Source organism: Azospirillum lipoferum 4B, assembly GCF_000283655.1.
Lineage (GTDB): Bacteria > Pseudomonadota > Alphaproteobacteria > Azospirillales > Azospirillaceae > Azospirillum > Azospirillum lipoferum_C.
Genome location: NC_016622.1, coordinates 600,849 through 656,174 on the forward strand (window position 1 = coordinate 600,849; position 55,326 = coordinate 656,174).

The following is a 55,326-nucleotide window of genomic DNA, read 5'->3' on the forward strand; positions in this document are numbered from 1 at the left end:
CCGGCGCCGCGCGGCTTGCCCTGCCCACGGGTCGCCACGGTGCCGTTGCCGGCCCCCTGGACGAAAGGCTGGAACAGCCGCCCGGTCTGCGCGCTGGGGAAACCGCGGCCGGTATCGGTCACGATAAAGCGATACCAGCGGGCACCGTTCCGCTCCACCCGCTCCGCCGACAGGGTGACGGTACCCTCCTGCGTGAACTTGCAGGCATTGTCGAGCAGGTTCAGCAGCGTCTGGCGTACCTTGGTGAAGTCGGAATGCATCTGCCCGAGTCCGGCGGGGGCGGACAGCTCCAGCGCGTTGCCGTAGAGATCAGCGGCGGGCATCGAACGCTCGCGCGCCTCGGTCAGCAGCCGGTTGATGTCGAAGTCCTGCAGGCAGACGTCCATCGCCCCCGCTTCGATCTTCGCATAATCCAGCAGGGCGTCGACCAGGGTGGTCAGCTGCTCCCCGGTCCATTGGATATGCTCGACGTCGGAAGCCAGCTCGTCCACGCCCAGCCGGTGCAGATCGGTCATCAGCGACTGGCTGGCGTTGACGATCTCGGTCAGGGGGCCGTGCAGTTCCTGGCCCATATTGACCAGGAAATCGCTCTTGGCCCGGCTGGCAGTCTCGGCCAAAGCCTTTTCGCGCAGCAGGCGGGTATGCTCCATCTCCGCCTCGCGGCGCTCGCGTTCGGTGTCCTCGGCGGTGGTGCGCAGGACCTCCACCGCGCGGGCCATGGCGGCGATGTCGTCCTGGCCGGTCAGCGTCGGCAGGGTCACGTCGGTGCGGCCGGCGGCCAGGGCCGTCACCGCGGTCGCCATGGTCTTCATCGGCGCCGCGACGCTGCGCTGGACCAGCCAGAGCGCCAGCAGCCCGGCCAGCAGGACCGCGCCGCCGATCCACAGGGCGACCTTGGTGTAGCCCGACAGCCCGTCGGTCAGCGTGCTGCGCAGCGCCTGGGTCCCGGCCTCCGCCCGGCGGCGGATCTCTCCCAGATTGGCGGCGATGCCGGCGGCATTGGCGGCCATCGCCTCGGCGCGCAGGCTGTCTTCTTCGGCGACCGCCGCTTCGATGGCGGTCAGCACGCCGCCGGCCTTGGACAGCAGCGCCGCCACCTCGTCGATCGCCTGCTTCGTGCCGGGAACCCACAGGTAGCGGTTCATTTCGGCCAGCCGGTCGCGGGCGGCGGCCAGCTGGGCGCGCATCGCCTCGGCATCCTGCGGATCGCGGCGGTCGATGAAGCGGGTCAGATGGTCCTGCATCAGCAGCACGGCGATGGCCGCGTCGCTGGCCAGGGCGGTCGAATCGACGCCGCCGGCGCTCTTGAGATGGTCCAGCTTCTGGCGGGTCTGGGCAACCATCGGTTCCAGTACGCCGGTGATCTGGCCATTGCGGTCGCTGCGCAGGGCGATGACCTTCTGCACCGCGGCCCAATAGTCATCGAGTGCCGACTTGGCCTTGTCGACGCCCTGACGGTCGGCGATCTCCACCGCGCCCTTGGACAGAGTGTCGAGCCGTTCGCGCAGCGTGTCGTGCCGCCATGAGGCGTCGAGCAGGCTTTGGTCGTCGCCGTAGGTCAGATGGTCGCGCACGGCGACCTCCAGGTCGCGCAGGCTGACATCCGCGTCCGCCGCCGCCTGGGACAGGTCGGCGCGGCCGGAGAAGGCGCCGATGTCACGCGATACCGCATGGAACCAGCCGAACCCGACCAGCGCCAGCAGGACCACCAGCCCGAGCGCGATGGCGAAGCCCGTGCCGACCCGGGCCGACACGGTCATGTCGCGGAATCGGGTCCGGCGGCCGCTCCGGGACAGAATGCCGTTCCGCTTCACACCGACTCCCGCTTGCGCTGTGCCTGACGAATTGCATGGGCGGCCACAACCGTTGCGGTGGCCGGCTCCCGCGCGGCGCGGATTGTAGCTTGGCGATCCCCTCAGGCAAACAGACAAGTGTGCGACGGAGTACCGCCAAAGGTCAGGAAACATCCCCGGAGGTGAAGGCATAGGCATGCATGCCCAGGCTGCCATGCTCGAATCCGGCATGCAGCCGCTCGGTCTTCGGCTGCGGCCCGGCTGCGCCGAAGGCCACCGGCAGCGGCAGGAAATGCTCGTCGCTGGGATGGGCGCGGCGGGCGTCCGGGCTGGCGGTCAGCCAGTCGCCGAGAGCCAGGGCGTCACCGGTTTCCAGCGTCCGGTCCAGCCAGCCGGCGAAGCCGGTCGCCCAGGCGGCGGTGCCGGTCCCGCCGAAACGGAACTCCCGCAGATTGTGGACGGCGCCGCCGCTGGCGAGGATCAGCACGCCGTCCCGCCGCAGCGACGCCAACTGCCGCCCCAGCGCGATGTGGTCGCCGGCGCTGCGGTGGGGCATCACCGACAGCTGTGCCACCGGGATGTCGGCATCGGGATACATCAGCATCAGCGGAACCCAGGCGCCATGGTCCAGCCCCTGCGCCGGATCGACCGCGGCGCCGGTCAGTTCCGCGATCCGCCCGGCCAGTTCCGGCGCGCCGGGGGCGGGATAGCGCATGCGGTAGAGCGCGTCGGGAAAGCCGTAGAAGTCGTGGATGGTTTCGGGAGCGGCGGCACCGCTGACCGCGGGCCCGCCGGTCGTCCAGTGGGCGGACACCGCCAGGATCGCGCTCGGCCGGCCGAGCCTGCGGCCAAGCCCGGCCAGGAAATCGCGGCCGGCGCTGGTCTCCAGGATCAGTGTGGGGGCGCCATGGGAAACGAAGACCGAGGGGAAGGGGGCATTGGACGACATGGACGAACGGAACTCCGGCCGGGCGGTGGGGGAGGGCGGCGACGGTGCCATTCGAACAAAGAAAAACCCCGGCGCCTAGGCCGGGGTTTTTCGAAAGTCCGTTGTTCATGCCGCAACAATGATCGGGAAACCCCGTGCTGCGGCGGAACCCGGTGACTCCAACCGGTGGGGACCGATCAGTGCAGGTGCTTCGGCAGCTCGCCGATCGACTGCTCGATCAGCTTGTCGGCCTGCATCGGCGGCAGGCCGCCGGACAGGACGCGCTTGCTGGCGCCGATGGCGACGTCGACGGTCAGGTTGCGGACGTCGGCCAGCGCCGCGGCTTCCGCCTGGGCGATGCGGTCCATGGCCTGAGCCTCGCGGCGCTTCAGCGACGCTTCCAGGTCGCTGCCGGCCTGGGCGCGCAGGCGGGCGGCTTCCTCGCGGGCGTGGGCCAGGAAAGCCTCCGCGTCCTTCTGGGCGTCGGCCAGACGGCGCTGGTAGCCGTTCAGCAGGGCCTGGGCGTCCTTGTGAAGACGCTCGGCCTCGTCCAGTTCCGAACGGATGCGCTCGGCGCGGCCGTCCAGCATGGTGCCGATGGCGGCCGACGCCTTCTTCCAGACCAGGGCCACGAAGATGACGAAGGCGACGAAGACCCAAAATTCAGGTGAGTTCATCCCCGGCGCTCCTCAAGCACGGCCGCGACGGCGGCGTCCGCCTGGGCCTGATCGACCTCGACACCGGCCAGACGGCCGGCGATGTCGCGGACGATGCCGGTCGACTCGGCGCGGATGTTGGCCAGGGCCTGCTCCTTCGCAGCGGCGATGGAGGCCTCGGCGCTGCGCAGACGCTCCGTGATGTCGGCGTTCAGCTGGGCCTGGCGGGCCTGGTTGTTCGCCTCGATATCGGCGCTGGCCTGGGCGATAACGCCCTGGGCCTCGGCACGGGCGCCGGCGAGGGACTTCTCGACCTGGGCCAGGATGGCCTCGGCCTCTTCCTTCAGCTGGGCGGCCTTGGCGAGATCACGCGAGATGCGCTCCTGCCGCGCTTCCAGAACCTCGGCCACGCGCGGAAGCGCCTTCTTGGACATGAGGTAGTAGAGAACGCCGAAGGTCAGAGCCAGCCAGAAGATCTGGGTCGGGAAATTGGCGGGATTGAGCTGCGGCAGGCCGCCGGAAGCGTGCTCGCCGCCGTGCGCCGCGTCCGGAGCGTGCTCCGCCGCGGCCGCCAGGACGGTGCCGGCCATCGTGGTGAGGGTGACGAGCGAGGCGCCCGCCACTCCCGACCAGCGGGCCAGCCGGCCTTTGGCCAACAGGTTCGGCATGATCGGTCCCCCTAGGCAAAGGAGCGGCGCCGAAACTTCCCGAAGAAGCCCGGCGCCGCGTCAGAGCTGTTTTTCTTGAAAAGCCGCTCTGGCCTTAGGCGAACAGGATCAGGAAGGCGATCAGCAGCGCGAACAGCGCGACGGCTTCCGTCAGCGCGAAGCCCAGAATGCCGATCGGGAAGACCTTCGGCTGGACGGCCGGGTTACGGGCGATCGAGCCGATCAGGGTCGAGAAGATGTTGCCGATACCCAGGCCGACACCGGCGAGGGCGATGACAGCCAGACCGGCACCGATGAACTTGGCGGCTTGAGGATCCATTGTACTCTCTTCCTCTAGGTAAGGGTGAACTTGTTGGAACTTGAGGTGGACAGGAGGTCCGGCCTTTCGCCGGGAGCCGCTTAGTGCAGCTCCAGAGCGTCGCGGATGTACAGGCAGGTCAGGATCGAGAAGACGTAGGCTTGCAGGAAAGCCACCAGGAACTCGAAGCCGGTCAGAGCGACGTTGATCGCCAGTGGGACGAGGCCGGTGACGAAGCCCAGCGCGCCGAGACCGCTGATCATCATGACCGTGAAGCCGGCAAAGACCTTCAGCATCGTGTGACCGGCCATCATGTTGGCGAACAGTCGGATCGAGAGGCTGACGGGGCGCATCACGTAGGAGATCACCTCGATCGGGATGAGGATCGGGGCGAGCGCGATCGGAGCGCCATGCGGCATGAAGAAGGAGAAGAAGTGCAGGCCATGCTTCAGCAGGGCCAGAACCGTCACGAACACGAACACCGTGGCCGCCAGGGCGAAGGTCACGATGATGTGGCTGGTGAAGGTGAAGGTGTAGGGGATCATGCCGATCATGTTGGCGAACAGCACGAACATGAAGATCGAGAACACGAACGGGAAATAGGGCTTGGCGTCGTGGCCGGCGTTGTCGCGCACCAGGTTCGCGACGAACTCGTAGAACATCTCGGCCAGCGACTGCAGGCGGCCGGGAACCATCGACTTGTTCGCCATGCCCATGACCAGCAGGGCGTAGATCGCCGCCACGGCCACGACCATGAAGAAGGCCGAGTTCGTGAAGGACACGTCGTAGCCGCCGAGCACGATCTGGAACAACGGGTTGATTTGGAACTGGTGCAGCGGATCCAAGGTCGTCCTCGCTCAGTGTGCGTCGCCGTCTTGGCGCTCGTTGTCGTCCCCAGTGGGCCGGCGGTAGCCGGCGGCGATGCCGAAGCCGGTAACGGCCCGGTAGACGTTTATCACTCCCGCCGCGGCCCCCAGGAAGAACATGACGATCAGTCCCCAGGGCGCGGTGTCGAGCCAGCGATCGAGCAGAAGCCCGCCGCCGACGCCGACGATCATGGCTGCAACAAGCTCCGTCCCGATGCGCCAGGCGGTGGCGAGGGGGCCCTGGGGCGGACGGTGGTATTTGCTACCGGGTCCGCCCGACCAGCCGCGTTGTCCCTCACGCGCCTTCCGCAACCGGGCTTCGAGGTCATCCAAAGGATCGGGGGGCGTTCTGTTGTCCATTCCGCCTCTCAATCGCCCTTGGCACTCGTTGGCTCGCAGCCATGCGAAAGCGGCGAGACCATACGGTTGGGGCGTTACCCTGTCAAGTCGCAAAACCTGCGGTGTAAACCATTGAAAAGACTAAAAAAGACAGGAAATGACGCGGATTTTGCCGCGGTGCGGCGCGTTGTCCCGCTCCAACATGCGAAAAATCCCGGTGGTATGACCGCTTTTCCGGGGTTTTTGGGGGCTTTTCGCCCCCTTCGCCCCTTTCGCGCAGCTCAGCCGGCGATCCGGCCCGACAGGTCCTGCGCGATCTTGTCGGCTCCGGTGCCGCCGGGATACACGCCGACGAACTTTCCGTCCGGCCCCATCAGATAGATGAAGCTGGAATGATCCATCAGGTAATCCTCGGGCTTTCCATCCTTCTGCGGCGCCTTGGCGTAATAGACGCGGTAGGCGCGGGCGGCGTCGCGCACCTGCTCCGCCGTGCCGGTCAGCCCGACCAGCCGTGGGTGGAACAGCGCCACGTAATCGTTCATGTGCGCCACAGTGTCGCGGTCCGGATCGACCGTGATGAAGACGGGCTGCACCTGCTCGGACTTCGGACCCAGCTGGTCCAGCGCCTGGGTCATCACGCCCAGTTCGGTCGGGCAGACGTCCGGGCAGTAGGTGTAGCCGAAATAGACCAGCATGTACTTGCCGCGGAAATCGGCGTCGGTGACGGCGCGGCCGCGGTTGTCCGTCAGCGTGAAGGGGCCGCCGATGGGCACGGCGGTCTTCGCCCCGCTTTCCACGGTGGTTGCGGCGTTGCGCACCTGCCACCAGGCGATGCCGGCGGACACGGCGATGGCGAGGACGGACGCGGCGGCGATGCGGATGAGTCGTGCCTTCATGGTCCGACAGGAATGAGGCCGCCGGCCGCCCAGGTCAAGAGGCAGGGTGACGCCAGTCCATAGGCCATATGCCCCTCACGCCGCCCGTCTGGCCGCAGAGGGCTCCGCTGTTCCGCCGGCCTTTCGGCGGGTTGCCGCCAGATGCTCGCCGATGCGCTTGTCGGCGCGCTGGATGTGTTCGAACAGCCATTCGCGGGTCAGGGCCAGCAGTTCGTCGGCCACCGATTCGCCGGCATCCAGGCGGCGGCGCAGGTCGCCGGCGCGGGTGCGCAGCGCCTCGTGCTGGGCCTTGTGGGCTTTGGCGTCGGGATAGCCGCACTGGTCCATCAGCCGTTCCTCCTGCTCGAAATGCAGGATGGTGTAGGCCATCAGCCGGCCGACCGCCTCGCCCAGGGGGCGCCGGTTGGCGCCGGGGGAGTCTTTTGCCCGCCGCGCCAGGGTGGCGGCCTCGTTCATCAGTGCGATCAGGATCATGTGGTCGGTGTCGATTCCCTCCTCGCCGACCGCCAGGCTGTCGGTCCAGGGCATGAAGGTCTCCGACCCTTCCGGCGGAGCGTCGTGCAGCGCGGCGAGCGGCGCCGCGTTGATCGCCTCGACATTGACCAGGAAGGCGTCGACCATCCCGCGCAGCCCCTCCGCCTGCCGCGACAGCCCGCCGGCGGCGTCCAGCAGCGCGCCGGCCGACCGTTCGGTTTCCAGCGCCGCATCGGACACGGCGTCGATGCTGGAGGAAACCTGCCGGGTGCCCTCCGCCGCCTCTCCGGCGCTGCGGGCGATCTCGCCGGTTGCCGCCCCTTGCTGCTGCACGGCGGCAGCGATGGTGGTGCCGATCTCGTCGCTGCGGGCGACGATGGTGCCGATCTCGCGGATGGCGGTGACGGCGGCCCGTGTCGCGTCCTGCACCTCGGCGATGTGACGGGCAATCTCCTCGGTGGCCTTGGCGGTCTGGTTGGCCAGGGTCTTCACCTCGCCCGCCACCACGGCGAACCCCTTGCCCATCTCGCCGGCCCGCGCCGCCTCGATGGTGGCGTTCAGCGCCAGCAGGTTGGTCTGGCCGGCGATCCCGGCGATCAGGTCGGCCACCTCGCCGATCTTCTGGGCGGCGTGGCCCAGCCCGTCGATCCGCTCGCCCGCCTTCTGCGAGGCCTCGACCGCCTGGGTCGAGATGGCCGACGAGGTCACCACCTGCTGCCCGATTGCCGCGATGGAGCCGGTCAGCTGCTCCGCCGCCGAGGCGACGGTCTGCACGCTGCTCGACGCCTGTTGCGAAGCACCGGCGACGGAGGTCGCCTCGCGCCGGTTGCGGTCCGCGGTGGCGGACAGGGCGCGGGCGGTGGTCTCCAGCGTACCGACGGCTGCGCCGACGGTGCGGATGGTTTCCGCGATGGTGGCGTCGAAGCGGTCGGTCAGCCGTTTCAACGCCTGGGTACGCTGCTCGTTGACGCGATGCTCGATCTTCTGCCGTTCCCAATGGCCGGCGAGGTCGATCTGCTGGACGCGGAAGATCTCCACCGTGCGGGCCATGGCGCCGATCTCGTCGCCGCGGCCAAGGCCGGGGACGGCGACGGCGCTGTTGCCGCCGGCCAGCTCCTGCATCACCCGGCCCAGGCCGCCCAGCGGCCGGACGATGGCCCGGCTGACCAGCAGCGCCAACAACCCGGAGGCCAGCGCGATCAGCAGCCCGGTGCCGGCCAGCCGCCACGCGGCGCGGCGGAAGGCGTCGTCGATGTCGTCGATGTAGATTCCGGACCCGACCAGCCAGCCCCAGGGGGCGAATCCCTTGACGTAGGACAGTTTCGCCACCGGATCCGCCGATCCGGGCTTCGGCCAGAGGTAATCGACGAATCCGGCGCCGTCCGCCTTCACCACGCGCACGAATTCCTGGAACAGCAGCTTGCCGTTGGGATCGGCGTTGCGCGACACGTCGGTGCCGTCCAGTTCCGGCTTGATCGGGTGCATGACCATGCGCGGGCTGAGGTCGGTGACGAAGAAATACTCGTCGCCGTCATGGCGCAACGCCTTCAGCGCGGCCTTCGCGCCGGCCTGCGCCTCGGCGCGGGAAAGGGCGCCGGTACGTTCGCGCGCCTCGAAATGGGTGATCAGGCTGTGGGCGATCTCCACCACGTTGCGGGTCTTGTCGCGGCGGTCGGCCATCATCTCGGCACGCAGCCCCATCAGGCTGACCGCGGCGATCAGGACGAGCCCCACACCGGCCGCCGCCAGGATCAAAGCGATCTTGCCCCGGATGCTGATGCGTTCGAACACGGCAACGGTCACGGCTGCGGCCCCCTTCGGCGATGTCCTTAAAATATTGGGGACATTTGCCGGAGTGATGGCAATCGTCAAGCCGAATTGTTCGTATATCCTACGCTTTGTTCAACGAAATGTCATAAATGCAACCATAGCGGAGTGTGGGGGGCGAGGCCGGGGGCGGCAAGTGCCGGGAGACGCCGTGTCGACGCCTCCCGCACAACGTTGCGGCGAATGACCGCGGTCAGAGCACCGTCAGCATGCTGGCGACCAGCGGATGGCGGACGATGTCCTTCTCGGTCAGGCGGGCGACGGCGATGCCCTCCACCGCTTCCAGCCGGCGGGCGATGTCGGCCAGCCCGGACAGGTTGTCCAGCAGGTCGGTCTGGTCGGGGTCGCCGGTCAGCACCATGGTGGAATGCCAGCCCAGCCGGGTCAGCAGCATCTTGATCTGGGCGTAGGTGCAGTTCTGCGCCTCGTCGATCACCACGAAGGCGTTGTTCAGGGTGCGACCGCGCATGAAGCCCACCGGCGCGATCTCGATGGTGCCGTCGGCCATCATCATCCGCAGCCGCTTGGAGCCCAGCCGATCGGTCAGCGCGTCGTAGAGCGGGCGCAGGAAGGGCGCCATCTTCTCGTGCATGTCGCCGGGCAGGTAGCCGATGCTCTCGCCGGCCTCGATCGCCGGGCGGGACAGGACGATGCGGTCGACGCTGCCCGATTCCAGCGCCTCCACCGCCGAGGAAATGGCGATGTAGGTCTTGCCGGTGCCCGCCGGCCCGAGAGCCACCACCAGATTGTGCGTCTTGATTGCGTCCATCAGAAGCTTCTGGTTGGGATTCTGTGGCTTGACCTTGCGGAGATAGCTCTGGTCGCGGCGGTCGTCGTTCCCACCGAGCGGATCCCAGCCGGTGCCGGCGGGGCCGCTGATGCCGGGGAAAAGCGGGTGGACGGTGGAGTCGCCCGCCGCGGCGATGCCTTTGCTGGAACGCTTGGCCATGTCGCATCTCCTCGATAGGTGGGGGTGGCGCCGGAGTCGGTCACGATGATTTCGGTCACGATGGATTCTGGCACCGGGTATTCGGGCACAAAAAAACCTCCCGCAGGGGGGAGGCTCGACCGGGCGCATGAATGCGCGATGATGAGTGCTTCGCCGGGCGCTGCGGCCGGGCGTCGTGCCGGATCCGGACATGCCGGTGCGGGCCGACGGGGGAGGTGCACTGTAAGCGAAACAAGGTGCAAGAGAACCTCGTCGTCGTTGGAAGCCACGCAACCAGACTGTACCGGTCTCAACGGCGCGCGTCAGGCAGAATTGCGGCCGACGCGAAATATTCATACTAGATGTGGTGTGGGTGCCGCAGGAAAGCCGGGAGGGGCGGGGTTGGTAACCCTTTCCGCCGAGCCGCTTCGGCCGCCGGATGGCCTTCCGGCCGATGCGGGCGAAAGGCTTTGCCGCTGCCGGACGCTTTCATTACACTGTGCGGCCACGGGGGAAATCGAACGATATGCCGCAACCCAGGCCTGTCCGCTCAGGTGGATGGCCGCGACCGCAGGTCGTCGCTCCGGTCGTCGGCCCGATCGTCGCGCTCGGCAGCGGCCGGCCGGGTGGGGATTTGTCCGTCGCCGGGCGACCGCAGGGCGTTCGGGCGTGGCATTCGATTGTCACCCGCGGGGGCGGGGAAACTCTTGAAACCGACCGCTGCGGACGGCTAGAAGGCGCGGATTGGCTGGCTCGATGCCGGTGCCGCGCGCGATGGCGGTCGGCTCCGGACCGGACGCAGGGCGGAACCAGACGCATGGCGGACCGGACGCACGGCACGGGACGGCAGGAACGAACGGGAAGGCTACGGTGAGCAGCGCCAGTCAGGTCGCCGAACGGGATGTGCCGTTCCAGTTGCGTGGCAACTCCTTCACCATGATGGTGCTGAAGGTCTTTGCTCCGACATCGCCGAATTTCTTCACCCAGCTGAACGTCAAGGTGCGCCAGGCGCCCAACTTCTTCCACAACGCCCCGGTCGTGCTGGATTTCGACGAGCTGCCGGAGGCCATCGTCTTCGACCTGGGTGCCTTCGTGGCGCAGGTGCAGGCGCTGAACCTGCTGCCGGTCGGTTTCCAGGGCGGGCCGCAGGCGGTGCGCGAGGCGGCGATGAATGTCGGCCTGACGCCGATGCCGTCGGGCCGCGCCGCCAAGCTGGAAGAGGTGGTGAAGGCCCCCGATCCCCGCCAGCCGGATCAGCAGGCGCCGGTCGCCGCGCCGCAGGTGCTGATCGAGGTCGTCCACCGCCCGACCGTGGTGGTGACCGAACCGGTGCGCTCCGGCATGCGGGTCTATGCCGAGAAGACCGACCTGATCGTCACCAGCTCCGTTTCCCCGGGGGCGGAGCTGCTGGCCGACGGCAACATCCATGTCTATGGCGCGTTGCGCGGCCGGGCGCTGGCCGGTTTCTCCGGCGACACCAACGCCCGCATCTTCTGCCACAGCCTGGAGGCGGAGGTGCTATCGGTCGCAGGCAATTACCGTGTCAGCGAAGATATCGGCAGTGACTTTTACAAGAAAGCCGTGCAGGTTTTCCTGCGCGACGGCGTCCTCAGCATGGAGCTTCTGAAGACCGGCTGAGACGCGGTAGGACAGGTTCTTTCCCGAAGGGTGAAATCTTCGGATCGTCTATGGTATCGGTGACGGCAACTTTGGGATTATGGGAGAGGCTCCGTTGAGCAAGATCATCGTCATGACCTCCGGCAAGGGCGGTGTCGGCAAGACGACCTCGTCCGCGGCCTTTGCGACCGGGCTGGCGCTTCGCGGCTTCAAGACGGTCGTCATCGATTTCGACGTCGGTCTGCGCAACCTGGATCTGGTGATGGGTTGCGAACGCCGGGTGGTCTTCGACTTCATCAACGTCATCAATGGCGAGGCGAAGCTCAACCAGGCGTTGATCAAGGACAAGCGGATCGAGAACCTCTATATCCTCCCGACCTCGCAGACGCGCGACAAGGACGCGCTGACCCGCGAGGGGGTGGAGAAGGTCCTGAACGAGCTGTCGAAGGATTTCGACTACATCCTGTGCGACAGCCCGGCGGGTATCGAGCGCGGCGCCCTGATGTCGCTCTATTTCGCCGACCACGCAATCATCGTCACCAACCCCGAAGTCTCGTCGGTGCGCGACAGCGACCGCATCCTGGGCGTGCTGAACTCGCGTTCCCGCCGGGCGGAGCAGGGGCTGGAGCCGGTGACGCAGCAGCTTCTGCTGACCCGCTACGACCCCGAGCGCGTCGAGAAGGGCGAGATGCTGAAGGTCGACGACGTGCTGGAGATCCTGGCGATCCCGCTCCTCGGCGTCATTCCGGAAAGCCAGGCGGTGCTGCGCGCTTCCAACGTCGGCATGCCGGTGATCCTCGACGAGGTCTCCAACGCCGGGCTGGCCTATTCGGACGCGGTCGGCCGCTTCCTGGGCGAGGACATCGAGCATCGCTTCGTCACCCCCCAGAAGAAGGGCCTGTTCAGCCGGCTCCTGCGGAGGAGCGCATGAGTATCTTCAACTTCTTCCGCGCGGCACCGCGCGCGTCGGCCGTCCAGGCCAAGGAGCGTCTGCAGATCGTCATGGCGCACGAGCGCGCCGGGCGCAGCGGCCCCGATTATCTGCCGATGCTCCAGCAGGAGCTTCTCGCGGTCATCGCCAAATACGTGAACATCGACGAGAACAAGGTCGAGGTGAAGCTCGACCGCGGCGGCGACTGCTCGACGCTGGAGGTCAACATCGAGCTGCCGGCCCGCGAGCAGGCCAAGGCCGCGGCGGCAGCCAAGGCGGCGGATAAGCCGGCCGGCAACGACGATGCGGCGGCCAAGCGCCCGATCAGCGGCAATGCCGGTGCGAAGAAGCGCCTCTGACCCGAGGCGCGGCATCTGCCGCGGCCTGCCGGGTTGCCAGACTCCCTCCGGTGCAGCCGCGCCGGGGGGATTTTGCGTTTTCGGCTCCATCCACGCGGTCGGCAGCTGGCTTCGGCATCGGACATAGGCCGTCCCTGATCATCCGTCCGGGTTTACGGCCGGGCGGGGACGGGGTATCAACAGGGATACGCCGCACGAAAGGCCAATGGCTCCAAAGGCCTGCCTGTGACCGGTCCAGGGATCGGGGCTGGCGGCGGACCGACCACGGGACAAGAGGGTGCCGATGTTCCTCGATTGCTCGTCGCTGATCGCCGAGAACCCGCCGCGGCCATCGAACGGAATTGCGGTCACGGACATCGACGGCGACGGGGCCTTCGAGCTGGTCGTGGCCGGCTACCGCACCGCCAACCTCGTCCTGAAATGGGTGGATGGCCGGCTGGTCGACATCGCCGGCCCGCTGCTCGCCGATCCTGCCGGCCCCGCCCTGGGACTTGCCGCCGCCGACATCGACGGAGACGGGCGGGAGGAGCTCTACGTCGTCAACTGCGACCGCGCCACCGGCGCCAAGGACATGGCCGACCGGCTGTTCGCCTGCTTCGGCAAGCATTGGATCGACCTGTTCGCCCAGGCGGAGAATGCCGGCGCCGCCAACCACACCGCGGCCGGCGCGGTCGCGGCGATGGACCGCTGGGGGCACGGCCGCTACGGCTTCCTGGTGGCGACGGACGGCGGACCCTTGCGCCTGTACGAGTTGACCCGCCGCGGCCGGCTGGAGGATGGGGCGGAGGAGGCCGGGCTGGACTCGATCGGCGCGGCACGCGGCGTCACCGCGCTGCCCATCGTGTCGGACCACATGGATGTGGTGACGGTCAACGATGGCGGACCCAACGAGCTGTTCCGCAACCTCGGCGACGGCAATTTCGAGGAGATCGCGGAAGAGCGCGGCATCGCCGATTCGCGTCCCTCCGGCCGCGCCGTGGTGGCGCTGGACGCCGACGGCGACGGGCTGTTCGATCTGGTGGTCGGCACCTGGGATGGCGCGCAGCGCTATTTCCAGCAGCGCATGGGCGGCGGCTTCGTCGAATCGGCCGGTGCCGATTTTTCGATGCCCGGCCGCATCTTCACCGTCGTCGCCGCCGATTTCGACAATGACGGCTATGAGGAGCTGTTCTTCCACGCCCATGGCGAGCCGAACCGCCTGTTCGGCTGGCGCAACGACCAGTGGCAGGAACTGGAGCTTGGCGACGCGGCCGAGCCCAAGGGCTTTGGCACCGGCGCCGTCGCGGCCGACATCGATGGCGACGGACGGCTGGAACTGATCCTGGCGCATGGCGGTTCCCATGGTGGCCACGGCGCAGAAGGCAGCGCACAGCCGCTCTCGGTCTTCCGTCCGGAGGCGACCAACAATGGCTGGCTGCGCGTGCAGCCGCTGACCCCCTTCGGCGCGCCGGCCCGCGGTGCGGTGGTCAGCCTGACCGCCGGCGGGCGCCGCCAGCGCCGGGCGGTGTGCGCCGGCTCCGGCTATCTCTGCCAGGGCGAACCGGTCGCCCATTTCGGGCTGGGACCGCTCCATGCGGTGGAGCATGTGGAGGTGCGCTGGCCCGACGGAACCGTGGTGACGGTGGACAATCCGCCGGCCGACCGGCTGCTGACCATTCCCTATCCGCCGGAGTGAGGCGGCTGACCGGCCCTATCGTCCGTACTCAAATATTTCAGTACTGCAATAAGTAGGGGCTTTCCTGCAAGCTTCTGTCACATTACAGTGCAAATCGTTGCGGCGCCCGCGGTGCGGGGCATCGCGCGGCATGTCGATCCGGACATAATCCGTCCCTGCCGCCGATTTCTTTCGCCGCGATGAGGAGCATGCCGGGGCCACCATGCTGGGCTGGCGTGATCCGGGCGGGTCAGGGAAGCGGGAGACCGGAAGGCACATGGCACGACGCGACGTTCCCCTGACGGGGGTGGAACGCTTCTTCGACCCGGATGAAGTCATCGTTTCCAAGACGGACCTGAAGGGGCGGATCACCTACGCGAACCGGGTGTTCCAGCAGGTCGCCGGCTACAGCGAATCGGAGCTGATGGGCGCGCCCCATTCCATCGTGCGCCATCCCGATATGCCGCGCTGCGTGTTCAAGCTGTTGTGGGTCACGCTGGAGGCCGGGCAGGAGATCTTTGCCTATGTGGTCAACCGCGCCCGCAACGGTGACCATTATTGGGTCTTCGCCCATGTCACACCCAGTTTCGACGCGGATGGGCGGGTGATCGGCTACCATTCCTCCCGCCGCGTGCCGGAGCGGTCGGCGCTGGACAAGGTCATCCCGCTCTACCACCAGCTCCTCGATATCGAGAACAGCCATGCCGACCGCAAGCAGGGGATGGAGGCCGGATTCGCCGCCGTCCTCGCCCTGCTGGCCGAGAAGGGAATCGGGTATGACGAATTCGTCTTCTCCCTCTAACGTGTCGTCCCTGACCCGGGCCGGCTGGCTGCTTGCGCTGGCCGTCGTCGCTCTGGCGGTGCTGCTGGTCGTCGAGTTGCTGGATGCCGGCGGAGTCGCCTTGCGCGCCGGTCTCGCCTTGGCCGGTCTCGCCGCGCTGGGCGGGGCCGGTCTGTACCTGCGCCGCGCCGGCGCGGTGGTGCGGCAACTGACCGCAGTCAACCTTGCGGTCGCCGCCGGCGATTTCGAGGCGCGGGTGATCGGCATCCGCGAAGGCGGGGCGCTGGGCGAGCTGATGCACGCCACCAACGACGCCATCGACCGCACCGACGCCTTCGTCCGCGAGGCGACGGCCTCCATGCATGCGGTGTCGGAGCACAAATATTTCCGCCGGATCGTGCTGCGTGGCATGCAGGGCGGCTTCCTGCACGCCAGCCGCACCATCAACGCGGCGACAGAGAGCATTTCGCAGAAGGTCAAGGGCTTCGCCGGCGTCACCCAGCGCTTCGAGGGGCAGATTCAGAGCGTGTGCAGCGAGGTGGCCGACACCGCCCATCGGTTGGAGGTCTCCGCCCGCACCATGGAGACGGACGCGACCCAGGCGACCGGCAAGGCCTCGTCGGTCGCGGCCTCCGCGGCGCAGACCGGCAGCAATGTCGGCAGCGTCGCCGCCGCGACCGAGGAGCTGTCGGCCTCCATCGCCGAGATCGCCCGCCAGATCGGCGAGGTCGCCCATGTCGCCGAAACCGCGGCCGGCGAGGCCGAGCGGTCGAACGCGCTGGTCGCCACGCTGTCGGGTGCGGCGCGCACGGTCGGCGACGTCATCACCCTGATCAACGACATCGCCAGCCAGACCAACCTCCTGGCGCTCAACGCCACCATCGAGGCGGCACGGGCGGGGGAGGCCGGCAAGGGCTTCGCCGTCGTCGCCCAGGAAGTGAAGAGGCTGGCCGATCAGACAGCCAAGGCCACCGGCGACATTGCCGCCCAGATTGCCGGCATCCAGTCCTCCACCGACGAGGCGGTGGACGCCATTGTCGGCATCGGCCGCACCATCACCTCGATCAACCGGATCGCCGCCGGCATCAGCGCCGGGATCGAGCAGCAGGGCTCCGCCGTGCGCGAGATCGTCGTCAACATGGAACAGGCCGCCGCCGGCACCCGCGCCGTGTCCGACGATATCCGCGAGGTCACCGATGCCGCCGGCCGCACCAGCGGCACCGCGCATGAGGTGTTCGCCGCGTCCGAACGCATGGCGGCCGAAGCCGACCGGCTGACCCGCGAGGTCCAGCGTTTCCTCGACGAGATGAATCGCGTCGCCTGACGGCGTTTTCGCGCTGTGGTGATGCGCTTCGCATCAACTGCCCGGCGAATGTGCACAGCATGTGTATGGTATCCCGCAGTGCGGAATTGATCTGGCGTCTTTCCGCTCGCTGCGGACTTTTTATTGCGAATTTGGCGAGAAATCATGTTACCAGTCGGCAACATGACGGACGTATGACTGCCGGTGCCGCGACCCGTTGAGCAACCGCAAGCCAGCCTGCCTTTTGTTTCAGCACCTTAACCGAACGACACTTCCGAAATATCCGGACCTTGCGTGTCGCGCGCGGCCAAGTGCCGCGGAAATCGGGAAGGGCAGGCGGCCCGTGGAGATCCGGTAACGGTTGGCACGGCTTTTGATGAAGGGGGAAACAGGGACGGTCATGACGGGGGACAAGACGATGAGCATGGCGGGCACCGATCTGTTCGAGCTGTCGCGGGGCGTGCTGGATGTTGCGTCGAAGAAGGTGTCCTTGATCGAGGACATCACCCGGCGCACCAAGATGCTGGCGATGAACGCCCTGATCGAGGCGGCACGGGCGGGCGACGCCGGGCGCGGCTTTGCCGTCGTCGCCAACGAGGTGTCGGAGATCTCGACCCAGGTCAACAGCATCACCAAGGAACTGCGGTCGGAGATCGTCGCCCGCGTCGATCACCTGACCACCACCGGCAGCGCCATGGTGCAGGAGATGCACGGCAAGCGGCTGGCCGACCTGTCGCTGAACATGATCGAAATCATCGACCGCAACCTGTACGAACGCTCCTGCGACGTGCGCTGGTGGGCGACCGACAGCGCGGTGGTCGATTGCGCCGCCGACCCGAGCGAGGAGGCCCGCCGCCATGCCTCGCGCCGGCTGGGTGTGATCCTGGAATCCTACACCGTCTATCTCGACCTCTGGATCGCCGACCGCAACGGCACCGTCATCGCCAACGGCCGGCCCGACCGCTATCCCGGCGCCCGCGGCGCCAACGTGTCGGACGAGCCCTGGTTCCGCCAAGCGCTGGCCACCCGCAACGGCAGCGAGTTCACCGTCGGCGACGTCGCCCGCAACCGCGGCCTGGACGACCGTGTCGTCGCCACCTATGCCACCGCCATCCGCCGCGACGGCGAGGCTGACGGCGAGGCCATCGGCGTGCTCGGCATCTTCTTCGACTGGGAGCCGCAGGCTGCCGCCGTGGTCGAGGGGGTGCGGCTGGAGGCCGGGGAGCGCGAGAAGTCGCGTTGCCTGCTGCTCGACGCCCGCCATCGGGTGATCGCCTCGTCCGACGGTCGCGGCCTGCTGACCGAGACGGTGCCGCTGCGCCGCAATGCCGGCTCCATGGGCCATTACATCGACGACAGGAACCGCATCGTCGGCTATGCCCTGACCCCCGGCTACGAGACCTACAAGGGGCTGGGCTGGTACGGCGTGATCATTCAGGAGCGGTGAAGCGGGGGTAGCCTTCACTGTCGCATTCACGGACGGGGCCGGGATACACTCCCGGCCCTGTTCCGTTTCGGGGTTCGCGATCATGTCCGCCCAACAGCTGACCGTCCGTCGGGAGAATTTCCCGATCCGCGGATCCTTCCGCATCTCGCGCGGGGCCAAGACCGAAGCCGCGGTGGTGGTGGCGGAGGTGACCGACGGCCCGCACCGCGGCCGCGGCGAATGCGTGCCCTACGCCCGCTATGGCGAGAGCGTGGAGGGAGTCGTCGCCGCGCTGGAGGCGATGGCCGAGGCGGTCGCTGCCGGGCTCGATCGCGACTCGCTGTCCCGGCTGATGCCGCCGGGGGCGGCCCGCAATGCGCTGGACTGTGCCCTGTGGGACCTGGAGGCCAAGCGCAGCGGTGTGCCGGCCTGGAAACTCGCCGGGCTGGCCGAGCCGCCGGGGCCGCTGGTCACCTGCTACACGCTGAGCGTCGACGAGCCCGAGGCGATGGCCGCCGCAGCGCGGGAGCGGGCGCTGCGCCACCCTCTGCTGAAGATGAAACTGACGGGGGAGGGCGACCTCGACCGTGTCCGCGCCGTCCGCGCCGCCGCTCCCGCTGCGCGGCTGGTGGTGGACGCCAATGAAGGCTGGACGCTGGACCAGTTGCACCGCTTCGCCCCGGTGCTGGCCGGACTCGGCGTCGAGATGATCGAGCAACCGCTGCCAGCCGGCCAGGACGAGGCCCTGCGCGGAGTCGCCTGCCCGGTGCCGCTGGGTGCCGACGAATCCTGCCACGGGCTGGAGTCGCTGGACCGTCTGCGTGGGCTTTATCAGGTGGTGAACGTCAAGCTGGACAAGACCGGCGGCCTGACGGAGGCGCTGGCGATGACCCGCGCCGCCCATGCCACGGGGTTCGAGGTGATGGTCGGCTGCATGGTCGCGACGTCGCTGGCGATGGCGCCGGCGATCCTGGTCGGGCAGGGCGCGCGCTACGTCGATCTGGACGGCCCGCTGCTGCTGGCCCGCGACCGCGAGCCGGGGCTGCACTATGACGGCGCGGTGGTCCAGCCGCCGGTGGCGGAGTTGTGGGGGTAGGGTTAGGTGTCGGCTTCGATTGCCCCCACCTAACCTCCCCCGCTCTCAGCGGACCTATGGTCCGCCTGCCGCGTCAGCACAAAGCTCTGCTTTGTGCGAGAGCTGTGCGGGGCAGGGACTGCCGCCGCCTTCCCGATCAAGCACTTGTCCCCTCCCCCGCCCAGCGGGGGAGGGTTAGGGTGGGGGCCAGTTCCCAGCTGTAGAAATGCTCCCCCTCACGCCCCCTGCACATAAGGCGGCGGCGGTGTCCCCACCGAGGCCGGCACATAGGGGGCGTCGGCGATGCCGTTGACCTTCGCGGCCATGATGAAGTCGTTCTCGTGCAGGCCCTTGATCTTGTGGGTCCAGAAGGCGACCCGGCAGTGGCCCCAGCCGAAGCGGATTTCGGCATGGTGGCCTTCGGCCTCGCACAGGTTGCCCACCTGATTGGCGAAGGCCTGGGCCTGGGCAAAGTCGGGGAAGGTGAAGTCGCGCTCGATGCGGTCGGGGTCTTCCTTCAGGACCCAGCCCGGCACCTGCACCAGATAGGAGGCGGCCATCGCGCGGTCCATCGGCGGTATTCCGCCGCGGCAGGGCTCGCAGGTCTTGCCGGCCAGTTCCTGTGTCGCCGGTGCTTGCGGTGTCATCCCGGTCTCTCCCTTGTTTGTGGGTTGGGCTTGTTTGTAGGGTGGGCGGTCTGGGCTGGACCCTGACCGTCTACAAGCTTGGGATCGGGCCTGCGCTTCGGCAAGCCCGGCGCCCCGACTGAGCCCATTTGACAGGATTTCCGGAAGCGACCCGATGACCGACCTGCGCACCGACATGCCCTTCGCCGATTACCAGTACCCGACCAAGCCGGTCGACGGGCCGCGGCTCGCCATCGTCGGCGAGGCGCCGGGGGCGGAGGAGGCCCGGCAGGGCACGCCCTTCGTCGGGCGCAGCGGCAGGCTGCTGGACGAATCGCTGGCCGCCGTGGGGATCGAGCGGGCGGAATGCCTGGTCGCCAACGTCTTCCGCTATCAGCCGCCCGGCAACAAGGTGGGGCATTTCTTCGCCTCGCGCGCCCGCGCCCGCAGGGAGGGGCGGGAGATCGACGAGAGCTGGGGCGCCTTCGGCACGTCGGACCGGCTGCTCGCCGAATTCGCCGGCGAGATCGAGCATCTGCGCGCCACTCTGGCCGAGTATCGCCCGTCGGTGATCGTGGCGCTGGGGCGGACGCCGACCTGGGCGCTGACCGGAGAGAACGGCATCCTGCAGCTGCGCGGCAAGCTGCTGCCCTGCCGGCTGCTGGAGGGGGTGGAGGTGGTGCCGACCTTCCACCCCAGCTACCTGCTGCGCGGCCAGCTGGTGGAACAGCCGACCTTCCTGGCCGACCTGCGGCTGGCCGTGTCCCGCCTCACGCGTTAGCCAACAGGCGCCAGATCGCCGTTTCGCGCGCCTCGCGGTCCTCCAGCTCCAGCGATGTCGGGACGGTGTAGCTCGCCACCTTCTCGACTCCGCCGGCGGGGAAGTAAGCGCGGCCGGGATCGCCCAGCAGGACCAGCGTTCCGGTCGTCGCGATCTCGCGCAGCCATGCCGTCACCCGCTCGGCCATCGGCTTCTCGTAACAGACGTCGCCGGCCAGCACGACGTCGATGCCCGGCAGGGGCCGGCCGACAAGATCGGCGCTGACCGCCTTGACCTCCACCCCATTGGCCTCGGCGTTCAGCGCGATGGCGGCCAGCGAGAAGCGGTCGATGTCGCAGCACTGGACGCGCGCCGCCCCGGCCTTCATTGCGGCGATGCCGACCAGCCCGGTGCCTGCGGCAAAATCGAGCACCGACCTGCCGGCCACCAGTTCCGGCCGGTCCAGCAACAGCCGTGCCACAGCTTGCCCACCCGGCCAAGCGAAAGCCCAGTATGGCGGTGGCAAATTCGTGGCGGCCAAGGTCTCCTCCGTCGCTTGCCAGAGGGGCGTGACCTCGGTCGCAAGATGAAGCTGGATTTCCGGCAACAGCGGTGTGGTCGTCAGCGCCGTGTTGTCGCGGACGAAATCTTGCGGAGATGCGTTGTTCATACGAGGCTTCCCAAGGGACTCCGCTGTTGGAGGGATGAAAGACGGTGGCTTATGAATGTTACATAATTCAAACGGTGTAGACACAGCTGCGAACCCGTGTTACCCGTTCTTGCCAGGGGAAAACAGAGGGATTGGGGGAGTCATGCGGCAGAGGGGAACCGCCATCGGCCTTTCGCTTGCGGCTTTGATCGCGCTGAGCCCCCTTACCGTGTCGACGGCTGCCGCACAAGACGGCGATTGCGTCCGCACCGTCCGCTCCATTTCCGATTTCACGATCCGCGGCGACGCCTGGACCTGGTGGGACCATGCCGCCGGCCAGTATGACCGCGACCATCGCCCCGCCGTCGGCTCCGTCCTCGTCTTCAAGCGCACCGGCCATATGCGCCGTGGCCATGTCTCGCTGGTCAGCGCGGTGATCGACCGCCGCACCATCGAGGTCGACCACAGCTGGATCGATGGCGACGGGCTGCGCCGCGGCATGCGGGTGGTCGATGTTTCCCGCAACAACGACTGGTCCGCCGTCCGCGTCTGGCACGAGCCGACCGACCAGATGGGCCTGCGCGTCTACGCCGCCTACGGCTTCATCATGCCGGAAGGCGAAGAGGCCCCGCGTGGCGGCCGGATGCTGGATGCTGGCGACCGCGGTATGGACCAGGGTTTCAGCAGCAGCCCGCGCGGCCGTGCCAAGGCCAATGGCCCGCGCATGATGGAAGCGTCGCTGCACCCGCAGAAGGGCCATAGCGTCTCGGTTCCCGGCCGCAAGCCGCAGAGCCTGCCGGCCACCGCCGTCGCCTCCCACGCCAAACCGCAGCGCATGGATGTGGCCGTGCTTCCGCTCCGCAAGCCGGGTGCCGCGCATGCCGCCCCGGCCCACGTCACCGTCGCCGAGGTTTCGGCTCCCGGCAGCCGCCGCACCGTCGCCCCCGGCCGGAAGCCCGGTTCGACCAGCTCCGTCGCCCAGTTGGCCGACTCCAACGAGCGCTGAGCGGGGCAGGTTCCAGGGTTTCAGGAAGGGCGGGGCTTTGCTCCGCTCTTTTTGTTTGTAGGGGTGTGATCCATGCTTCGATTGCCCCCTCCCCAACCCTCCCCCGCTTCGCGGGAGAGGGGGCAAGTGCCTGCGCGGTAAAGCGGCGGCAGTCCCCTCCACCGCCGGAGGCGGGGGAGGGATAGGGAGGGGGCAATCGAAGCCTGCACCTTCCCCTAAATCTTCCCTGCCAGGATCGCCGCCAGAACCAGCCAGCCGAACCAGCGGTTGGACTTGAACTTTTCAAGGCAGTCGCCCTGATCGTCCGGCCGCCATGTCGCCACCTGCCAGGCCAGCTGCAGCGCCGCCAGCGACAGCACCGGCAGGAACAGGCCGCCCAGACCGGCCAGACGGCCGGCGATGCCGATGCCGACATAGGTCAGGGTGTAGAAGCCGTAGATCCAGATCTTGCTCTGGTCGCCCAGGCGGAGCGCGGTGGACTTCACGCCGATGCGGGCGTCGTCCTCCTTGTCCTGGTGGGCGTAGATGGTGTCGTAGCCCAGCGTCCACGCGATGCCCGTCACATAGAGCGCCACCGCCGGCCAGCCGACGTCATTCTGCACCGCGGCCCAGCCCATCAGGGCGCCCCAGTTGAAGGTCAGCCCCAGGAAGGCCTGCGGCCACCAGGTGATGCGCTTCATCAGCGGATAGGTGAAGACCAGCGCCAGCGACAGCACGCCCAGCCCGATGGCCGTCATCCCCAACTGCAGCAACACCAGCAGCGATACCAGCAGCTGAAGCACCAGAAACGCCAGCGCCTGACGCACCGACACCTGCCCCGACGGAATCGGGCGCGAGCGGGTGCGCTCCACCATCGCGTCGAACTTGCGGTCGAGGATGTCGTTGACGGTGCAGCCGGCGCCGCGCATCAGCACCGCGCCGATTCCGAACAGCGCCATCAACCAGAGCAGCGCCGGCCAGTCGCGGAAGGGTTGCGGCGTCGCCAGCGCCACGCTCCACCAGCAGGGGAACAGCAGCAGCCATGTCCCGATGGGACGGTCCAGCCGCGCCAGCGTGACGTAGGGGCGCAAGCCGGCCGGCACGCGGCGGGCGAGCCACCCGTCCTGACGGATGTCGGTGAAGCCGGAGTCGGGAAGAGTGGGACCGGTGGACGCGGTGGGCATGACGGCGGCGTTCCCGCTGTGCTATGGAGATGACTGAACAGGCAATCAGCGCGAAGGTATCGGGCAGCCGCCCAGGCGGCAAGCACGCTGCCGTGGCCGGGTGCGAAGTGGGTGCGGCGAAAGGCCCGGGCCGACGCTATGGGAAATGGCAGGTCGGGACTTGCACGCGCCAAAATTGCACCGATACTGTTTATTCGTTATAACCTCAGCGGTCTGCTATCTTAAATGGACGTGAACGCAACACCGGACCGTTTCGCCGTCGTCATCGACGACGAGTCGATCATTCTGGCCGGGATGGAGATCATGCTGGACACCTGGGGCTACCGGGTGCTGGCCGCCGAGGATGTGGAAACCGTCCTGGCGAAACTGCCGGGACATCCGGTTCCGGACGTGATCCTGTCCGATTACCGGCTGCGCGACGGCTGGTCGGGCATCACCGCCGTTCGCGCGGTGCGCGAGGCCTGCGGCGCTGACATTCCCGCCATCATCCTGACCGGCGACACCGGTGCCGAGCTGATGGCCGCCGCCAAGGCCGAACAGGTGCGCATCCTGCACAAGCCCGTCCAGCCCAACGACCTGCGCCGCCAGATCGAGGCCCTGATCGCCCCGGCGTGATCCTGCGGGCCGCGCGGCGCCATCGGCCTTCCACGCACCGCTCCTGCGCGTCGCCGTTGTCTCTGATGTGCTGACTTGCACGCCCGCAGCCGGCTATAGTCGGCGCGCCCCGCGGAGATGACAGCCATGGCCGACCCGATCAAGACCCGTCTGTATGTGGACAGCCCGCTGGCCGAAGACCAGTCGGTCGGGCTGGATCATGAGCGCGCCCATTTCCTGCGCCATGTCCTGCGGCTCGACCGCGGCGATCCGGTCGCCGTGTTCAACGGCCGCGACGGCGAATGGCTGGCGGTGATCGACGGCTTCGGCAAGGGCTGGTGCTCGCTGACCGTGGCGGACCGGCGGCGGGAACAGGACACGACGCCGGACCTGTGGCTGCTGTTCGCCCCGCTGAAGAAGGGCCGCATCGACTTCGTCGCCGAAAAGGCGACCGAGATGGGTGTGTCCCGGCTGTGGCCGGTCTTCACCCGCCGCACCGATCCCAACCGCGTCAACATCGACCGCCTGCGTGCCAACGCGGTGGAGGCGGCCGAGCAGTGCGAGCGGCTCAGCGTGCCGGAGATGGGCGAGGCCGTGCCGCTGGACCGCGCGCTGGCCGGCTGGCCGGCCGACCGCCGGCTCTATCTGTGCGCCGAGGCCGGCTCCGCCCGTCCCATCGCCGATGTGCTGCGCGATGCGCCGCCCGGTCCAGCCGCACTGCTGGTCGGGCCGGAGGGCGGCTTCGACCAGTCGGAGCTTGACGAACTCGCCAAACTCCCCTTTGTTGTTCCGGTGGGATTGGGTCCGCGCATCCTGCGGGCCGATACGGCTGTGGTGGCGGCGCTGGCTTGCTGGCAGTCCTTGACCGGGGATTGGACTGCCGGGGGAAGCGACCGGCGTCCGCCTTTCCGTGCGCCGATCCCCTAACCGGCCGTCACCCGGCCGATCCTCCGTCCACTTCCCGCGAGAGACTTCATGTCCGCACCCCCGACCACGCGCGGCGAACCCATCACCGACCGCCGCCAACTGGTGGCCTATCTCGAATCCGGCAGCAAGCCGGCGCCGGACTGGCGCATCGGGACCGAGCACGAGAAGTTCGCCTACCGCACCTCCGACCTGCGGCCGCTGACCTATGACGGGCCGGACGGCATCCGCGAACTGCTGACCCGCATGACCCGCTTCGGCTGGCAGCCGGTGGAGGAGAAGGGCAACATCATCGCGTTGGTCCAGGACATGGCCAACATCACGCTGGAACCGGGCGGTCAGGTCGAACTGTCGGGCGCGCCGCTGGAGACCCTGCACCAGACCTGTGCCGAGGTGCACCGCCACCTGCGCCAGGTGAAGGAGGTCGGGGCCGAGCTGGGCATCGCCATGATGGGGCTGGGCTTCCAGCCGAAATGGACGCGCGACGACATCCCCTGGATGCCCAAGGGCCGCTACAAGATCATGCGCGACTACATGCCGAAGGTCGGCTCGCTCGGCCTCGACATGATGACGCGGACCTGCACGGTGCAGGTCAACCTGGACTTCGCGTCCGAAGCCGACATGGTGAAGAAGTTCCGCGTCTCGCTGGCCTTGCAGCCGATTGCGACCGCGCTGTTCGCCATGTCCCCCTTCACGGAGGGCAAGCCGAACGGCTTCCAGAGCTTCCGCAGCCACATCTGGACCGACACCGATCCGGACCGCACCGGCGACATTCCCTTCGTGTTCGAGGACGGCTTCGGCTTCGAACGCTATGTCGACTATCTGCTCGACACGCCGATGTACTTCGTCTACCGCGACGGCACCTACATCGACGCGGCCGGCCAGTCCTTCCGCGCCTATATGGACGGCAAGCTGCCGGCTTTGCCGGGCGAGGTGCCGCTGATCACCGATTGGGCCGACCACACCACCACCGCTTTTCCGGAAGTGCGGCTGAAGAAGTATCTGGAGATGCGCGGCGCCGACGGCGGTCCGTGGCGCAGCCTGTGCGCCCTGCCGGCGCTGTGGGTCGGGCTGCTCTACGATCAGGTGGCGCTGGATGCCGCCTGGGATCTGGTGAAGGACTGGACGACGGAGGAACGCGCGCATCTGCGCGCCGAGGTGCCGCGGTCGGGCCTGCGCACGACGTTCCGCAATGGGACGGTGCGCGACGTGGCGCTGGAGGTGGTGGCTATTGCGCGCGACGGTCTGGCGAGGCGCGGCCGCAACGACAATTGGGGCGACGACGAGACCCACTTCCTCGACACCCTGCAGATGATCGCGGAGAGCGGCCGCAGCCCGGCCGACGAGCTTCTGGAGAAGTTCAACGGCCCCTGGGGTGGCAGCGTCGATCCGGTGTTCAAGGAGTATGCGTACTGAGGGGAGTGGGGGCTTTGCCGAGGTGAGGCCCCCTCCCTAACCCTCCCCCGCCCTCGGCCGGCCGAAGGCCGGTCCGATCGCGGGAGAGGGGACTGCCGCCGCCCCGCAAACTCTACCCTCTCCCGCGAAGCGGGGGAGGGCAGGGGCCCATGCGTAGCATGGGAAGGGTGGGGGCACGCGGGCGAGAGTCCTACGCCGCCACCGGCACATGCGTGATGCAGCTCTTCGAACACACCTTGGAGCAGCTTTCGCAGCCGATGCAGTTGGCCGCGGTCTCGACCGTCATCACCTTCTTCTCGGCCTCGTCGTCGAAGGCGTCGACGATGTCGCCGTCCTCGGTCAGGCCGATCATGTTCAGCACGCCGCGGCCGCAGACCTTGAAGCAGCGGCCGCAGCCGATGCACTGCTTCTGATCGATGGTCTCGACGAATTTCGGGGTCCAGCTCTGACCACCCCGGGTGGTGCCGGTCAGGAAATCAGCCATGGGAATGCTCCTCTCGGGAAAGGCCGCGCCTAAGCTTTTCTTGGGAAATTGAGGGGGGTTAGGCCTTCTCCAGCGCCTTCAGCGCCGCCCGCTTCTCGGTCAGGGTCTTGAAGGCGTCATAGGTTTCCTGCGCCACCGTCAGGATGCTCTGCCAGTTCTGCGGAAGCTCTTCCGACAAATCGTGCAGATCCATCTTCTTCTGGGTGGCGCGGGCGTTCAGCTTCTTGATCTCGTCCTTCAGGGCGTCGATGTCGCTCATGGTTGCAATACCTTGGCTCAGAGATTCGCGACCTCGGGGTACTCCCGGATCAGTGCCACCGCGTCCTCGACCAGCTTGGCGCCGTCGGCGGCCAGCTTCTCGATGCTGGGGAAGCCGAAGCGGTGGACGTCGCGCAGGGTCTTCGACACCACCACCAGCCGGCCGGTGGTGAGGATCATGCGGCCGAAGCCCTCATGGCTCATCTTCATCATCGGCGAGGCCATCATGCCGGTCTGCTTTTCGACGGTGACGCCGACCGCCTTGTAGAACAGCTCCAGCCGCCACAGCGTGTCCGGGTCGGGGTCGCCGATGATCGGGATGGCGGCGCGGGCCTCCTTGTCCAGGATGAAGGGGGCGAGCAGAGCCTCGTCCGGCTTGCCTTCCCAGGCGCCATAGCTGTCCTCGGCACGGAACAGCAGGACCAGCGTCTTCACGAACTGGTCGGCGACGGACACTTCAGCCACATCAGCCATGCTCAGACCTCCTCCTCGTCGAAATGGAATTGCGGCGTCTCGCCCATCGCCTTGCGCAGCCAGGGCGGTGGATTGCCGTTCAGCGTCTGGACCAGCTTGTCGAGCAGGGCCGGAATGGTTTCGGTGGCCTCGACCTTCACCGGATGGATCTTCTTCGCCACCACGCGGGCGGCGGCCGAGGCGCCGATGGCCGACAGGTAGACGATGGCGACATCGGCCAGCGCCTCCAGCTTGGGAACCAGCTTGTCCTCGTTGCCGTCCTCGAACATCGAGCCGCCGAACTGGAAGGTCTCCAGAAAGGCATGGCCCTGGCGGTCGACCCGATAGACGGCGATGTTCTTGGCCCAGCCGAAATGCGCATCGACGTGCTGCATGTCCTGGGTGCAGAAAGCGACCTTCATCGATCCTCCTTTGGTCGGGCGTGGGTCCTGCACCACGCTCAGACGGCGTTGCATCCGCATGATCCGCCTCCGCAGCCGTGCGATTCGTCTGCCCCATGATGTCCGGCGTCGTGGGGCCCGTGGTCCATCTCGCGGGCGAGGAACAGGTTGCCGATCTCGCACAGCAGCTCGCGCGTGCCGCGGTAGCCGACCTGGACGCGCAGGCCCGCCCCCAGCCGGTCGAACATCGGCAGGCCCATGCGGTGCAGCGGCACGCCGATCCGCGCCGCGCCCTGCCGCCCGTGCGAGTTGGAGACGATCAGGTCGGCGTCGCGGGCCAGCGTCTCCATGTCGGAATGGTCGCCGACCATGATGGTGGCGGCCTTCAGCCGTTCCAGCACCGGGCTTTGCGTCGGCGACACCGCGGCGACCACCTCGGCCCCCATGTCGGCCAGGAAGCCGGTGACGGCATAGAGCAGGTCGGGTTCCAGCGCGACGGCGATGCGCTTGCGGCTGAAGAAGAAATGCCCGTCCAGCATGGCGTCGACCAGGGCTTCGCGCTGGCGCCGCAGCCGGGCCGGCGCCGGCTTGCCCGACAGTTCCATCAGCAGCCGGACCAGCTTGTCCGACGCCTCCAACCCGGTCAGGCGGCTAAAGAAATGGCTGGGAACGTCGGTCTTCAGCTCCAGCGCGTTGCCGGCCACCCGCATATGCTCGCCGACCACGATGGTGGTGGCCGAGGCGCCCATGGCGCGGATCTGGTCCACCGTCACGCCGCCCAGCGAGGTGGCGGTGAAGTCGGTCGGCTGGCGCCCGGCCATCGACAGCGACAGGTCGGGCAGCATGATCGGCGACAGGCCGAAGCCCTCGATGATGTCGCGCAGTTCCTCGACATCGCCGGGCGACAGATGGCTGCCGGCCAGCACATTGACCTGGGTCGGGATGCGCACCGGCGAGGGTTCGACCAGCCGCTCCACCATGGCGGTCACGGCGGCGGCGAAGCCGTCCTCGAAGCCGCCGGCGAAGTCGGGGGTGTTGGCGAAGACCAGGGCGGTGCCGGCCATGTCGGGGTTGCGCTGGCGGAACAGCGTGTACTGGCCGCCCATGTCCTCGCCCTTGGTCTCGGTGACGCCGGTGGTGGCGACGCCGATCATGGCGGGCTTGTTGCGCTCGACGATGGTGCGGATCGCCTGTTCCAGATTGTCGTAGCCGCCGAGGATGGTGGAGACCTGATCCATCGCCGTGGTCTGCAGCGGGATCGCCTCGCGGAAATGGCGGACCAGCAGCACCAGCCCGAAGGCGGTGCAGCCCTGCGACCCATGGAACAGCGGCAGGCAGCGGTCGACGCCGAGATAGGCCAGGGCAGCGCCCAGCGGCTGGCTCATCTTCAGCGGGTTGGTGGAGGCGGCCTTGGCGGCGGAGGGAAAGCGCTGGATGTGGGACATCGCCATCACTCCGCCGCCAGAAGGGTGGAGGACGGACCGGACTCCCACGGTGCCGGCTGGCGGACCTGACGCCAGATCGGGTTGGACAGCGTCTTGTCGATCTCCTCGCAGAGATTGACGATGCCGTCATAGCCGGCATAGGCGTGGTGGCGCTCCTGGTTGATGTCGAGCCAGGGAACCTTTGCCTTCAAGGAGATGAACTGCGACCGGCCGCCGGACATCATGATGTCGGCCTGATCGTCGGCCAGCATCTTGTAGATGTCGCGCGGCTTCAGGTCGTCCCACTGGTGGAACTCGTCGCCCTTCATCTTCTTGATGCGCTCCTTGTCCTCCTTGGTCGACTTCTTGGTGGAGGTGCCGAGGATGGTCAGGCCGGCGCCTTCCAGCGCGCTGACCATCGACCAGCTCTTGACCCCGCCGGTGAAGAGGAGGACGCGCTTGCCCTCGAAGCGCGGCTTGTAGGGTTCCAACCGGCGCCAGACGCGGCTTTCCTCGCGGGCGATCACGCCTTCGGCCCGGTCGATCAGGCTCTTGTCGGCGCCGCGCTCCACCAGCATGCGGGCCATGGTGCGCAGGGTGTCCGACATGTCGGAAACGCCGTAGAAGGAGCCCTCGAAATAGGGGATGCCGTAGCGTTCCTGCATCTTGCGGCCGACATTCACCAGCGCCTGGCTGCACACCATCATGGTGACGCGGGCGCGGTGGGCCTGGGCGACCTCGTTGTAACGGCCGTCGCCGGAGATGCAGGACAACAGGCGGATGCCGATCTCGTCGAGCAGCGGCTTGACCAGCCACAGCTCGCCGGCGAGGTTGTATTCGCCGATGATGCAGACATCGGTGGGGGTGGTGTATTCCGGCTCCACCGTGCCGATGACATGCTCCAGCAGCGCCTCGCCGGCCAGCTTGTTGCCGAGGTTCTTCGACCCGACGAAGCCCGGCGCATCCACCGGGATCACCGGCTTGCCCAGCTTCTGCGTTGCGAACTTGCAGACCGCGGCGATGTCGTCGCCGGTCATGGCGGGCACGCAGGTCTGATAGACGAAGACGGCCGGCGGGTCGTATTGCTGGACGATCTCCTTGATGGCGCGGTAGAGCTTCTTCTCGCCGCCGCCGATGACGTCCAGTTCCGACAGGTCGGTGGTGAAGCCGGTGCGGTAGAGTTGCGGGCCGGAGGATTGCGAGCCGCGGTTGTCCCACGAGTTGCCCAGGCAGGCGATGGGGCCATGGACCAGATGGGCGGCATCGGCGATCGGCTGCAGCACGATCATCGCCCCGTCATAGGCGCAGCCGCCGGCCGCGGCCCCCGGTTTCAGCGACTTGGTGCAGCCCTTCTTCTTCTCCTTGGCCGACTTGGCCTGGTTGGTCGCGCAGCCCGGTTCGTTGAAGACGTCCTGGATCTTGTCCTGGAGCATGCCCGCTTCTCCCATCCTGGCGCCGGAAATGGCTCTGCACTGCTGTGATGCAGGGGGCGTGCCAGATGGTAAGTCACTGACAGATAAGAATTGTCGGGTTTATCGGCCCTGTCCGATAGCTGACAATCGGGGGGCGCGGCGCGGGCTTGTCGGGTGTCGCACATCCCGCGCAGGGGCAGGGCGGGGCCGCCCGTATCAGGACGCTGGTGGGAAAGGGGCGTTACGATGGACCGGATCGGATGGCGCCGCCGCCGACAGGCGACGATGGCCGGAATACTGGTGGCGCTGGCGGCCGGGCCGGGCGCGGCGGCACAGGATGGCGCGGTGATCCGGTTGACGCGGGAGTCCGGTCGTGAGATCGGCGTCGCTTGCCGATACCTCGACCTCGATCAGCGCGCGGCTCCGCCGGAAGCGACAATGCTGTGCGATGCCGCAGCCGAACTCGTCACGCGGATGGTATCCGACCGGGGCAGGTCCGTGGTGCACCTCGGCCTGCGCACGGTGGCGCTCGACGCCGAACCGACCGAAGAATTGCCGCCGACCGTCGATGGCCCGATTCTTCTGCTGGTCCTGGAGGGCCGCCGGGACTGGAGCGGCACCGCGCACCCCCGCCTGCTGCTGCGCGCCCGACCGGTCCGCGGCGGCGTCGCCGCCCCGTCGGTCGGACTTCCGCCGATCCCGGTCGAGCTGGCCGGGGAGGGCTGGCGGGCGGCAGCCGACCGTGCGCTGGAGCGGGTGGTCGGCTTTGCCCTTCGGGACGGCTGAAACGGCCCCATGTCAGCCGGCGCGCACCTCGTGGATGAAACGGTCGACTTCCGTCGACAGCTTCTCGGCATCGCCGAACAGGGCCCCGGCAGCGTCGAGCACCTGCTGGGCGGCGTTGCCGGTTCCGTCGGCGATCTGCTGGACGCCGCCGATGTTGCGGGAGATTTCCTGCGTGCCGGAGGCGGCCTGCTGCACGCTGCGGGCGATTTCGCGGGTCGCGGCGTTCTGTTCCTCGACCGCGGCGGCGATGGTGGTCGACACCTCGTTCACCTGGGCGATGATCGTGGTGATCTTCTGGATGGCGCCCACGGTGTCGTCGGTCGCAGCCTGCATCGCCGCGATCTGGCTGGAGATCTCCTCCGTTGCCTTGGCGGTCTGGGTGGCGAGGCCCTTCACCTCGCTGGCGACGACGGCGAACCCCTTTCCGGCCTCGCCGGCGCGGGCCGCTTCGATGGTGGCGTTCAACGCCAGCAGGTTGGTCTGGCTGGCGATCTCCTGGATCAGCTGGACCACGGTGCCGATGCTGCGGGCCTGATCGGCCATGAGCTGGACATTCTGCGACGCCTCATCCGCCCGTTCCACCGCCTGGCGGGCCACCGCACTCGACTGCGTCACCTGACGCGAGATCTCGCCGATGGAGGCGGTCATCTCTTCCGCGGAGGCGGCGACGGTCTGCACGTTGGTCGAGGCCTCCTCCGATGCGGCGGCGACGGCCGCGGCGCGCCTGCGGCTGTCCTCGGCCATGGTCGAGAGTTCCTGCGAACTGCCCTTCATCCGGCTGGCGGAGCCGATGACCTGCCCGACGATGGTCTTGACCGTGTTCTCGAAGCTGTCGGCCATCCGGCCCAGGGCGTTGCGCTTGTCCCGTTCCGCCTGCTCGCGGGTCTGGCGCATCTCCTCTTCCATGGCGCGGTTGCGGGCGAGATTCTCCTTGAACACCTCCAGCGACTGCGCCATCGCCCCGATCTCGTCCTTGCGGTCGAGTGCCGGGATGTCGGCCGACAGATCGCCGGCGCTCAGGCGCGACATCGCGTCGGTCATCCGCGTGATCGGGCGGGCGACGATGCGGGCGATCAACAGCCCCAGCAACGGCACGACGAAGACGATGGCGCCCAGTACGGTCGCGGCCAGCAGCTTGGCCAGAAGCTCCATCGGAGCCTGCACCTTGGCGCGCTCCATCGACACCGCGACATACCAGTTCAGGCCTGGCAGGCCCTTGATGTTGTAGAACCGCACCAGCCGGCCGTCGTCGGTCGCGATCTCGCGTCCCTCGACCGGCTTGCGGCCGAAGGGCTTCATGACCATCGCCTCGTCCGGGTGGACCAGGATCTTGCCGTCGCCGTCGGCCAGGAAGACGAAGCCTTTGCCGTCCATCGCGAAGGAGCGCAGGAATTCCTGCAGCACGTCCAGCGGCAGATCGGCCCCGGCAACGCCGCGCAGCGTCCCGCCGCTGGCGACGGGCATGACCGCGCTGATCACCAGCTTCTTGGTGGTGGCGTCCTGATAGGGTTCCGACAGGGTGAGGTCGCGCGTCGTGACCGCGGATTTGTACCAGGGGCGCTTGCGCGGGTCGTAGCCGGGCGGCAGTTCCGACGGGTTGAAGGTGGTGAAGCGGCCATCCGCCTCGGCACCGAAATAGACCTCGGAGAAGGTGTCGCGCAGGGTCTTGCGCGCGATGATCGGCAGGATCGCGTCCGGGCCGGCGGACGTGACGTCCTCGGCCACCAGACGGACAAGCATCATTCGCCCCGCCAGCCATTTCTGGATGCCGTCCACCGCGGCGGTGCCGGCCGTCTCGATCCTGGCGTCGATCTCCGCCTGCAAGGCCTGCGACGACAGCCGGTAGACCAGAAGACCGAGTGCGCCGACCGAAAGAGTGATGAGAAGCGTGGCGGCGATGAGGATGCGGTGGATGAATTTTCTTGGTGGCCGGGAAGAGCCTGCCTGAAGAACGCGATCGGACATGGAACCCCCAAGGATCGGCAACTGCCTTCCCGACTGCCGGGCGATGGCATCAGCATATCCAACTATATCGGCCGGCCGAGCGCCGCCAATCTGGGGATATCCCTAGCATTCGAAGGGTGAACTTTTTGTGATGGCGGGCCCGATCAAATGGGAGTTCAGGCACATTTTCCTTGTGTGCCTGAGCCGGCCTGTCCGATTCCTTCACCAATCCGTTCCGGTCAGCGGGCGAGCACTTGGGCTGCTTCCTTGGTCGCGGCGATGGCGGTTTCGACCTGCGCGAAGGCGGCGGAGATTGCGTTGATGTTCCGGTCCACAACGCCCACCGAGGTCGATGCTCCCTGCATGTTGGCGGAGATGCTGGCGGTGACGGTGGTCTGTTCCTCGACCGCGCCGGCGGACATGACGACGAATTCACGCAGATCGGTCATGGCCGTGCGGATTGCCGACAGGGAAGACACGACATCGCCGGAGACGGAACGCATCCCCTCGATTTCGCGGGAAATCTGGGCGGTCGCGCTCGCCGACTGGTTGGCCAGGTTCTTGACCTCGTTGGCGACCACGGCGAAGCCCCGGCCCGCCTCGCCGGCCCGCGCCGCCTCAATGGTTGCGTTCAGGGCCAGCATGTTGATCTGTCCGGCGATGGAGCGGATCAGTTCGACGATGCCACCCATTGCCTTCGCCACTTCCGACAAACGGGTCGCGGCGCGGTCGGCGTTGTCGGCCTCGCTTACGGCCGCGTCGGCCGCCTGCTGCGACCGCGACATGCTGTCGGCGATCTCACGGGCGGCGGCGGCCAGTTCCTCCGCCCCAGCCGCGATGGTCTGCACCGTTCCCCGTGTTTCCGACGATGCGGCGGCGGCGGTGTCGGCCTGTCTGTGGGCGTCGCTCATCGCCTGTTCGATCTCGGTGAAATTGGTGTCGATCAGGGATTTCAGGCGGTCCAGCAGGCCGATCTGGTCGGTGATGTCGGTCGCGAACTTGACGACTTTGCGCAGGCGGCCGGCGTCATCGAAAACCGGGTTGTAGGATGCCTGGATCCAGACGACACGTCCACCCTTGCCGATGCGCCGGTATTGGGCGGCTTCGAACTGTCCCTTGTTCAGCCTGGCCCAGAACTCGCGATAGGCGGAAGTCTCGCGCTCCTGCGGATCGACGAACATGCTGTGATGACGCCCGCGGATCTCGTCCAGACGGTAGCCGAGCACCTGGAGGAAATTCTCGTTGGCGGTGATGACGGTGCCGTCTGGATTGAACTCGATCATGGCCTGCGAGCGCGAAATGGCTTCGACCTTGCCGCGCATGTCGGCGTTGATGCCCTGTTTTTCGGTGACGTCGGTGGCGATCTTGACGACTTTGCTAGGGCGACCGGCGGCGTCGAGGATGGGGTTGTATGTGGCCTCGATCCAGACCTCGCGGCCGTTCTTGCCGATGCGCCGGTACAGCGCCCGCTGGAATTCGCCGCGATTCAGCCGATCCCAGAACTCCCGATAGGCCGGGCTGGCATGTTCGGACGCATCGACGAACATCCTGTGGTGCTTCCCAACGATTTCCGGCAATGAATAGCCCATAACCGCCAGAAAATTCGCATTGGCGGTCAGGATCGTCCCGTCCAGGGCAAATTCGATCATCGCCAGCGAACGGTCCAGCGCGGACAATACCGATTGGCCTTCTGAGTCCTTGCCGTAGATCGACTGAATGAAACCGAACATTGCCGCCCCCCCCGCCTCGCAACACGCCTGAATGTTTGCTGAACATGCATTATCAAAACGTATGGAATGGAGGCAGTCAATAAGTACAAATCCTGAGGATCTAGGCGCGGAATTCGGAATGCAACAAAGGTATGACGCATTCTGGGAAGAAAGATTCGCATTTTGCAAATCGTGTCTATACATTTTATCGACAACATTATTTACAATCGTTCGTAAAGAAATGAATCGAGATCTGGGCATTCCCAAAAATTTCTATTGGCGGACGCAAAATATCCAATTCCGGCCGGTCCTGTCTTAATCGCCCCCATGAACTCCCTGGCATTCGCTCATACAAAAATACCCGGAGCGTGCCGTTGCCGGCGCTCTCCGGGTTGGGGAGGATGCCGCCAGGCCGGGGGGATGGAAACCCCGGCCCGTCGGGTAGGCTGGAACCGATGCCTGTAGAACCGATGCCTGGATTGCCGCCGGCCTTTCGGCCGGCGGGCCGATCAGCGGATCAGGTCGAACGAGTAGTCGGTCTGGCCGACAATGTTGGTGTTGGCGTCGATGTCCTCGAAGATGCGGTCCAGGATCCGCACCAGCACGTTCAGCGCGCCCTGATAGCCCCAGGTCGGATAGCGGTGGTGGTGGTGGCGGTCGAAGATCGGGTAGGTCAGGCGGATCAGCGGAACCTTGGTGTCGCGCTCCAGATACTTGCCGTAGCTGTTGCCGATGATGTAGTCCACCTTGTCGGTGAAGATCAGCGAGCGCAGGTGCCACAGATCCTTGCCGCCATAGGCAGCGCCCGAGGCGCCGAAGGGCGAGCCGTCCAGCACCTTCTGGACCTGCTTCTCCCACTTCTTGGAGCCCGAGGTGGACAGGATGTGCACCGGCTCCGCACCCAGCTCCAGCAGGAACCTGGTCATGCCCAGGCAGAAGTCCGGGTCGCCGTAGACGGCGAAGCGCTTGCCGTGCATGTGGGTGTGGCTGTCGGCGATGGCGTCGACCAGACGGCCGCGCTCCAGCTTCAGGCTGGCCGGTACCGGCTTGCCCGACAGTTCCGCCAGCTTCAGCAGCAGCTCGTCGGTGGCGGTGACGCCCATCGGGTAGTTGAACTTGGCGACCTCCTGGCCCTTCTCCTTGCAGAACTGCAGGGTCTGGGTCGTGTTGTACTCCTGCATGGAGATGGTGGCCTTGGCGTGCAGGGCCTCCTTGGTCTCCTCGATGGTGGTGCCGCCGTCATACATGCGGTACTCGCCATCCATCGGCGTGTCGAAATTGTCGGACACGTCGGACAGGATCTGCAGCTTCAGGCCGAACTCGCCGGCGATGCGCTTCAGTTCGCGGTTGTTGCCGACGGCGAAGCCGTCGAAGCCCGGGATCAGGTTGATCTGCTCGGTCTTGGGCGTGTCGAAATTCTCCGACGTGCCCCAGAAGCTGCTCAGGATCCCCTTGATCATGTTGTCGTAGCCGACGATGTGGCTGCCGACGAAGGCCGGGGTGTGGGCGAACGGCACCGGGAAGTCCGCCGGCACGCTTTCCTTGTTCTTGGCGTTGGCGATGAAGCCCTGCAGGTCGTCGCCGATGACTTCGGCCATGCAGGTGGTCATCACCGCGATCATCTTCGGCTTGTAGAGCGCATAGGCGTTCGCCAGGCCGTCGATCATGTTGTTCAGGCCGCCGAACACCGCCGCGTCTTCCGTCATCGACGAGGAGACCGCGCTGTTCGGCTCCTTGAAGTGGCGGGTCAGGTGGGTGCGGTAATAGGCGACGCAGCCCTGGGAGCCGTGGACGAAGGGCAGGGTGCCTTCGAAGCCCTGGGCGGCGAACATCGCGCCGATCGGCTGGCAGGCCTTGGTCGGGTTGATGACGACCGCTTCACGGGCGAAGTTCTTCGCCTTGTATTCCTCGGACTTGGTCCATTCGGAAACGCGGGCGACTTCCTCGTCCGAATGGCCGTACTCGAACTCGGTCTTCTTCTTCTCGAACATCGCCGCGTATTCGGGCTGCCGGAAGAGGGTGTAATGGTCGAGGACCTTGTCGGCGCTCTGCGAAAGCTTGTCGGTCATTGTCGAATTCTCCTGTTCCAGAGGCCGATGGTCAGAACGGGGCCTTCATCACGCCCCAGACGGGGTTGTTGATGGCCAGGTCCATGTCGCGGGCGAAGATCGCGAAGCCGTCATAGCCGTGGTACGGGCCGGAATAATCCCAGCTGTGCATCTGGCGGAACGGCAGGCCCATCTTCTGGAACACGTACTTTTCCTTGATGCCCGACGCGACGAGGTCGGGACGCATCGCCTCGACGAACTTTTCCAGTTCGAACGCGGTGACGTCGTCGTAGATCAGCGTGCCTTCCTTCACATAGTGCGGCGTGCGCTGATAGTCGTCGTTGTGGGCGAACTCGTACCCGGTGCCGATGATCTCCATGCCCAGGTCGTGATAGGCATCGACGACGTGGCGGGGACGCAGGCCGCCGACGTAGATCATGACCTTCTTGCCGTCCAGCCGCGGCTTGTACTTGGCGATGACCGCATCGACCATCGGCTGGTAGCGGGCGATGACCTTCTCGGCGTTCTCCTTGATCTTGTCGTCGAACAGAGCGGCGATCTTCCGCAGGGACTCGGCGATCTGGCTCGGGCCGAAGAAGTTGTATTCCATCCAAGGAATATTGTACTTCTCTTCCATGTGACGCGCGATGTAGTTCATCGAGCGGTAGCAGTGGATCAGGTTGACCTTGGCCTTCGGCGTGTTCTCCAGTTCGGCCATGGTGCCGTCGCCCGACCACTGGGCGATCACGCGCAGGCCGATCTCCTCCAGCAGGATGCGGGACGACCAGGCGTCGCCGCCGATGTTGTAGTCGCCGATGATGGTGACGTCATAGGGGGTGGAGACGAAGCCGGCCTTGGGTTCCGTCTTCTCGAACACCCAGTCGCGGATGGCGTCGTTGGCGATGTGGTGGCCCAGCGACTGGGACACGCCGCGGAAGCCTTCGCAGCGCACGGGGATGACCGGCTTGCCGATTTCCGCCGACTTGGCGCGGGCGACCGCCTCGATGTCGTCGCCGATCAGGCCGATCGGGCATTCCGACTGGATCGAGATGCCGTTCACCAGCGGGAACAGCTCGTTGATTTCCTCGATGACCTTGTGCAGCTTCTTGTCGCCGCCGAAGACGATGTCCTTCTCCTGGAAGTCGGAGGTGAAGTGCATCGTGCCCCAGCTGTCCACGCCGGTGTCGCCGATGTAGTAGTTGCGGCGGCCGGACCAGGAGTAATAGCCGCAGCCCACGGGCCCGTGGGAGATGTGGATCATGTCCTTGATCGGACCCCACACCACACCCTTGGAACCGGCGTAGGCGCATCCGCGGATCGTCATGACGCCGGGGATGGACTTGACGTTCGACTTGACGCCGCAATCCTTGGCCTCGGCCTCCAGCACGTTCAGGTGCTTGGCGCGGCGTTTGCGGGATTTTTCGGGATAGGCTTCGAGGACTTCGTTGACGAGGTTCTTGACGTCGACCGTGGTGTTCTCGGACAGGCTCATAGCCGGCCTCCTGCTTGAATTTTCCGCGCCGCTTCAGCGCGTGACCGAGCCCCTCCCTCCCACGCCGTCGCCCCTGGCTTTGCTGGGTCGGCGTTGTGCGGGGCTGGGGATGGGGCCAGTGTTCAGGCGGTCCCCCCTGCGCGGACGGCAGGGGGGCCGGTAGGCAACCGTCGCTACGCCCGGGATCAGGCGCCGGCCTTCGCCGCTTCCTTGGCAGCCAGCTCGGCGAGCTGCTGCTCCTCGGTCTTCATGATGCCGAAGTCCATCAGCATCTCTTCCAGCTCTTCCATGGTGATCGGGGTCGGGATGCAGCCCTGGCCCGAGTTCGCGTGGATCTTGTTGGCCAGCGCGCGGTATTCGCCGGCCTGCTTGCTGTCCGGGGCGTACTCGATGACCGTCATGCGGCGCAGCTCGGCGTGCTGCACGATGTTGTCGCGCGGCACGAAGTGGATCAGCTTGGAACCCAGGCGCTTGGCCAGCGCGTCGGCCAGATCCCATTCCTTGTCGGTCTGACGCTCGTTGCAGATCAGGCCGCCGAGGCGGACGCCGCCGCTGTGCGCGTATTTCAGGATGCCCTTGGCGATGTTGTTGGCGGCGTACAGCGCCATCATCTCGCCGGACATGACGATGTAGATTTCCTGGGCCTTGTTCTCGCGGATCGGCATGGCGAAGCCGCCGCAGACCACGTCGCCCAGCACGTCGTAGGACACATAGTCCACGTCGTCGTAGGCGCCGTTCTCTTCCAGGAAGTTGATCGAGGTGATGACGCCGCGGCCGGCGCAGCCGACCCCCGGCTCCGGACCGCCGGACTCGACGCACTTGATGCCCTGGTAGCCGACCTTGAGGACGTCCTCGAGTTCCAGGTCCTCGACCGAACCGGCTTCGGCGGCCAGATGCAGGACGGTGTCCTGGGCCTTTGCGTGCAGGATCAGACGGGTCGAGTCGGCCTTCGGATCGCAGCCGACGATCAGGATCTTCTGATCCAGCTCGACCAGCGCGGCCAGCGTGTTCTGAGAGGTGGTGGACTTGCCGATACCGCCCTTGCCGTAAAAGGCGATCTGACGCAGAGGCGCTTTGGCCATGTGGGTCGCTCCTGTGCTTGGGTCGTGGGGACTTTGCTTCGATCCGGTGCGGCCGGTTCGTGGCCGCTTCGGATTTCATGGATTGCACGACCCGTGCCAGAGCTGAGTGAATAACTAAATCGTTGTAATATATGGTAAAATTTAGAGGGGTGCGCTTTTGCTCCCTTTGTCGGGGTCCCGACACACCCGACAAAGCCCGACATTTTGTCAGGTCTTTCCCGGCCAAATGGGCCGGTCGCAAAACCGGTCGGCTGGTGGTCTCGCGTAGGTGGATTGTCCACGAAATCGCTGGCGGGCGGGACAGTGTCCGCTCCCGGTCGTGGATGATTCTTAGCCTCTTCGCTTTTAATCGTATTCAGCAGCGCGTGTTTTCGATTGAAATCGTCGAAATTCAGTACGCAAAACGAATTGACATAAACAATTTTCCGCGGCAGCAAGGGAGAGGCATGCGCCAGATTTGTCGATATGCCATCGACAAAGTTCTACTAGGGAGACGAATGATGAGCGGCGTCGATTTGGGCGTGTTTAACAACAGCACCTTTTCGTTGAACTCCAGCGCACAAAATGCCGTGTTGAATGTCTATCTTGGCGGCAGCCTCTTTGAAAGCACCAGCGGCCAAGTAACAGAATACACGGAAACGACTTTTAACACCACATGGGGCAGTAGCGAAAATGCATTTTCTATAGATTATAACACCGATGGGACTTTCTCAATAAATGCTAATATAATCGGTGTTGGAAGTTATGTCGGCACTGTGACGACTTGGTCAGAACTGGAAAATGGCTACAGTTTCGAGGGCGATTCCGTCTATTTGAATGTTGCGGCAAATTCCAAGGGATCCGGAATCGCTATCTGGATTTCCCTCACGGCTGGAACCCAGAATCCGTCGGCATACGCTGTAATCTGCCAGCCCAGCTAAGGCTGAAGAGGCTCGAGCTCGTAAGGATTGGTCGCTTTTGAACGTGCTGGGCGGCTGTTGCGTTTGGCTTGGGGGATGGCGGACGAATGCCGACTCCCCCAGTCTGAACCACGGGCCGAACCGTCAGTCCACTGAAGTGGAAGGGGGGGGCTCGGAGGGACGTTCGAGCGTTTGTCCCGCTACCAGCAGGCGCAGCGCCAATTCCTCCACCACCGTGTCCTGCTCCATGTCATAGAGCAGCTGAGCGATCATCTGCCCACGCACCAGCAGGCGGTGTGCCTTGCTTGGGTTGGCCGGGCGGGCCAGCAGCGCGGCGATCAGATGGTCGCCGACGCTCTGTCCCAGGGCCGTGCCGCAGGTGATCAGCCGTTCCTTCAGCGCATCGACCGTTGCCGGGCGTTTGCCATGGGCCAGATCGACACAAAAATGGTGCAGGCTGCGCAGCTGGCGCAGCAGGGCGGCGAACAGCAGGTCGTCCAGCTCGCCGCCGGCGGTGGCCTTCCCGACAAGATCGAACAGCGTGTCGGAAAGCCGCCATGCCGCCGACAGCCAATCGGTCATCGCCTTGCGGTCGGCCGGCTCGACGAAGGGGCCGGCCTCCTCCTTCGTTTCCTCCTGGTCGTCCAGGTTGCGCAGCGCGATGACGATCAGCCCGTCGGCCTGGGCCAGCGTGGCGAGGCTGGCATGCAGCGCCTTCAGCCCGCGGTCGGCGACGAAGCCCTCGATCGCCTCGGTGGCGCGGTGCAGGGAATAGCGGGCCAGCCGGCGCGACTGATAGACGACGTCCTGCAACGCACTGCCGCCGCCGAGCGCTTCCAGCACCATGCGCCGCACCTCGAAGCGCAGCAGGGCGCGGGCCAGCCGGTCGATGCCGCCGACGTCGATGGGGCGGCGGTCTCTGGTCAGCGCGTCGGCGGTGGCGCGGGCGTCGGTTTCGATGGCGGCGATCACCGCCTGGAGATGGCCCTTGCCGCCGCCGCGCATCCGGCTGACCAGCGCCCGCATCGCTTCGGCAAGGTCGATGGCGCTGGGCAGGCTTTCCTCATGGGCGGTGCGGCCGGTCACCAACCGGTCGATCAGATGGTCGCGCACCCCCGGCAGCAGCACGTCGGTGACGATCTGGCCGATCGGCCGCAGCAATGCGTCGAGCATCCGGCCCGGCGGCTGCCCGGCCAGTCCCGGCAGCGGGTTGACCGGCTTGGGCACCAGCCTCGGCCGGTGCGGCTCCAGCAATTCCAGCACAGCGTCGCCGCGCAGGGGGGTGATGGTGCCGCGCAGGAGCTGGGCGAGGCGCAGGGCGGTCCGCGCCTCGTCGATGCCGCGCGGCGGGCGACCGTCGGGTTCCGCCGGAGCGGCCGGTATGGGCTGGGAGGACGGCGGGGGCGTCCGGACAAGCGTCTTCGCTGGCGCCGGCGGGGTGCGCCGGCGCCGGCTGTCGTCGTACTTGGTCGGCCAGAAGGCCATGCGGGTGCCGCCGGATCGTAAGCGTCGCTGTAGTGAGTATGGGGACGGACCGTTCGGCTTCAAACGGACAATGTTGCGACATGCGGCGATGGAACCCCACCGGTTGCAGTGGTCCAGGCTTGGCACGCGCCCTCTTATACAATATCCATATATGGAGTAATGGCATTCAGGCGGAGCGGACCGGCGTGGCGGATGGGGTGGCGATTCAGGATGCGAGCGGACGGACACCGAAGCCCGATTTGCCGCCCGATTCCTCCCAGGCCGATTCCCCCCTGGCCCTTCGCGCCCACCGCACCAACCTCGTCAATGTCCCGGCCGCCACGCTGTGCAGCGAAGCCTACAACGACGAACCGCGGCGCCTGCGCATCGGCGCCACCCGCAGCGAACATGCGGCATTGTTCGAGGCGCTGGACGAAAGCCCGGATGCGCTGACCGCGTCGGACATCTTCCAGCGTTACATGGCCGAGCTGTTCGGGGTGAACCCCGATTTTTCCGGGGCGGAGGGGCCGGACGGCAAGCGGCGCTTCCGAGCCAGCTATCTGCGCCTGCTGAAGGGCTGGATGTTCGACAGCAACCGGGCGGAAGGCGCGGTGCTGAAGGGCTGGGTCGAGAGCCGGTTCGGCCTGCTGCCGACCTTCCATGGCGAGCCGATCCGCCGCTTCGCCTCCGACGCCTGGGCGGCCTATGGCGAGCAGAAACAGTCGACCCGCTTCCACAACAACAACATCCACCTGCAACTCGACCTGCTTTACGAGTTCTGCCAATGGACCATCCGCCGCGGCTGGCCGGATGCGCCGATGCCCAACTGGGCCTCGCATATCCGGCTGTACCGTGGCGTCAACGATTTCGCGGAACACCACATCGTCGCCCGGCCGGACAAACGCACGGCGGTGCTGCGGCTGAACAACCTGTGTTCCTTTTCCATCGACCGCGACATCGCCGGCCAGTTCGGCGACCATATCCTCGATGCCTGGGTGCCGCTGCCCAAGGTCGTCTTCTTCCGCGACATTCTGCCGCGCTACCCTTTCCAGGGCGAAGGGGAGTATCTGGTGGTCGGCGGGGATTATCGGGTGGGTGTGTCGCTTCTCTGACAACCTCACGTCCGGCGGCGGCCTGTTGGCCGGCTGCGGGGCGCACCAGGAAAGGGCGGGCATTTCGCCCCATGGCATGACCGATCCCAAGATTCTGACGCCCGAGATCCGATCCGCCGAGATCCGATCCCCCGAGATTCGATCCAGGGCACTCGGCGCCTATCTCGGCCTCGCCTGCGGCGACGCGCTGGGGGCGACCGTGGAGTTCCTGACCAAGGGCGAGATCGCCCACCAATATGGCGTTCACAAGCACATCAAGGGCGGCGGCTGGCTGAAGCTGACTGCCGGGCAGGTGACCGACGACACCGAGATGTCGCTGCATCTCGGCCGCGCCATCCTGTCGGGGCCGGAGTGGGACGCCCGCCGCGCGGCGGAGGAGTTCGCGATCTGGCTGAAATCGGTGCCTGTCGATGTCGGCGATACGACGCGCCGCGGCATCCGCCGCTTCATCATGCACGGCACGCTGGAGGAGCCGGAGTCGGAATACCATGCCGGCAACGGCGCGGCGATGCGCAACCTGCCGGTGGCGCTGGCGACGCTGGGCGACGATGCGGCCTTCGAACGCTGGTCGGTGGAACAGTCGCACATCACCCACTGCAACCAGCTGTCGGATTCCGCGGTGATCGCGCTGGGCCGGATGGTGCGCCGGCTGGTGCTGGGCGGCGGCATCGTCGCCGCGCGGGAGGAGGCGAACGCCCTGATCGCGAAACACCGTCAGTTCAAGTTCGAACCCTACCGCGGCCTGTCCACCGCCTTCATCGTCGATACGGTGCAGACCGTCTTCCACTATTACTTCCAGACCGATTCGGTCGAATCCTGTGTGGTGGAAACGGTAAACCAGGGGGGAGACGCCGACACCACCGGCGCCATCGCCGGCATGCTGGCCGGCGCCACCTATGGCGTGGAGTCGATCCCGCCGCGCTGGCTGCGCAAGCTGGACCGCGAGGTCTATGACGAGATTTGTCAGCAAACCGACGCGCTGCTGGCCCGCGCGCCGCTGTTCCGGGAGGCATGACGATGGCTGACGTGACTTTCTTCGAGAAGCCCGGCTGCGGCGGCAACGCCCGGCAGAAAGCCCTGCTGGAGCAGGCCGGTCACCGGGTGATCGCCCGCGACCTGCTGGGGGAGCCCTGGACGCCCGAAACGCTGCGCCCCTTCTTCGGCGACCGGCCGGTGGCTGACTGGTTCAACCGCGCCGCCCCGGCGGTGAAGAACGGCGAGGTGGTGCCGGAGGCGATGGACGAAGCGTCGGCGCTGGCCGCGATGGTCGAACGCCCGCTGCTGATCCGCCGCCCGCTGATGCAGGTCGGCGACCGCCGCGACTGCGGCTTCGAGACCGACCGGGTGGACGCCTGGATCGGGCTGGGCGACGCGGCGCCGGCGGAAAGGAAGATGGAGGGATGCCTGCGGCCCGATATGCCGCCCTGTCCAAAGCCCTGACATGCCCATGGGGCTCCGCCATGTCAACGCGTGACCTCGCCCGCCACCTGTCGTAGCTTGTCGCCCCCAAGGGCGACGACCAGCGGCAGACGAGGACATCATGTGCGAACTCCTGGGCATGAGCGCCAACGTGCCCACGGACATCTGCTTCAGCTTCGCCGGCCTGATGCGCCGCGGCGGGCAGACCGGGCCGCACCGCGACGGCTGGGGCATCGCCTTTTACGAAGGCAAAGGCTGCCGCACCTTCCATGACCCGGCGCCCAGCAGCGAATCGGAAATCGCCCGGCTGGTCAGCCAGTATTCGATCAAGTCCTGCACGGTGATCTCGCACATCCGCCGTGCCAACCGCGGCCGGGTGTCACTGGAGAATACCCATCCCTTCACCCGCGAGCTGTGGGGCCGGGTGTGGACCTTCGCCCACAATGGGCAGCTGAAGGGCATCAAGGACCGTATCCTGACCTTCTACGAGCCGGTCGGCAGCACCGACAGCGAGCATGCCTTCTGCTGGCTGCTCGACCAGATCCGCATGCAGTATCCGGAGCCGCCGAAGACGACCGCCGGGCTGATGAAGCTGATCCGCCATCTGGCCGCCGATCTGGGAACGCTGGGCGTGTTCAACATGCTGCTCAGCGACGGGCGGTATCTGTGGTGCCACTGCGCGACCAACCTGGCCTGGCTGACCCGCAAGGCGCCGTTCGGTGCCGCCACCCTGGTGGATGCCGACATGAGCGTCGATTTCTCCAGGGAGACGACGCCCGACGACGTCGTCACCGTCATCGCCACCCGCCCGCTGACCAGGGACGAGGCCTGGACGGTGATGCAGCCGGGGCAGATGGCGGTCTTCCGCGGCGGGGCGCTGGTGACGCGCTGAACCGGGCGCACCCAGGCCGATTGTTGCTTGTCCAGAGACGATCTTTCGCGCACAGGCCGGCTTAACCGCCGGAAAACAAAGGGGCATCTTGGGCGTCAGAACCCGGCCGGACATGACGGCCGCAACAACCAAGAGGCTCCTTCCGCCATGACCACGATCCTGCATGTCGACTCCAGCCCACTCGGCACCGCCTCCGTCACCCGCCAGCTGACCGCCTCCATCGTCGAGGCCCTGGTGAAGGCCGACCCGGCCGCCACCGTCGTCACCCGCGACGTCGCCGCCAACCCGCCGGCCCATCTGGACGGCGAACTGCTCCAGGTCGTCAAGCTCGGCGTCGTCGAGGGTCTGAGCCCGCGCCAGAGCGAAGAGCTGGCCCTGACCAATGCCCTGCTCGACGAGTTCCTGGCTGCCGATGTCGTCGTGGTCGGCGCGCCGATGTACAACTTCACCATCCCGACCCAGCTGAAGGCCTGGATCGACCGCCTCGCCCAGGCCGGCCGCACCTTCCGCTACACCGAGAAGGGGCCTGAGGGTCTGGCCGGCGGCAAGCGCGTGATCGTGGCGTCCGGCCGCGGCGGCGTCTATTCGACCAACCCGGCGCTGGCCGGCCTGGACCACCAGGAAGCCTATCTGCGCACCGTGTTCGGCTTCTTTGGCATCACCGACGTGACCTTCATCCGCGCCGAAGGCATCGGCATGGGTCCGGAAGCCAAGGACAAGGCGCTGGCCGGCGCCGCGAAGGAGATCGACGGGCTGTTGGCGGCGGCTTGATTGGTTGGGGGCGCTGCACTTGCCCCCACCCTAACCCTCCCCCGCTCTCAGCGGACCTTCGGTCCGCTTGCCGCGTCAGCACAAAGCGGAGCTTTGTGCGAGAGCTAGGCGGGGGAGGGGACAAGTGCTGGTATGGGAGAGTGGCGGCAGTCCCTCCCCCGCCCAGCGGGGGAGGTTAGGTGGGGGTCTAACTCAGCACCTCAAGCCGACACTCCCCCCTACTGGAACGCCACCTCTGCCAGACTGCGCAGCTTGCGGGAGTGCAGCGTCTCCATCCCGTGCGCGCGCAGCAGTTCCATCGCCAGCACGCCGATCTTCAGATGCTGGTCGACCCGCTCGCGGTAGAAGCGGTCGGCCATGCCCGGCAGTTTCAGCTGCCCGTGCATCGGCTTGTCCGACACGCACAGCAACGTCCCGTACGGCACGCGGAAGCGGAAGCCGTTGGCGGCGATCGTCGCGCTTTCCATGTCCAGCGCGATGGCGCGGCTCTGGCTGAAGCGCATCAGCGGTTCGCGGTGGTCGCGCAGTTCCCAGTTGCGGTTGTCGATGGTCGCCACCGTGCCGGTGCGCATGATGCTCTTCAGGGCGAAGCCCGACAGTCCGGTCACCCGTTCCACCGCCGTCTCCAGCGCGCGCTGAACCTCGGCCAGCGCCGGCACCGGCACCCACAGCGGCAAATCGGCGTCCAGCACATGGTCCTCGCGGACATAGCCGTGGGCCAGCACATAATCGCCCAGCCGCTGGGTGTGGCGCAGCCCGGCGCAATGGCCCAGCATCAGCCACGCATGCGGACGCAGCACCGCGATATGGTCGGTGATGGTCTTGGCATTGGACGGACCGACGCCGATGTTCACCAGGGTGATGCCGTTGCCGTCCGGCCGTTTCAGGTGATAGGCCGGCATCTGCGGCATGCGCGTCAGCCTGGCCGTTGGAACATCCGTCGTGCCGCCCAGATTCTGGTTGGTGGTGACGATGTCGCCCGGCTCGACGAAGCTGTCGTACTGGCAGCGGTAGGCCGCCAGATCGGCATCGCCGCTCGGCTCCATGATCTCGCGCGACAGCCGGATGAACTCATCCACATAGAACTGGTAGTTGGTGAACAGGACGAAGTTCTGGAAATGCTCCGGCGCGGTCGCGGTGTAGTGGCGCAGCCGGTGCAGCGAGAAATCCACCCGCGGCGCCGTGAACAGGGCCAGCGGCTTCACCGCGTCCGGCCCGCCGTCGCAGGTGCCGTTGACGATGGTGTCGTCCATCCGCGCCAGATCGGGCAGGTCGAACAGGTCCGGCAGCTTGGTCAGCCGGTCGGGCGGCAGATCGCCTTCCACATACATGCCGTTGGGGAAGGCGAAATGGATCGGGATCGCCTCCTCGCTGACGCCGACCTCCAGCGGGACGTCGTGGTTGCGCAGCAGAAGCGTGAACTGTTCCAGCAGATAACGCTCGAACAGGTCGGGCCGCGTCACCGTGGTGGAATGGACGCCGACCCCCTCGACGAAGCCGTAGGACAGCCGCGTATCGACCGCGGCGCCGGACACGGCGGTCAGCCGCACATAGGGGTAATAGGCCCGGTTCCGCCCGCCCTCCTCCTCGCCCTGGGTATAGGCGGCGAAGCGGTCGCGCAGGAAAGCGGTGTTGCGGTCGTAGATGTCGCGCAAGCAGGCCAGCGCGGCTTTGGCATCGGTGAAGCGCCCGGCCGACCCGGGCTGGAGCGGGGCTTTATCGGTCATGTCGACAAAGATGGGGTACGAACGACCGGCTGGGAAGGCCGAATTTCGGCCAATCCCCAACACTTATCCCTTCGGAGATGACGAAACGCCCCCACCGGTCAGTCGGCGTTCAGCCCCATCAGCGATTTGGCGAAGGCATCCGCATCGAAGGGCCGCAGGTCATAGACTCCCTCGCCGACGCCGATGGCGTGGACCGGGATCTTGAACTTCTCCGCCAGCGAGACCAGCACGCCGCCGCGGGCGGAGCCGTCCAGCTTGGTCAGGATCAGGCCGTTGACGTTGACCATGTCGCGGAAGATCTCCACCTGGCTGTGCGCGTTCTGGCCGGTGGTGGCGTCCAGCGTCAGCAGGGTGGTGTGCGGCGCCGTCTCGTCCAGCTTCTTGATGACGCGGACGATCTTGCGCAGCTCCTCCATCAGGCCGGTCTTGTTCTGCAGGCGGCCGGCGGTGTCGATCAGCAGCACGTCGACCTTCTCGGCCTTCGCCCGCTCCAGCGCGTCATAGGCAAGGCCGGCGGCGTCCGCCCCGGTGTCGCGGGCGACGACCGGACAGCCGGTGCGCTCGCCCCAGATCTTCAGCTGGCTGACCGCGGCGGCGCGGAAGGTGTCGCCGGCGGCCAGCATCACGCTCTTGCCCTCCGCCTTGAACTGGCGGGCGAGCTTGCCGATGGTCGTGGTCTTGCCGGTGCCGTTGACGCCGACGACCAGGATGACATGCGGCTTCAGCGCCGGGTCCAACACCAGCGGCCTGGCGACGGGGGTGACGATCTTCGCCACCTCGGCCGCCAGCGTCGACTTGACCTCCTCCGGCGAGACCTCCTTGCCGAAGCGGGTGCGCGCCAGTTCCGCCGTTACCTTCGCCGCGGTGGCCGGGCCGAGATCGGCGGTGATCAGCAGTTCTTCCAGCTCCTCCAGCGCCTCGTCGTCCAGCTTGCGCTTGGTGAAGATGCTGGTGATGCCGTCGGTCAGCTTGGACGAGGACTTGGACAGTCCCTCCTTCAGCTTGGCGAACCAGCCCTTCTTGGTCGGCGGCGCTTCTTCGGCGGCAGCGGGAGTCGCCGCGGCGACCGGGGCCGGCATCGGAGCGGGGGCCGGCGGCAGTTCCGGCACCGGTTCAGGCTCCGGCACCGGAGCGGGAGAAACCTGGGCAGGGGAGAGCGGCGGCTCGACACTCGGCGGGGCGGGCGCCGGTTCCGGCACCGGCTCGACTTCCGGCTCGGGCTCGGGCGGGGGGGGGGCGGACTCTTGGCTGACCGGTTGGTCCTTCGCCGCCTCGTCATTGGGAGCGGTCTCTTCGGGCTTCTTGCGGCCGAACCAGCGGAAAATCATGGAGTGTCCACTATGAAAGGGGTCAGAGCGGGGTGCCGGTCAGCACGCCGCTCTCGATGCCGGTGATGGCGGCGGGCACCAGAGAACCGGGCGCGAAAGTCCGGCCCAGGCGGATCGCGGCGAAATGCTCGGTGCGGCCCAGGTCGTCCTTCTCCACCAGCACCGTGGCGGTGCGGCCGACGAGGCTCGCCAGGGTGCGGGCCTCCGCCGCTTCCCCAACGGCGCGCAGCCGGGCGGCGCGCTCCTTGCGGACGGCGCCGTCGACCTGCGGCATGCGGGCGGCCGGCGTGCCGGGGCGCGGGCTGTACGGGAACACATGCAGCCAGGTCAGGCCGCATTCCTCCACCAGCCGCATGGTGTTCTGGAACATCTCCTCGGTCTCCGTCGGGAAACCGGCAATGAAGTCGGCGCCGAACACCACGTCGGGACGGATCGAGCGCACCCGCTTGCAGAAAGCGATGGAATCGGCGCGGCCATGGCGGCGCTTCATCCGCTTCAGCACCATGTCGTCGCCGGCCTGCAGCGACAGGTGCAGGTGCGGCATCAGGCGCGGCTCGTTTTCGATCAGGCGCCAGAGGTCGTCGTCCATCTCGATGCAGTCGATGGAGGACAGGCGCAGCCGCGGCAGTTCCGGCACCAGGGCCAGCAGCCGGCGCACCATCTGCCCCAGCGACGGCGAACCGGGCAGGTCGGGGCCGTAGCTGGTGATGTCGACACCGGACAGCACCACCTCGTTGTAGCCGGCCTTCACCAGCGCCTGGACCTGCTCGACGATGCCGCCGATGGGGACGGAGCGCGACGGGCCGCGGCCATAGGGGATGATGCAGAAGGTGCAGCGGTGGTCGCAACCCTGCTGAACCTGCACGAAGGCGCGGGCGCGGTCCTCGAAGCCGCCGATCAGGTGCCCGGCGGTCTCCTTCACCGACATGATGTCGTTGACCAGCACCTTCTCGGCCGGCGGCAGGCCCCAGCTTTCCGGCTGCAGCTTTTCCTGGTTGCCCAGGACCTGATCGACCTCCGGCATCGCCGCGAAGCGCTGCGGGTCGATCTGGGCGGCGCAGCCGGTGACGACGATGCGGGCGTCCGGCCGCTCGCGCCGCAGCTTGCGGATGGTCTGCCGCGCCTGCCGCTCGGCTTCCGATGTCACGGCGCAGGTGTTGACGATCACCACGTCGTCCAGCCCGGCACTGCGCACATGGTTGCGCATCACCTCGGACTCGTAGGTGTTCAGGCGGCAGCCGAAGGTGACGATCTCGGGGCCGTCGTTCTTCAGCGCGATATCATCGGGCATGGTCAGCCCCTCCCATTCCGGGCAGCGGCGCACCGGTAACCGACGAGTAGAGAACGGCAGGATCGAGATCGGCCCCGTTCGGCCAGACCACGGTCCCAAGCTCCGGATCGACGCGAACGGCCGCAAAGGTTTCCGGTTCGCGCAGCACGGCAAAAACTCCGGTGAAAGGAACCAGGGCGGACACGTCGACATTCCCCTCCGCACCATCCTCGAATCGGAGGTGCAGGTGGTAGCCATCGAGCGGCGTGGCGGCGACAATATCCTTCAGCATCGGCTCATTCCAGCGGAGCAATCTGATTCAACGGCGCATGCCTGCGTGCCAGTTCCCAATCGTTCTTCAACTCGACCCTATGAAGGGCGGCCCATTCCGTCACAAGTCCCAACGCCCGGGGCGAAAGCTCGCCCTCGATGATCCCAAGCGTCGAAATGTCGATCACGGCCTTTTGATTGCCATACCGCACGTGGAAATGTGGTGGTGCGTGATCGTTGTAATACATCGCGATGATGATGCCGAAGAACCGGCTAATCTCAGGCATCGCCTTGTCCAACGGAAACCAGCTCGGCCGACAGCCGGCCGCTGAAGGCCAGCGCCACCGGGCCGGTCATCAGGACGCGGTCGTCCTCGGTCCATTCGATGGTCAGGGTGCCGCCGTCCAGCAGGATGTCTGCCTTGCGCCCGGTCAGGCCGCGGCGGGCGGCGGCCACCAGCGTGGCGCAGGCACCGGTGCCGCAGGCCTGGGTGATGCCGGCGCCGCGCTCCCACACCCGCATGCGGATGGCGGTTGGCGACAGGACCTGCGCGAATTCGATGTTGGAGCGTTCGGGGAAGGTCGGGTGGTTCTCGAACACCGGTCCGACCTCGGCCAGCGGCACCGCTTCGGCATCGTCGACGAAGAAGACGGCGTGCGGATTGCCCATGTTGACCGCGACTGGGCCCGCGAAGCCGCCATGCTCCACCGTCTCGACCCGCAGCGTGTCGGTGGGGGCGGCCAGCGGAATGGCGCTCCAGTCCAGGCGGGGCGGACCCATGTCCACGGTTATGCGGCCGTTGTCGGCGCGATAGGCGTGGAGCAGACCGGCGGCGGTCTGGAAGCTGGCGCGGTCGCGCCCACTTTCCTCCATCAGCAGCCAGCCGACGCAGCGCGACGCGTTGCCACAGGCCGCGGCCTCGCTGCCGTCGGCGTTGTGGATGCGCATGAAGGCGTCCGCGCCCGGCGCCTCGGTGCGTTCCAGAATGATGAACTGGTCGCAGCCCACACCGGTCTTGCGGTCGGCGATGGCGCGCACCTCCGCGCCTGAGGGGCGATAAGGTTCGGAACGGGCGTCGATCACGACGAAGTCGTTGCCGAGGCCGTGCATCTTCAGGAATTCGCGGGTCATGGCCGCCGTTATATGGCGAGCCGCGGGGATAAGTCCATATGGCGCCGCGCAAGGCAGATTCGCGGCGCTTACGCCCCCTTGAACACCAGATGCTTCGACGCCGCGAAGTTGAAGAACATGCCGGCGATCGAACCGGCGGCAACCGCCAGGAACGGGTGGTCGGCGACCATCTGCACGCCCGATTCCAACCCGACCGACACGCCGTAATTCACCACGCCGCCGATGGCGTTGGCGGCGATGAACTTTGCCCATTGGCGGTGCAGCGGCTCGCTCGCCGCGCCGCGGAAGGTGAAGGCGCGGTTCAGCGCCCAAGTGGCGGTCGCCGCGGCGAAGAAGGACGGCACGCGGGCGGCGAAGAACTCCAGACCCAGCGCCAGCCCGGCATAGAGCACGGCGGTGTCCACCAGCAGCCCGACGACGCCGACGACGCCGAACTTGGCGAACTGCACCCCCAGCCGGCCGAGCCGGCTGTCCAGCAGACCGGCGACCGGCCCGCTCACCGGCGGCAATCCCCGCCGTTGGCCGCCAGCGGCGGGTGGTTGCCCGGCGCGCGCAGCGACAGGTAGTGCATCCGCTTGGCCTCGCGGCGGCCATGGGTGACGGTGTCCAGGATCAGGCCGCAGGTCAGGCTGAGGAAGGCCATCAGCATCAGGCCGGTGGCGAGCACCGCGGTGGGGAAGCGCGGAACCAGCCCGGTCTCGAAATAGGTCATGATCACCGGCACGCCGAGCATCACCGACAGCAACGCCAGCACGCCGAACAGCCCGGAGAAGAAGGGCAGGGGCCGCTCCTCCTTCACCAGCATGATGATGGCGCGCAGGATGCGGATGCCGTCGCGGATGGTGTTCAGCTTGCTGTGCGAGCCGGGCGGCCGGTCCTTGTAGGGGGTCTTCACCTCGGCGATCGGCATGCGCAGCTCCAGCGCATGGACGGTCAGCTCCGTTTCGGTCTCGAAACCGCTGGCCAGCGCCGGGAAGGACTTCACGAAGCGGCGGGAGAACACCCGGTAGCCCGACAGCATGTCGCCGATGCGGCTGCCGAAAATCTTGGCGACCATGCCGGTCAGCACGAGGTTGCCGAAGCGGTGGCCGGGGCGGTAGGCGGCGACGATCTCCGTCACCCGCGCGCCGTTGACCATGTCCAGCTGCTCGTCCCACAGGCGCTTGACCAGCTGCGGGGCGCTGGGCGCGTGATAGGTGTCGTCGCCGTCGACCAGCACATACACGTCCGCCTCGATGTCGGCGAACATGCGGCGCATGACGTTGCCCTTGCCCTGCAGCGGCTCGTGCCGGACCACCGCGCCCGCCGCACGGGCGACCTCGACCGTCCGGTCCTTGGAGTTGTTGTCGTAGACGTAGACCGTCGCCTGCGGCAGGGCGGCGCGGAAGTCCTGCACCACCTTGCCGATCGCCGCCTCCTCGTTGTAGCAGGGGATCAGCACCGCGATGGTCGGCGCCGGCGCGGCGCCCGAATTGGCCCGCGGCGTTTCCGAAGCGTCGGTTCCGGTGGTGCCGGCGGTGGACGCGGCGCGGTCGATGGTCGATACGGTCATGGCGCTGGCTTTTTGGCTCGAAAAAGGCGGACGAGGCGGTTACCGGCGATAAACAGCACAAACCAGGCGATTATTCCATTGTCTCCGATTTCCCGGCGCCCCTGTCCACGGCGCAGAGGTTCAAGGTCTCGCCAAGATTGTTGGGAATCGTCCGGCAGCGCTGTGGGTCCAGCCGCAGGCCGAGCAATGCCGCCGCCTTCGCCGCTCCGGCCGTGTCGGGGATCGTGCTCAGCATCAGGAAGGGACCGCGATGCGCCGCTACCTTGTCCTTCAGGATGGCGAGATGGCCGTTGCCGACCGAATCCGGCTGCAGGAAGTTGGACTGGATGCGCACGAAGGTGACACGGGGCGGGAAGGACGGAATGACGTGCGAGATGGCCCAGTAGCCGGCCATCAGCACCATGGTGTCGTCCGGATCCTCGATGGGCGGCACCTCCGCCGTCACCCATTTGTCATTCGTGCCCTTGGGCCACGCGACGCGTCCCCAGTCGGCCGGCTGCACCGTCAGCTGCACCAGCGCCAGCAGGGCCACCGCCAGACCGACGCGCAGGAGCCGGGCCAGCGGCAACAGACCTACCGCCATCACCAGCCCCAGCGGCGCCAGCATCTCCAGTGGCACCAGATAACGGTAGATGCAGAACATCGCCACCCACAGCGCGTAGGTGACGGTCAGCGCCGTCAGCAGGAAGCGCGTCGCCGGCCTTTCGGTCAGCCACTCATTGCGCAAATGCAACGACCACCCGACCAGCGCGGCGGCGGCTCCCACCGGCACCAGGACGAACAGCGCCAGCACCCGCAGGTCGAAAAACGCCACCTCGCCCACCGTCAGGGGGAAGAAGGTGAACACGAAGGGGAAGAACAGCCGCTGCCACAGGCCGGGCGGGAAGAAGCTGACATTGACATAGTCGGATATGGCGGCGAAGGGCGACTTGAAGATGTGGTTCATGTGCGGGAAGACCGGATTCCCGTAATCGTGCCACAAATGCGCCATCCACACGCCGCCGCCCAGCGCCAGCCCGCCCAGCACGCCGATGCCGAAGAAGAAGGCCAGCCACAGCCGACGCCATGGCCGGGCGGGCAGTGCCAGGAAACCAAGACACAGCCCCACCGCATAGATCACCGTCGGGTTCTTCAGCCCCATCGCCACCCCGGCCAGCATCCCGGCCGCCGCCACCCGGGCGAAGCTCGGCAGCGGCCGTCCGTCCAGGATGCCGGGCAGGCTGCCGGCGATGACAGCCAGCGCGCCCAGCACGCCCAGGCTGACCACATTGTCCTGGAAGGTGGTGCCGATCAGCCCCAGCGTTCCGCCGCCCAGTCCGCCCATCACCGCCAGGGTCATGGCGATCAAGCTTCGTTGCATTGCCGGATTGTTCCGGAGGCAGGACAATGCAAGCAGATACAGCAGCGACAGGTTGATACCCTGCAGCGTCCCCCACAGGAATCCCGCCGCCCGCGCCGGCAGGTGGGTCGCCAGCCAATAGAAGGGAACGTCGAGGAAAGGGCTGTAGAAGGTCGGCATCTGCGCCGGCAGCAGGTCGCGTCCGATCCGCCCGGTCAGCAGCGCATAGGCGTTGTACCAGTGGTAGTTCCGTAGGTCCCAGTTGGCATCCATGCCGAAGGCCAGCGTCAGCAGCCCATAGGCGACCGGGGCCAGCAGCAGGAAGGCACGGCCGGTCAGGCGGGCGCGTCGGTCGTCGTCAAGGGTCGGCATCGGATCGGGGCGGCCTGGCAGTTGAGCGCTACTGTGGTAGGGGGCAGCCACGCCGTCCGCAAGGGGAAGCCGGTTGCGGCGCTGCGTTTCGGCCTCCGGAATCGGGCCTGAGCGGGACGATCCGGGCACTTTCAAGCAACAAAGATGCGCGGCGGCGCATTCGCGCGTGCCTGTTCGCTCATTGCGTGCCGGGAAAAGGGCAAGCTTCCTCTGGCAATGGCTTGTTCGGTCTGCTATTCACCACGCTCTGCATGCGCACGCTTGCGCCTTCTTGCGCGACAGGATTTCTGGCGATGGAAAAGTTCACGGTTCTCACCGGCGTTGCGGCGC

At 66.9% G+C, this 55,326-nt stretch carries 56 protein-coding genes (2 of these 56 running past the window's edge); 21 read left to right on the forward strand and 35 right to left on the reverse strand.

Features of this window, described 5'->3' with window-relative positions:
• The 11 genes from AZOLI_RS02755 to AZOLI_RS33575 all read right to left on the reverse strand — a co-directional run.
• Positions 1-1,760, reverse strand: the 5' portion of a protein-coding gene (locus AZOLI_RS02755; protein WP_244442505.1) for an ATP-binding protein. 244 nt of this gene lie to the left of the window's left edge; 1,760 of the gene's 2,004 nt are visible here — the first part of the coding sequence; it begins with the start codon at positions 1,758-1,760; the stop codon falls past the left edge of the window.
• Between the two features lie 196 nt (positions 1,761-1,956).
• Positions 1,957-2,742 carry a DODA-type extradiol aromatic ring-opening family dioxygenase gene (locus AZOLI_RS02760; protein WP_014247053.1) on the reverse strand — a complete coding sequence of 262 codons (786 nt, stop codon included), beginning with the start codon at positions 2,740-2,742 and terminating at the stop codon, positions 1,957-1,959.
• 176 nt (positions 2,743-2,918) lie between these two features.
• Positions 2,919-3,398 carry a F0F1 ATP synthase subunit B family protein gene (locus tag AZOLI_RS02765; RefSeq protein WP_014247054.1) on the reverse strand — a complete coding sequence of 160 codons (480 nt, stop codon included), beginning with the start codon at positions 3,396-3,398 and terminating at the stop codon, positions 2,919-2,921.
• Positions 3,395-4,045 carry a F0F1 ATP synthase subunit B family protein gene (locus AZOLI_RS02770; RefSeq protein ID WP_014247055.1) on the reverse strand — a complete coding sequence of 217 codons (651 nt, stop codon included), beginning with the start codon at positions 4,043-4,045 and terminating at the stop codon, positions 3,395-3,397. The genes AZOLI_RS02765 and AZOLI_RS02770 overlap by 4 nt, the downstream gene beginning before the upstream one ends.
• 94 nt (positions 4,046-4,139) lie before the next feature.
• Positions 4,140-4,364, reverse strand: coding sequence for an ATP synthase subunit C family protein (locus AZOLI_RS02775; RefSeq protein ID WP_012973363.1), 225 nt, complete (start codon positions 4,362-4,364; stop codon positions 4,140-4,142).
• Positions 4,365-4,444: 80 nt separating this feature from the next.
• The gene (locus AZOLI_RS02780) at positions 4,445-5,188 is read right to left on the reverse strand and encodes a F0F1 ATP synthase subunit A (protein WP_014247056.1); all 744 of its coding nucleotides are present in this window, start codon (positions 5,186-5,188) and stop codon (positions 4,445-4,447) included.
• Between the two features lie 12 nt (positions 5,189-5,200).
• Entirely contained in the window at positions 5,201-5,401 is a 201-nt protein-coding gene (locus tag AZOLI_RS33115) for an AtpZ/AtpI family protein (RefSeq protein ID WP_244442506.1), read from the reverse strand.
• A 428-nt stretch (positions 5,402-5,829) separates the two neighbouring features.
• On the reverse strand, positions 5,830-6,444 hold the full coding sequence (locus AZOLI_RS02790) for an SCO family protein (protein ID WP_014247057.1): 615 nt from the start codon (positions 6,442-6,444) through the stop codon (positions 5,830-5,832).
• Between the two features lie 75 nt (positions 6,445-6,519).
• A complete protein-coding gene (locus AZOLI_RS02795; RefSeq protein ID WP_014247058.1) occupies positions 6,520-8,721 on the reverse strand; it encodes a bacteriohemerythrin in 2,202 nt (733 codons plus the stop codon).
• A 217-nt stretch (positions 8,722-8,938) separates the two neighbouring features.
• Entirely contained in the window at positions 8,939-9,694 is a 756-nt protein-coding gene (locus AZOLI_RS02800; protein ID WP_014247059.1) for a PhoH family protein, read from the reverse strand.
• A gap of 529 nt (positions 9,695-10,223) precedes the next feature.
• Positions 10,224-10,349, reverse strand: coding sequence for a hypothetical protein (locus AZOLI_RS33575; RefSeq protein ID WP_275451540.1), 126 nt, complete (start codon positions 10,347-10,349; stop codon positions 10,224-10,226).
• Positions 10,350-10,543: 194 nt separating this feature from the next.
• On the opposite strand from AZOLI_RS33575, the gene minC reads away from it, so the two are divergent.
• The 8 genes from minC to dgcA all read left to right on the forward strand — a co-directional run bounded on the left by minC (position 10,544) and on the right by dgcA (position 18,840).
• Positions 10,544-11,311 (forward strand): septum site-determining protein MinC, encoded by a 768-nt coding sequence (minC, locus tag AZOLI_RS02805; protein WP_044549533.1) that lies wholly within the window; start codon positions 10,544-10,546, stop codon positions 11,309-11,311.
• 94 nt (positions 11,312-11,405) lie between these two features.
• Positions 11,406-12,221, forward strand: a complete 816-nt coding sequence (gene minD / locus AZOLI_RS02810; RefSeq protein WP_014247062.1) for a septum site-determining protein MinD — start codon at positions 11,406-11,408, stop codon at positions 12,219-12,221.
• On the forward strand, positions 12,218-12,580 hold the full coding sequence (gene minE / locus AZOLI_RS02815; protein ID WP_014247063.1) for a cell division topological specificity factor MinE: 363 nt from the start codon (positions 12,218-12,220) through the stop codon (positions 12,578-12,580). The genes minD and minE overlap by 4 nt, the downstream gene beginning before the upstream one ends.
• A gap of 283 nt (positions 12,581-12,863) precedes the next feature.
• Positions 12,864-14,255 carry a CRTAC1 family protein gene (locus tag AZOLI_RS02820; RefSeq protein WP_014247064.1) on the forward strand — a complete coding sequence of 464 codons (1,392 nt, stop codon included), beginning with the start codon at positions 12,864-12,866 and terminating at the stop codon, positions 14,253-14,255.
• A 256-nt stretch (positions 14,256-14,511) separates the two neighbouring features.
• On the forward strand, positions 14,512-15,036 hold the full coding sequence (locus AZOLI_RS02825; protein ID WP_014247065.1) for a PAS domain-containing protein: 525 nt from the start codon (positions 14,512-14,514) through the stop codon (positions 15,034-15,036).
• A complete protein-coding gene (locus AZOLI_RS33580; protein ID WP_014247066.1) occupies positions 15,011-16,339 on the forward strand; it encodes a methyl-accepting chemotaxis protein in 1,329 nt (442 codons plus the stop codon). Before AZOLI_RS02825 ends, AZOLI_RS33580 begins: the two co-directional genes overlap by 26 nt.
• Before the next feature lie 379 nt (positions 16,340-16,718).
• Positions 16,719-17,765 carry a methyl-accepting chemotaxis protein gene (locus tag AZOLI_RS02835; protein ID WP_162487957.1) on the forward strand — a complete coding sequence of 349 codons (1,047 nt, stop codon included), beginning with the start codon at positions 16,719-16,721 and terminating at the stop codon, positions 17,763-17,765.
• A gap of 82 nt (positions 17,766-17,847) precedes the next feature.
• Positions 17,848-18,840, forward strand: coding sequence for an N-acetyl-D-Glu racemase DgcA (gene dgcA / locus AZOLI_RS02840; protein WP_014247068.1), 993 nt, complete (start codon positions 17,848-17,850; stop codon positions 18,838-18,840).
• A gap of 215 nt (positions 18,841-19,055) precedes the next feature.
• On the opposite strand, the gene AZOLI_RS02845 is transcribed toward dgcA, so the two are convergent.
• Positions 19,056-19,466, reverse strand: coding sequence for a 4a-hydroxytetrahydrobiopterin dehydratase (locus AZOLI_RS02845; RefSeq protein WP_014247069.1), 411 nt, complete (start codon positions 19,464-19,466; stop codon positions 19,056-19,058).
• Between the two features lie 154 nt (positions 19,467-19,620).
• Here AZOLI_RS02845 and AZOLI_RS02850 point away from each other — a divergent pair, with 154 nt between their 5' ends.
• Positions 19,621-20,226, forward strand: coding sequence for a uracil-DNA glycosylase (locus tag AZOLI_RS02850; protein WP_014247070.1), 606 nt, complete (start codon positions 19,621-19,623; stop codon positions 20,224-20,226).
• Here the strand turns inward: AZOLI_RS02850 and AZOLI_RS02855 are convergent.
• Complete coding sequence (locus AZOLI_RS02855; RefSeq protein WP_014247071.1) at positions 20,216-20,875, reverse strand: class I SAM-dependent methyltransferase; 660 nt, start codon at positions 20,873-20,875, stop codon at positions 20,216-20,218. The two genes, AZOLI_RS02850 and AZOLI_RS02855, sit on opposite strands and share 11 nt — an antisense overlap.
• Positions 20,876-21,083: 208 nt before the next feature.
• On the opposite strand from AZOLI_RS02855, the gene AZOLI_RS30255 reads away from it, so the two are divergent.
• Positions 21,084-21,860: a CHAP domain-containing protein gene (locus tag AZOLI_RS30255; RefSeq protein ID WP_244442507.1), complete on the forward strand. Its 777-nt coding sequence runs from the start codon at positions 21,084-21,086 to the stop codon at positions 21,858-21,860.
• Between the two features lie 215 nt (positions 21,861-22,075).
• Here the strand turns inward: AZOLI_RS30255 and ubiA are convergent, their stop codons facing one another.
• Positions 22,076-23,023, reverse strand: coding sequence for a 4-hydroxybenzoate octaprenyltransferase (gene ubiA / locus AZOLI_RS02865; protein WP_014247073.1), 948 nt, complete (start codon positions 23,021-23,023; stop codon positions 22,076-22,078).
• A 225-nt stretch (positions 23,024-23,248) separates the two neighbouring features.
• Here ubiA and AZOLI_RS02870 point away from each other — a divergent pair, with 225 nt between their 5' ends.
• The 3 genes from AZOLI_RS02870 to AZOLI_RS02880 all read left to right on the forward strand — a co-directional run bounded on the left by AZOLI_RS02870 (position 23,249) and on the right by AZOLI_RS02880 (position 25,957).
• Positions 23,249-23,638 (forward strand): response regulator, encoded by a 390-nt coding sequence (locus tag AZOLI_RS02870; protein ID WP_014247074.1) that lies wholly within the window; start codon positions 23,249-23,251, stop codon positions 23,636-23,638.
• 126 nt (positions 23,639-23,764) lie between these two features.
• Entirely contained in the window at positions 23,765-24,544 is a 780-nt protein-coding gene (locus tag AZOLI_RS02875) for a 16S rRNA (uracil(1498)-N(3))-methyltransferase (protein ID WP_014247075.1), read from the forward strand.
• Between the two features lie 48 nt (positions 24,545-24,592).
• The gene (locus tag AZOLI_RS02880) at positions 24,593-25,957 is read left to right on the forward strand and encodes a glutamate--cysteine ligase (protein ID WP_014247076.1); all 1,365 of its coding nucleotides are present in this window, start codon (positions 24,593-24,595) and stop codon (positions 25,955-25,957) included.
• A gap of 190 nt (positions 25,958-26,147) precedes the next feature.
• Here AZOLI_RS02880 and fdxB read toward each other — a convergent pair whose 3' ends face one another.
• From fdxB to nifE, 6 genes are read right to left on the reverse strand one after another with little or no spacing between them, the layout of a single operon-like run.
• Positions 26,148-26,441, reverse strand: coding sequence for a ferredoxin III, nif-specific (gene fdxB, locus AZOLI_RS02885; RefSeq protein WP_014247077.1), 294 nt, complete (start codon positions 26,439-26,441; stop codon positions 26,148-26,150).
• A gap of 58 nt (positions 26,442-26,499) precedes the next feature.
• Positions 26,500-26,700 (reverse strand): CCE_0567 family metalloprotein, encoded by a 201-nt coding sequence (locus AZOLI_RS02890; RefSeq protein WP_014247078.1) that lies wholly within the window; start codon positions 26,698-26,700, stop codon positions 26,500-26,502.
• 17 nt (positions 26,701-26,717) lie between these two features.
• A complete protein-coding gene (locus AZOLI_RS02895; protein WP_014247079.1) occupies positions 26,718-27,173 on the reverse strand; it encodes a NifX-associated nitrogen fixation protein in 456 nt (151 codons plus the stop codon).
• A gap of 2 nt (positions 27,174-27,175) precedes the next feature.
• Positions 27,176-27,574: a nitrogen fixation protein NifX gene (gene nifX, locus AZOLI_RS02900; protein WP_014247080.1), complete on the reverse strand. Its 399-nt coding sequence runs from the start codon at positions 27,572-27,574 to the stop codon at positions 27,176-27,178.
• Between the two features lie 38 nt (positions 27,575-27,612).
• Complete coding sequence (nifN, locus tag AZOLI_RS02905) at positions 27,613-28,998, reverse strand: nitrogenase iron-molybdenum cofactor biosynthesis protein NifN (RefSeq protein ID WP_044550386.1); 1,386 nt, start codon at positions 28,996-28,998, stop codon at positions 27,613-27,615.
• 5 nt (positions 28,999-29,003) lie between these two features.
• A complete protein-coding gene (gene nifE, locus AZOLI_RS02910) occupies positions 29,004-30,410 on the reverse strand; it encodes a nitrogenase iron-molybdenum cofactor biosynthesis protein NifE (RefSeq protein ID WP_014247082.1) in 1,407 nt (468 codons plus the stop codon).
• Between the two features lie 225 nt (positions 30,411-30,635).
• On the opposite strand from nifE, the gene AZOLI_RS02915 reads away from it, so the two are divergent.
• Entirely contained in the window at positions 30,636-31,175 is a 540-nt protein-coding gene (locus tag AZOLI_RS02915; protein WP_014247083.1) for a hypothetical protein, read from the forward strand.
• Positions 31,176-31,187: 12 nt separating this feature from the next.
• On the opposite strand, the gene AZOLI_RS02920 is transcribed toward AZOLI_RS02915, so the two are convergent.
• From AZOLI_RS02920 to nifH, 5 genes are all read right to left on the reverse strand, one after another.
• A complete protein-coding gene (locus AZOLI_RS02920; RefSeq protein WP_014247084.1) occupies positions 31,188-33,140 on the reverse strand; it encodes a methyl-accepting chemotaxis protein in 1,953 nt (650 codons plus the stop codon).
• Between the two features lie 218 nt (positions 33,141-33,358).
• Entirely contained in the window at positions 33,359-35,032 is a 1,674-nt protein-coding gene (locus AZOLI_RS02925) for a methyl-accepting chemotaxis protein (RefSeq protein ID WP_244442508.1), read from the reverse strand.
• A 305-nt stretch (positions 35,033-35,337) separates the two neighbouring features.
• On the reverse strand, positions 35,338-36,897 hold the full coding sequence (nifK, locus tag AZOLI_RS02930; RefSeq protein ID WP_014247086.1) for a nitrogenase molybdenum-iron protein subunit beta: 1,560 nt from the start codon (positions 36,895-36,897) through the stop codon (positions 35,338-35,340).
• Between the two features lie 31 nt (positions 36,898-36,928).
• Positions 36,929-38,368 carry a nitrogenase molybdenum-iron protein alpha chain gene (gene nifD, locus AZOLI_RS02935; protein ID WP_014247087.1) on the reverse strand — a complete coding sequence of 480 codons (1,440 nt, stop codon included), beginning with the start codon at positions 38,366-38,368 and terminating at the stop codon, positions 36,929-36,931.
• Between the two features lie 185 nt (positions 38,369-38,553).
• Entirely contained in the window at positions 38,554-39,450 is an 897-nt protein-coding gene (gene nifH / locus AZOLI_RS02940; RefSeq protein WP_014247088.1) for a nitrogenase iron protein, read from the reverse strand.
• Between the two features lie 323 nt (positions 39,451-39,773).
• Here nifH and AZOLI_RS32245 point away from each other — a divergent pair, with 323 nt between their 5' ends.
• Positions 39,774-40,370 (forward strand): hypothetical protein, encoded by a 597-nt coding sequence (locus tag AZOLI_RS32245; protein ID WP_162487959.1) that lies wholly within the window; start codon positions 39,774-39,776, stop codon positions 40,368-40,370.
• Positions 40,371-40,493: 123 nt separating this feature from the next.
• Here the strand turns inward: AZOLI_RS32245 and AZOLI_RS02945 are convergent, their stop codons facing one another.
• A complete protein-coding gene (locus AZOLI_RS02945; protein WP_014247089.1) occupies positions 40,494-41,834 on the reverse strand; it encodes a hypothetical protein in 1,341 nt (446 codons plus the stop codon).
• Between the two features lie 185 nt (positions 41,835-42,019).
• Here AZOLI_RS02945 and AZOLI_RS02950 point away from each other — a divergent pair, with 185 nt between their 5' ends.
• From AZOLI_RS02950 to AZOLI_RS02970, 5 genes are all read left to right on the forward strand, one after another.
• Entirely contained in the window at positions 42,020-42,925 is a 906-nt protein-coding gene (locus tag AZOLI_RS02950; protein ID WP_014247090.1) for an NAD(+)--dinitrogen-reductase ADP-D-ribosyltransferase, read from the forward strand.
• 121 nt (positions 42,926-43,046) lie between these two features.
• Positions 43,047-43,940 carry an ADP-ribosyl-[dinitrogen reductase] hydrolase gene (gene draG, locus AZOLI_RS02955; RefSeq protein ID WP_162488116.1) on the forward strand — a complete coding sequence of 298 codons (894 nt, stop codon included), beginning with the start codon at positions 43,047-43,049 and terminating at the stop codon, positions 43,938-43,940.
• A gap of 2 nt (positions 43,941-43,942) precedes the next feature.
• A complete protein-coding gene (locus AZOLI_RS02960) occupies positions 43,943-44,365 on the forward strand; it encodes an ArsC/Spx/MgsR family protein (RefSeq protein WP_044549542.1) in 423 nt (140 codons plus the stop codon).
• A gap of 100 nt (positions 44,366-44,465) precedes the next feature.
• Positions 44,466-45,236, forward strand: coding sequence for a class II glutamine amidotransferase (locus AZOLI_RS02965; RefSeq protein WP_014247093.1), 771 nt, complete (start codon positions 44,466-44,468; stop codon positions 45,234-45,236).
• A 147-nt stretch (positions 45,237-45,383) separates the two neighbouring features.
• Positions 45,384-46,007, forward strand: a complete 624-nt coding sequence (locus AZOLI_RS02970) for an FMN-dependent NADH-azoreductase (protein WP_014247094.1) — start codon at positions 45,384-45,386, stop codon at positions 46,005-46,007.
• Between the two features lie 218 nt (positions 46,008-46,225).
• Here AZOLI_RS02970 and AZOLI_RS02975 read toward each other — a convergent pair whose 3' ends face one another.
• From AZOLI_RS02975 to AZOLI_RS03015, 9 genes are all read right to left on the reverse strand, one after another.
• A complete protein-coding gene (locus AZOLI_RS02975) occupies positions 46,226-47,734 on the reverse strand; it encodes an AMP nucleosidase (RefSeq protein WP_014247095.1) in 1,509 nt (502 codons plus the stop codon).
• A gap of 98 nt (positions 47,735-47,832) precedes the next feature.
• Positions 47,833-49,062 (reverse strand): signal recognition particle-docking protein FtsY, encoded by a 1,230-nt coding sequence (gene ftsY, locus AZOLI_RS02980; RefSeq protein ID WP_014247096.1) that lies wholly within the window; start codon positions 49,060-49,062, stop codon positions 47,833-47,835.
• A 22-nt stretch (positions 49,063-49,084) separates the two neighbouring features.
• A complete protein-coding gene (gene mtaB / locus AZOLI_RS02985; protein WP_014247097.1) occupies positions 49,085-50,353 on the reverse strand; it encodes a tRNA (N(6)-L-threonylcarbamoyladenosine(37)-C(2))-methylthiotransferase MtaB in 1,269 nt (422 codons plus the stop codon).
• Positions 50,343-50,624: a DUF2442 domain-containing protein gene (locus tag AZOLI_RS02990; RefSeq protein WP_014247098.1), complete on the reverse strand. Its 282-nt coding sequence runs from the start codon at positions 50,622-50,624 to the stop codon at positions 50,343-50,345. Before AZOLI_RS02990 ends, mtaB begins: the two co-directional genes overlap by 11 nt.
• Positions 50,625-50,628: 4 nt before the next feature.
• Positions 50,629-50,889, reverse strand: coding sequence for a DUF4160 domain-containing protein (locus tag AZOLI_RS02995; protein ID WP_044549545.1), 261 nt, complete (start codon positions 50,887-50,889; stop codon positions 50,629-50,631).
• The gene (dapF, locus tag AZOLI_RS03000) at positions 50,882-51,733 is read right to left on the reverse strand and encodes a diaminopimelate epimerase (RefSeq protein ID WP_014247100.1); all 852 of its coding nucleotides are present in this window, start codon (positions 51,731-51,733) and stop codon (positions 50,882-50,884) included. Before dapF ends, AZOLI_RS02995 begins: the two co-directional genes overlap by 8 nt.
• 68 nt (positions 51,734-51,801) lie before the next feature.
• Positions 51,802-52,233 carry a GtrA family protein gene (locus AZOLI_RS03005; protein ID WP_244442510.1) on the reverse strand — a complete coding sequence of 144 codons (432 nt, stop codon included), beginning with the start codon at positions 52,231-52,233 and terminating at the stop codon, positions 51,802-51,804.
• Positions 52,230-53,285 carry a glycosyltransferase family 2 protein gene (locus tag AZOLI_RS03010; protein WP_014247102.1) on the reverse strand — a complete coding sequence of 352 codons (1,056 nt, stop codon included), beginning with the start codon at positions 53,283-53,285 and terminating at the stop codon, positions 52,230-52,232. The genes AZOLI_RS03005 and AZOLI_RS03010 overlap by 4 nt, the downstream gene beginning before the upstream one ends.
• A 70-nt stretch (positions 53,286-53,355) precedes the next feature.
• Positions 53,356-54,996 carry a hypothetical protein gene (locus tag AZOLI_RS03015; protein WP_014247103.1) on the reverse strand — a complete coding sequence of 547 codons (1,641 nt, stop codon included), beginning with the start codon at positions 54,994-54,996 and terminating at the stop codon, positions 53,356-53,358.
• 293 nt (positions 54,997-55,289) lie between these two features.
• Here AZOLI_RS03015 and leuD point away from each other — a divergent pair, with 293 nt between their 5' ends.
• Positions 55,290-55,326, forward strand: partial view of a 3-isopropylmalate dehydratase small subunit gene (leuD, locus tag AZOLI_RS03020; RefSeq protein ID WP_014247104.1) — the 5' end (the start) only. Its footprint extends 575 nt past the window's final position; the window shows 37 of its 612 coding nt (coding positions 1-37); the start codon lies at positions 55,290-55,292; its stop codon lies beyond the right edge, outside the window.

Excerpts from the sequence above, each read along its gene's own strand:
- AZOLI_RS02760 (WP_014247053.1), bottom strand. The coding sequence starts at position 2,742 with ATGTCGTCCAATGCCCCCTTCCCCTCGGTCTTCGTTTCCCATGGCGCC.
- AZOLI_RS02765 (WP_014247054.1), bottom strand. The coding sequence starts at position 3,398 with ATGAACTCACCTGAATTTTGGGTCTTCGTCGCCTTCGTCATCTTCGTG.
- AZOLI_RS02770 (WP_014247055.1), bottom strand. The coding sequence starts at position 4,045 with ATGCCGAACCTGTTGGCCAAAGGCCGGCTGGCCCGCTGGTCGGGAGTG.
- AZOLI_RS02775 (WP_012973363.1), bottom strand. The coding sequence starts at position 4,364 with ATGGATCCTCAAGCCGCCAAGTTCATCGGTGCCGGTCTGGCTGTCATC.
- AZOLI_RS33115 (WP_244442506.1), bottom strand. The coding sequence starts at position 5,401 with ATGATCGTCGGCGTCGGCGGCGGGCTTCTGCTCGATCGCTGGCTCGAC.
- AZOLI_RS02790 (WP_014247057.1), bottom strand. The coding sequence starts at position 6,444 with ATGAAGGCACGACTCATCCGCATCGCCGCCGCGTCCGTCCTCGCCATC.
- AZOLI_RS02800 (WP_014247059.1), bottom strand. The coding sequence starts at position 9,694 with ATGGCCAAGCGTTCCAGCAAAGGCATCGCCGCGGCGGGCGACTCCACC.
- AZOLI_RS33575 (WP_275451540.1), bottom strand. The coding sequence starts at position 10,349 with ATGCCACGCCCGAACGCCCTGCGGTCGCCCGGCGACGGACAAATCCCC.
- minE (WP_014247063.1), top strand. The coding sequence starts at position 12,218 with ATGAGTATCTTCAACTTCTTCCGCGCGGCACCGCGCGCGTCGGCCGTC.
- AZOLI_RS02820 (WP_014247064.1), top strand. The coding sequence starts at position 12,864 with ATGTTCCTCGATTGCTCGTCGCTGATCGCCGAGAACCCGCCGCGGCCA.
- AZOLI_RS02825 (WP_014247065.1), top strand. The coding sequence starts at position 14,512 with ATGGCACGACGCGACGTTCCCCTGACGGGGGTGGAACGCTTCTTCGAC.
- AZOLI_RS33580 (WP_014247066.1), top strand. The coding sequence starts at position 15,011 with ATGACGAATTCGTCTTCTCCCTCTAACGTGTCGTCCCTGACCCGGGCC.
- AZOLI_RS02835 (WP_162487957.1), top strand. The coding sequence starts at position 16,719 with ATGACGGGGGACAAGACGATGAGCATGGCGGGCACCGATCTGTTCGAG.
- dgcA (WP_014247068.1), top strand. The coding sequence starts at position 17,848 with ATGTCCGCCCAACAGCTGACCGTCCGTCGGGAGAATTTCCCGATCCGC.
- AZOLI_RS02845 (WP_014247069.1), bottom strand. The coding sequence starts at position 19,466 with ATGACACCGCAAGCACCGGCGACACAGGAACTGGCCGGCAAGACCTGC.
- AZOLI_RS02850 (WP_014247070.1), top strand. The coding sequence starts at position 19,621 with ATGACCGACCTGCGCACCGACATGCCCTTCGCCGATTACCAGTACCCG.
- AZOLI_RS02855 (WP_014247071.1), bottom strand. The coding sequence starts at position 20,875 with ATGAACAACGCATCTCCGCAAGATTTCGTCCGCGACAACACGGCGCTG.
- ubiA (WP_014247073.1), bottom strand. The coding sequence starts at position 23,023 with ATGCCCACCGCGTCCACCGGTCCCACTCTTCCCGACTCCGGCTTCACC.
- AZOLI_RS02870 (WP_014247074.1), top strand. The coding sequence starts at position 23,249 with ATGGACGTGAACGCAACACCGGACCGTTTCGCCGTCGTCATCGACGAC.
- AZOLI_RS02875 (WP_014247075.1), top strand. The coding sequence starts at position 23,765 with ATGGCCGACCCGATCAAGACCCGTCTGTATGTGGACAGCCCGCTGGCC.
- AZOLI_RS02880 (WP_014247076.1), top strand. The coding sequence starts at position 24,593 with ATGTCCGCACCCCCGACCACGCGCGGCGAACCCATCACCGACCGCCGC.
- fdxB (WP_014247077.1), bottom strand. The coding sequence starts at position 26,441 with ATGGCTGATTTCCTGACCGGCACCACCCGGGGTGGTCAGAGCTGGACC.
- AZOLI_RS02890 (WP_014247078.1), bottom strand. The coding sequence starts at position 26,700 with ATGAGCGACATCGACGCCCTGAAGGACGAGATCAAGAAGCTGAACGCC.
- AZOLI_RS02895 (WP_014247079.1), bottom strand. The coding sequence starts at position 27,173 with ATGGCTGATGTGGCTGAAGTGTCCGTCGCCGACCAGTTCGTGAAGACG.
- nifX (WP_014247080.1), bottom strand. The coding sequence starts at position 27,574 with ATGAAGGTCGCTTTCTGCACCCAGGACATGCAGCACGTCGATGCGCAT.
- nifN (WP_044550386.1), bottom strand. The coding sequence starts at position 28,998 with ATGTCCCACATCCAGCGCTTTCCCTCCGCCGCCAAGGCCGCCTCCACC.
- nifE (WP_014247082.1), bottom strand. The coding sequence starts at position 30,410 with ATGCTCCAGGACAAGATCCAGGACGTCTTCAACGAACCGGGCTGCGCG.
- AZOLI_RS02915 (WP_014247083.1), top strand. The coding sequence starts at position 30,636 with ATGGACCGGATCGGATGGCGCCGCCGCCGACAGGCGACGATGGCCGGA.
- AZOLI_RS02920 (WP_014247084.1), bottom strand. The coding sequence starts at position 33,140 with ATGTCCGATCGCGTTCTTCAGGCAGGCTCTTCCCGGCCACCAAGAAAA.
- AZOLI_RS02925 (WP_244442508.1), bottom strand. The coding sequence starts at position 35,032 with ATGTATAGACACGATTTGCAAAATGCGAATCTTTCTTCCCAGAATGCG.
- nifK (WP_014247086.1), bottom strand. The coding sequence starts at position 36,897 with ATGACCGACAAGCTTTCGCAGAGCGCCGACAAGGTCCTCGACCATTAC.
- nifD (WP_014247087.1), bottom strand. The coding sequence starts at position 38,368 with ATGAGCCTGTCCGAGAACACCACGGTCGACGTCAAGAACCTCGTCAAC.
- nifH (WP_014247088.1), bottom strand. The coding sequence starts at position 39,450 with ATGGCCAAAGCGCCTCTGCGTCAGATCGCCTTTTACGGCAAGGGCGGT.
- AZOLI_RS32245 (WP_162487959.1), top strand. The coding sequence starts at position 39,774 with ATGATTCTTAGCCTCTTCGCTTTTAATCGTATTCAGCAGCGCGTGTTT.
- AZOLI_RS02945 (WP_014247089.1), bottom strand. The coding sequence starts at position 41,834 with ATGGCCTTCTGGCCGACCAAGTACGACGACAGCCGGCGCCGGCGCACC.
- AZOLI_RS02960 (WP_044549542.1), top strand. The coding sequence starts at position 43,943 with ATGGCTGACGTGACTTTCTTCGAGAAGCCCGGCTGCGGCGGCAACGCC.
- AZOLI_RS02965 (WP_014247093.1), top strand. The coding sequence starts at position 44,466 with ATGTGCGAACTCCTGGGCATGAGCGCCAACGTGCCCACGGACATCTGC.
- AZOLI_RS02970 (WP_014247094.1), top strand. The coding sequence starts at position 45,384 with ATGACCACGATCCTGCATGTCGACTCCAGCCCACTCGGCACCGCCTCC.
- AZOLI_RS02975 (WP_014247095.1), bottom strand. The coding sequence starts at position 47,734 with ATGACCGATAAAGCCCCGCTCCAGCCCGGGTCGGCCGGGCGCTTCACC.
- ftsY (WP_014247096.1), bottom strand. The coding sequence starts at position 49,062 with ATGATTTTCCGCTGGTTCGGCCGCAAGAAGCCCGAAGAGACCGCTCCC.
- mtaB (WP_014247097.1), bottom strand. The coding sequence starts at position 50,353 with ATGCCCGATGATATCGCGCTGAAGAACGACGGCCCCGAGATCGTCACC.
- AZOLI_RS02990 (WP_014247098.1), bottom strand. The coding sequence starts at position 50,624 with ATGCTGAAGGATATTGTCGCCGCCACGCCGCTCGATGGCTACCACCTG.
- AZOLI_RS02995 (WP_044549545.1), bottom strand. The coding sequence starts at position 50,889 with ATGCCTGAGATTAGCCGGTTCTTCGGCATCATCATCGCGATGTATTAC.
- dapF (WP_014247100.1), bottom strand. The coding sequence starts at position 51,733 with ATGACCCGCGAATTCCTGAAGATGCACGGCCTCGGCAACGACTTCGTC.
- AZOLI_RS03010 (WP_014247102.1), bottom strand. The coding sequence starts at position 53,285 with ATGACCGTATCGACCATCGACCGCGCCGCGTCCACCGCCGGCACCACC.
- AZOLI_RS03015 (WP_014247103.1), bottom strand. The coding sequence starts at position 54,996 with ATGCCGACCCTTGACGACGACCGACGCGCCCGCCTGACCGGCCGTGCC.